At 46.9% G+C, this 57,671-nt stretch carries 55 protein-coding genes (2 of these 55 cut by a window edge); 47 read left to right on the top strand and 8 right to left on the bottom strand.

Annotated features, from left to right (window positions below):
• Positions 1–236, bottom strand: partial view of an acyl-CoA dehydrogenase family protein gene (locus tag Pmgp_RS02905; protein ID WP_134212475.1) — the beginning only. The gene continues 904 nt to the left of window position 1, outside the view; the window shows 236 of its 1,140 coding nt (coding positions 1–236); it begins with the start codon at positions 234–236; its stop codon lies off the left edge, out of view.
• Between the two features lie 203 nt (positions 237–439).
• On the bottom strand, positions 440–1,192 hold the full coding sequence (locus tag Pmgp_RS02910) for a tRNA threonylcarbamoyladenosine dehydratase (protein WP_134212476.1): 753 nt from the start codon (positions 1,190–1,192) through the stop codon (positions 440–442).
• A gap of 350 nt (positions 1,193–1,542) precedes the next feature.
• On the opposite strand from Pmgp_RS02910, the gene Pmgp_RS02915 reads away from it, so the two are divergent.
• The 6 genes from Pmgp_RS02915 (at position 1,543) to Pmgp_RS02940 (ending at position 8,634) form a co-directional block, all read left to right on the top strand.
• Positions 1,543–1,902: a MarR family winged helix-turn-helix transcriptional regulator gene (locus tag Pmgp_RS02915; protein WP_192902750.1), complete on the top strand. Its 360-nt coding sequence runs from the start codon at positions 1,543–1,545 to the stop codon at positions 1,900–1,902.
• Positions 1,903–1,950: 48 nt separating this feature from the next.
• On the top strand, positions 1,951–2,649 hold the full coding sequence (locus Pmgp_RS02920; protein ID WP_134212478.1) for an HlyD family secretion protein: 699 nt from the start codon (positions 1,951–1,953) through the stop codon (positions 2,647–2,649).
• A gap of 18 nt (positions 2,650–2,667) precedes the next feature.
• Positions 2,668–3,813, top strand: a complete 1,146-nt coding sequence (locus tag Pmgp_RS02925; protein ID WP_134212479.1) for an efflux RND transporter periplasmic adaptor subunit — start codon at positions 2,668–2,670, stop codon at positions 3,811–3,813.
• A gap of 30 nt (positions 3,814–3,843) precedes the next feature.
• A complete protein-coding gene (locus Pmgp_RS02930; RefSeq protein WP_134212480.1) occupies positions 3,844–5,571 on the top strand; it encodes an ABC transporter ATP-binding protein in 1,728 nt (575 codons plus the stop codon).
• A 5-nt stretch (positions 5,572–5,576) separates the two neighbouring features.
• On the top strand, positions 5,577–7,514 hold the full coding sequence (locus Pmgp_RS02935; RefSeq protein ID WP_134212481.1) for an ABC transporter ATP-binding protein: 1,938 nt from the start codon (positions 5,577–5,579) through the stop codon (positions 7,512–7,514).
• Positions 7,515–7,680: 166 nt separating this feature from the next.
• Complete coding sequence (locus tag Pmgp_RS02940) at positions 7,681–8,634, top strand: glycosyl hydrolase family 18 protein (protein WP_134212482.1); 954 nt, start codon at positions 7,681–7,683, stop codon at positions 8,632–8,634.
• 52 nt (positions 8,635–8,686) lie between these two features.
• Here Pmgp_RS02940 and Pmgp_RS02945 read toward each other — a convergent pair whose 3' ends face one another.
• Complete coding sequence (locus Pmgp_RS02945; RefSeq protein WP_134212483.1) at positions 8,687–8,842, bottom strand: sporulation protein YjcZ; 156 nt, start codon at positions 8,840–8,842, stop codon at positions 8,687–8,689.
• A 183-nt stretch (positions 8,843–9,025) separates the two neighbouring features.
• Between Pmgp_RS02945 and Pmgp_RS02950 the strand changes: the two genes are divergently transcribed.
• From Pmgp_RS02950 to Pmgp_RS03090, 29 genes are all read left to right on the top strand, one after another.
• The gene (locus Pmgp_RS02950; protein ID WP_134212484.1) at positions 9,026–9,472 is read left to right on the top strand and encodes a hypothetical protein; all 447 of its coding nucleotides are present in this window, start codon (positions 9,026–9,028) and stop codon (positions 9,470–9,472) included.
• A 121-nt stretch (positions 9,473–9,593) separates the two neighbouring features.
• Positions 9,594–10,271, top strand: coding sequence for a response regulator transcription factor (locus tag Pmgp_RS02955; RefSeq protein WP_134212485.1), 678 nt, complete (start codon positions 9,594–9,596; stop codon positions 10,269–10,271).
• Entirely contained in the window at positions 10,268–11,797 is a 1,530-nt protein-coding gene (locus Pmgp_RS02960) for a sensor histidine kinase (protein WP_134212486.1), read from the top strand. The genes Pmgp_RS02955 and Pmgp_RS02960 overlap by 4 nt, the downstream gene beginning before the upstream one ends.
• 212 nt (positions 11,798–12,009) lie before the next feature.
• Positions 12,010–14,004 carry a sigma-54 interaction domain-containing protein gene (locus Pmgp_RS02965; RefSeq protein ID WP_134212487.1) on the top strand — a complete coding sequence of 665 codons (1,995 nt, stop codon included), beginning with the start codon at positions 12,010–12,012 and terminating at the stop codon, positions 14,002–14,004.
• Between the two features lie 189 nt (positions 14,005–14,193).
• Positions 14,194–15,633: an FAD-binding oxidoreductase gene (locus Pmgp_RS02970; RefSeq protein ID WP_134212488.1), complete on the top strand. Its 1,440-nt coding sequence runs from the start codon at positions 14,194–14,196 to the stop codon at positions 15,631–15,633.
• Position 15,634: 1 nt separating this feature from the next.
• Positions 15,635–16,837 carry a (Fe-S)-binding protein gene (locus Pmgp_RS02975; RefSeq protein ID WP_134212489.1) on the top strand — a complete coding sequence of 401 codons (1,203 nt, stop codon included), beginning with the start codon at positions 15,635–15,637 and terminating at the stop codon, positions 16,835–16,837.
• A 77-nt stretch (positions 16,838–16,914) separates the two neighbouring features.
• On the top strand, positions 16,915–17,976 hold the full coding sequence (locus Pmgp_RS02980) for a uroporphyrinogen decarboxylase family protein (RefSeq protein ID WP_134212490.1): 1,062 nt from the start codon (positions 16,915–16,917) through the stop codon (positions 17,974–17,976).
• Between the two features lie 271 nt (positions 17,977–18,247).
• Entirely contained in the window at positions 18,248–19,561 is a 1,314-nt protein-coding gene (locus tag Pmgp_RS02985) for an MFS transporter (RefSeq protein ID WP_134212491.1), read from the top strand.
• A 75-nt stretch (positions 19,562–19,636) separates the two neighbouring features.
• Entirely contained in the window at positions 19,637–20,014 is a 378-nt protein-coding gene (locus tag Pmgp_RS02990; protein WP_134212492.1) for an OsmC family protein, read from the top strand.
• Positions 20,015–20,247: 233 nt separating this feature from the next.
• Positions 20,248–20,904 carry a corrinoid protein gene (locus tag Pmgp_RS02995; RefSeq protein ID WP_134212493.1) on the top strand — a complete coding sequence of 219 codons (657 nt, stop codon included), beginning with the start codon at positions 20,248–20,250 and terminating at the stop codon, positions 20,902–20,904.
• Between the two features lie 106 nt (positions 20,905–21,010).
• Positions 21,011–22,747: a sulfoacetaldehyde acetyltransferase gene (gene xsc / locus Pmgp_RS03000; protein ID WP_134212494.1), complete on the top strand. Its 1,737-nt coding sequence runs from the start codon at positions 21,011–21,013 to the stop codon at positions 22,745–22,747.
• Between the two features lie 47 nt (positions 22,748–22,794).
• Positions 22,795–23,568: an electron transfer flavoprotein subunit beta/FixA family protein gene (locus tag Pmgp_RS03005; RefSeq protein WP_134212495.1), complete on the top strand. Its 774-nt coding sequence runs from the start codon at positions 22,795–22,797 to the stop codon at positions 23,566–23,568.
• A gap of 32 nt (positions 23,569–23,600) precedes the next feature.
• Positions 23,601–24,578, top strand: coding sequence for an electron transfer flavoprotein subunit alpha/FixB family protein (locus tag Pmgp_RS03010; RefSeq protein WP_134212496.1), 978 nt, complete (start codon positions 23,601–23,603; stop codon positions 24,576–24,578).
• 71 nt (positions 24,579–24,649) lie between these two features.
• The gene (locus Pmgp_RS03015) at positions 24,650–25,879 is read left to right on the top strand and encodes an acetate/propionate family kinase (RefSeq protein ID WP_134212497.1); all 1,230 of its coding nucleotides are present in this window, start codon (positions 24,650–24,652) and stop codon (positions 25,877–25,879) included.
• Between the two features lie 215 nt (positions 25,880–26,094).
• Positions 26,095–27,030: a uroporphyrinogen decarboxylase family protein gene (locus tag Pmgp_RS03020; RefSeq protein WP_134212498.1), complete on the top strand. Its 936-nt coding sequence runs from the start codon at positions 26,095–26,097 to the stop codon at positions 27,028–27,030.
• A 115-nt stretch (positions 27,031–27,145) separates the two neighbouring features.
• Complete coding sequence (locus Pmgp_RS03025; protein WP_134212499.1) at positions 27,146–27,526, top strand: hypothetical protein; 381 nt, start codon at positions 27,146–27,148, stop codon at positions 27,524–27,526.
• 277 nt (positions 27,527–27,803) lie between these two features.
• Positions 27,804–28,622 (top strand): methyl-accepting chemotaxis protein, encoded by an 819-nt coding sequence (locus Pmgp_RS03030; protein ID WP_134212500.1) that lies wholly within the window; start codon positions 27,804–27,806, stop codon positions 28,620–28,622.
• Positions 28,623–28,669: 47 nt separating this feature from the next.
• Positions 28,670–29,485: an HAD-IA family hydrolase gene (locus Pmgp_RS03035; protein WP_134212501.1), complete on the top strand. Its 816-nt coding sequence runs from the start codon at positions 28,670–28,672 to the stop codon at positions 29,483–29,485.
• A gap of 47 nt (positions 29,486–29,532) precedes the next feature.
• Positions 29,533–29,868 (top strand): hypothetical protein Pmgp_00613, encoded by a 336-nt coding sequence (locus tag Pmgp_RS03040; RefSeq protein ID WP_393970598.1) that lies wholly within the window; start codon positions 29,533–29,535, stop codon positions 29,866–29,868.
• A gap of 446 nt (positions 29,869–30,314) precedes the next feature.
• The gene (locus Pmgp_RS03045) at positions 30,315–31,310 is read left to right on the top strand and encodes a CobW family GTP-binding protein (RefSeq protein ID WP_134212503.1); all 996 of its coding nucleotides are present in this window, start codon (positions 30,315–30,317) and stop codon (positions 31,308–31,310) included.
• 44 nt (positions 31,311–31,354) lie between these two features.
• Positions 31,355–31,699, top strand: coding sequence for a DUF6951 family protein (locus Pmgp_RS03050; protein WP_243119706.1), 345 nt, complete (start codon positions 31,355–31,357; stop codon positions 31,697–31,699).
• 30 nt (positions 31,700–31,729) lie between these two features.
• Complete coding sequence (locus tag Pmgp_RS03055) at positions 31,730–33,730, top strand: ASKHA domain-containing protein (RefSeq protein ID WP_134212504.1); 2,001 nt, start codon at positions 31,730–31,732, stop codon at positions 33,728–33,730.
• A 71-nt stretch (positions 33,731–33,801) separates the two neighbouring features.
• The gene (locus tag Pmgp_RS03060) at positions 33,802–34,500 is read left to right on the top strand and encodes a sulfite exporter TauE/SafE family protein (protein ID WP_282432868.1); all 699 of its coding nucleotides are present in this window, start codon (positions 33,802–33,804) and stop codon (positions 34,498–34,500) included.
• A 127-nt stretch (positions 34,501–34,627) separates the two neighbouring features.
• Positions 34,628–36,676: a heterodisulfide reductase-related iron-sulfur binding cluster gene (locus Pmgp_RS03065; protein WP_134212506.1), complete on the top strand. Its 2,049-nt coding sequence runs from the start codon at positions 34,628–34,630 to the stop codon at positions 36,674–36,676.
• A gap of 27 nt (positions 36,677–36,703) precedes the next feature.
• A complete protein-coding gene (locus tag Pmgp_RS03070) occupies positions 36,704–37,663 on the top strand; it encodes an ABC transporter substrate-binding protein (RefSeq protein WP_134212507.1) in 960 nt (319 codons plus the stop codon).
• Positions 37,660–38,463, top strand: coding sequence for an ABC transporter permease (locus Pmgp_RS03075; RefSeq protein WP_243119707.1), 804 nt, complete (start codon positions 37,660–37,662; stop codon positions 38,461–38,463). The genes Pmgp_RS03070 and Pmgp_RS03075 overlap by 4 nt, the downstream gene beginning before the upstream one ends.
• Positions 38,453–39,220: an ABC transporter ATP-binding protein gene (locus Pmgp_RS03080; protein ID WP_134212508.1), complete on the top strand. Its 768-nt coding sequence runs from the start codon at positions 38,453–38,455 to the stop codon at positions 39,218–39,220. Before Pmgp_RS03075 ends, Pmgp_RS03080 begins: the two co-directional genes overlap by 11 nt.
• A gap of 160 nt (positions 39,221–39,380) precedes the next feature.
• A complete protein-coding gene (locus tag Pmgp_RS03085; RefSeq protein ID WP_134212509.1) occupies positions 39,381–40,358 on the top strand; it encodes a biotin synthase BioB in 978 nt (325 codons plus the stop codon).
• A 37-nt stretch (positions 40,359–40,395) separates the two neighbouring features.
• Positions 40,396–41,343 (top strand): 3-hydroxyacyl-CoA dehydrogenase family protein, encoded by a 948-nt coding sequence (locus Pmgp_RS03090; RefSeq protein WP_134212556.1) that lies wholly within the window; start codon positions 40,396–40,398, stop codon positions 41,341–41,343.
• A gap of 208 nt (positions 41,344–41,551) precedes the next feature.
• On the opposite strand, the gene Pmgp_RS03095 is transcribed toward Pmgp_RS03090, so the two are convergent.
• Positions 41,552–42,592: a copper amine oxidase N-terminal domain-containing protein gene (locus Pmgp_RS03095; protein ID WP_134212510.1), complete on the bottom strand. Its 1,041-nt coding sequence runs from the start codon at positions 42,590–42,592 to the stop codon at positions 41,552–41,554.
• Between the two features lie 617 nt (positions 42,593–43,209).
• Here Pmgp_RS03095 and Pmgp_RS03100 point away from each other — a divergent pair.
• The 8 genes from Pmgp_RS03100 to Pmgp_RS03135 all read left to right on the top strand — a co-directional run bounded on the left by Pmgp_RS03100 (position 43,210) and on the right by Pmgp_RS03135 (position 49,398).
• Positions 43,210–44,439 carry an LL-diaminopimelate aminotransferase gene (locus Pmgp_RS03100; protein WP_134212511.1) on the top strand — a complete coding sequence of 410 codons (1,230 nt, stop codon included), beginning with the start codon at positions 43,210–43,212 and terminating at the stop codon, positions 44,437–44,439.
• 372 nt (positions 44,440–44,811) lie between these two features.
• Complete coding sequence (locus Pmgp_RS03105; RefSeq protein WP_243119715.1) at positions 44,812–45,123, top strand: DMT family transporter; 312 nt, start codon at positions 44,812–44,814, stop codon at positions 45,121–45,123.
• Positions 45,107–45,343 carry a hypothetical protein gene (locus Pmgp_RS03110; RefSeq protein ID WP_134212513.1) on the top strand — a complete coding sequence of 79 codons (237 nt, stop codon included), beginning with the start codon at positions 45,107–45,109 and terminating at the stop codon, positions 45,341–45,343. The genes Pmgp_RS03105 and Pmgp_RS03110 overlap by 17 nt, the downstream gene beginning before the upstream one ends.
• A 164-nt stretch (positions 45,344–45,507) precedes the next feature.
• Positions 45,508–45,849, top strand: a complete 342-nt coding sequence (locus Pmgp_RS03115; protein ID WP_134212514.1) for a hypothetical protein — start codon at positions 45,508–45,510, stop codon at positions 45,847–45,849.
• 21 nt (positions 45,850–45,870) lie between these two features.
• Positions 45,871–46,701, top strand: a complete 831-nt coding sequence (locus Pmgp_RS03120) for an SPL family radical SAM protein (RefSeq protein WP_243119708.1) — start codon at positions 45,871–45,873, stop codon at positions 46,699–46,701.
• Between the two features lie 35 nt (positions 46,702–46,736).
• Positions 46,737–48,419, top strand: a complete 1,683-nt coding sequence (locus tag Pmgp_RS03125; protein WP_134212515.1) for an FAD-binding protein — start codon at positions 46,737–46,739, stop codon at positions 48,417–48,419.
• 2 nt (positions 48,420–48,421) lie between these two features.
• A complete protein-coding gene (locus tag Pmgp_RS03130; RefSeq protein WP_134212516.1) occupies positions 48,422–49,069 on the top strand; it encodes a succinate dehydrogenase/fumarate reductase iron-sulfur subunit in 648 nt (215 codons plus the stop codon).
• Between the two features lie 83 nt (positions 49,070–49,152).
• Entirely contained in the window at positions 49,153–49,398 is a 246-nt protein-coding gene (locus Pmgp_RS03135) for a hypothetical protein (RefSeq protein WP_205077929.1), read from the top strand.
• 232 nt (positions 49,399–49,630) lie between these two features.
• Here Pmgp_RS03135 and Pmgp_RS03140 read toward each other — a convergent pair whose 3' ends face one another.
• Positions 49,631–50,014 (bottom strand): GntR family transcriptional regulator, encoded by a 384-nt coding sequence (locus tag Pmgp_RS03140; RefSeq protein ID WP_134212517.1) that lies wholly within the window; start codon positions 50,012–50,014, stop codon positions 49,631–49,633.
• Positions 50,015–50,018: 4 nt separating this feature from the next.
• Positions 50,019–50,825 (bottom strand): hypothetical protein, encoded by an 807-nt coding sequence (locus Pmgp_RS03145; RefSeq protein WP_134212518.1) that lies wholly within the window; start codon positions 50,823–50,825, stop codon positions 50,019–50,021.
• Between the two features lie 197 nt (positions 50,826–51,022).
• Between Pmgp_RS03145 and Pmgp_RS03150 the strand changes: the two genes are divergently transcribed.
• Complete coding sequence (locus Pmgp_RS03150) at positions 51,023–52,597, top strand: exo-beta-N-acetylmuramidase NamZ domain-containing protein (RefSeq protein ID WP_134212519.1); 1,575 nt, start codon at positions 51,023–51,025, stop codon at positions 52,595–52,597.
• On the opposite strand, the gene Pmgp_RS03155 is transcribed toward Pmgp_RS03150, so the two are convergent.
• Positions 52,587–53,774 (bottom strand): CaiB/BaiF CoA transferase family protein, encoded by a 1,188-nt coding sequence (locus Pmgp_RS03155; protein ID WP_192902752.1) that lies wholly within the window; start codon positions 53,772–53,774, stop codon positions 52,587–52,589. The genes Pmgp_RS03150 and Pmgp_RS03155 overlap by 11 nt on opposite strands.
• Before the next feature lie 187 nt (positions 53,775–53,961).
• On the opposite strand from Pmgp_RS03155, the gene Pmgp_RS03160 reads away from it, so the two are divergent.
• Both Pmgp_RS03160 and Pmgp_RS03165 read left to right on the top strand, forming a co-directional pair.
• A complete protein-coding gene (locus Pmgp_RS03160; RefSeq protein WP_134212521.1) occupies positions 53,962–54,165 on the top strand; it encodes a hypothetical protein in 204 nt (67 codons plus the stop codon).
• A gap of 32 nt (positions 54,166–54,197) precedes the next feature.
• Entirely contained in the window at positions 54,198–55,079 is an 882-nt protein-coding gene (locus tag Pmgp_RS03165; RefSeq protein ID WP_243119709.1) for a DMT family transporter, read from the top strand.
• Positions 55,080–55,105: 26 nt separating this feature from the next.
• On the opposite strand, the gene Pmgp_RS03170 is transcribed toward Pmgp_RS03165, so the two are convergent.
• On the bottom strand, positions 55,106–57,511 hold the full coding sequence (locus Pmgp_RS03170; protein WP_192902753.1) for a PAS domain S-box protein: 2,406 nt from the start codon (positions 57,509–57,511) through the stop codon (positions 55,106–55,108).
• A 147-nt stretch (positions 57,512–57,658) separates the two neighbouring features.
• Here Pmgp_RS03170 and Pmgp_RS19620 point away from each other — a divergent pair, with 147 nt between their 5' ends.
• Positions 57,659–57,671: the 5' portion of a hypothetical protein gene (locus tag Pmgp_RS19620; RefSeq protein ID WP_192902754.1), read on the top strand. The gene runs 287 nt beyond the window's last position; 13 of the gene's 300 nt are visible here — the first part of the coding sequence; it begins with the start codon at positions 57,659–57,661; its stop codon lies off the right edge, out of view.

Below are 57,671 nucleotides of genomic sequence, written 5' to 3' on the forward strand. Positions count from 1 at the left end.
GCATACCGGGCGATCTCTTCAGCGATAATAGCCAGCTCGGTGTAGCCCAGGCCAGTCCCGCCGTATATCTCCGGTACGAAGACACCGTTGAACCCCAGATCTCCCATTTTTTTGAAAAGCTCAACAGGGCAGGTGTCCTCCTCATCAATTTTCTGCGCGATAGGGGCTATTTCACTTTCAACAAAATCCCTTACCACTTTTCTCAGCAGTTCCTGTTGTTCAGTAAACTTTAACATTATGTAACATTCCTTTCCAGCTTATCATTTGGTTGATTCTACTTTTTGTCTTTTAGATTTTATCTGGGGCAAATAAAGTGTGTCAATCTTAACTTCATTATTTTTTAGTATAACTTTCCCTGTTATGTTTTTTCCAGGGGCAACATACGGGGTTCTTGATTTGCTTGGTAGGCAAAGCAAACGGAGAACCGTCCCTCAGTTTGCTAGGTGATGAGGTCTTTGATGACCTCGCTTGCGATGAGCAGGCCTGCCACTGAGGGTACAAATGAAATGCTGCCGGGGATCTGGCGGCGGACGGTACAGGACCTGGTGGTGCCTTTGGGGCAGATACAGTTGACCTGACAGCTGGATTCTTCTGTATCCAATGGCTTCAGCGGCTCTTCCTGGGAATAAACAACTTTCAGGGCGGTAACACCCCTTTTTCTTAATTCCCTGCGCATTACCCTGGCCAGCGGGCAAATCGTAGTGTCATAGATGTCAGCGATTTTAAGTTTGGCAGGGTCAAGTTTGTTGCCGGCGCCCATTGAGCTGATGACCGGTATGTCCTGCTTCTTCGCGTTTACGATTAGATCGATCTTGGCGGTTACTGTGTCTATCGCGTCGACGATATAGTCGTAATCAGGCCTGATCAGTTCCTGGGCTTGTTCGGGCATGTAAAATGTCTGAAAGGCGGCAACCTCAACCGCGGGGTTGATCTCAAGGATTCTATCTTTCATAGCTTCTACCTTTGGCCGGCCTATTGTTTTCCTGGTGGCGTGAATTTGCCTGTTGATATTGGTCAGGCAGACGCAGTCGTCATCCACCAGCACAAACCCGCCGACACCTGCCCGCACGAGCCCTTCCACCGCGAAGGTACCCACCCCGCCGATGCCAAAAACGGCTACTTTGCTCCGCGCCAGCTTTAGCAGCGCCTTTTTTCCTATTAAAAGTTCGGTTCTTGAAAACTCGTTAAGCATTTTACCTCACATACTGCTGCGTTTTTAACACATCCCATTATACCACAATGATTATTAAAGACGGCAAACCACTCTTTTTTTGGGGGGGGTTTTTGTCACCAATCAGTTGTCAACAACCCCGTCCTCCTGACAACCCCTTGACAACAGCGGCCAGTTAAAGTGTTGAAAGATTTAACTGCTCAATAGTAAATAATTATTTACTATTGAGTTCCTATAGTTTATACTTTTTATATTATAGCCAAATAGCCAGCATGGGAGGTGTTAAAATTAACAGTTTAGAAAATTTGGCCGACAATTTCCTGGCGGCCTTAGCTTTTATGCGGGATAAATTCTTCAGGTCGCTTGAACAAATGACGCGAAACTGTATGAGCCACGCTCAATTTCGTGCGGTGTCAATGCTCTGCCGGAAAGGCTCCATGTCTATGTCGGAAATGGCGAAGGAAATGAAAATATCAAAGCAGCAACTTACGCCCATCGTTTATAAACTGATTAGCCACGGACTGCTGGTCAGAAAAACCGATGAAAACGACCGGCGTGTCGTCCGCATAGAAGTCACCGAAAAGGGCAGAAGCATGTACGAGAAACTTCTGCCGGCTATTAAAATGTCTCTGGTGGAAAAGTTTAAAAAACTTCCAGCTGAGGAACTGGCTGAACTCGATCAGATGCTGAAAAGAACACAAGAAATCCTTAATAAAGTAGAGCAAGAGTAAAAACAGAACGGGATCTAAAGAAATTCAACATCCGAAGGTGGTCAACGCATGAAAAACCTGAAAAAAATATTGCTGATAGTGGCAGTGGTCGTCCTTATCGGGGGCGCTGCGGGAGGTTCGTACTTTATTTACGAGAGCATCAACTACTTCTCCACGGAAAACGCCCAAATAACGTCCGATATAATTACGCTGACACCGGAGGTAACCGGCAAGCTGAAGAACTGGGACGTCAAAGAAGGGGACTTGGTTAAGGCCGGGCAGGTGCTCGGGAAACAGGACCTCAGCATGATGGTCACCAGCACCGCGATGAATCCCCAGACGCTGGCCAATTCAGCTGATACCATTATCTCAAAAGCCGATATCAAATCGCCGATTGACGGCAAGGTAGTACTTTCAAATGTGGTCAAAGGCCAGGTGATTTCGCCGGGTATGGAGATTGCGACCATTGCGGATACCTCGCACATATACATCAAGGCGAATATTGAAGAAACCGATATCACCAGGATCAAGCCGGGGCAAAAGGTGGACATTAAAATAGACGCTTACTCCAATAAATCTTTTACAGGATATGTCGAGAGTATCGGGCAGGCCACCCAGTCGGCCTTCAGCCAGTACCCGTCGCTTAACACCAGCGGCACTTTTTCAAAGGTCACCCAGCTCATCCCGGTGAAGATTACCATTACCAATGCTGACAACCTCACCCTCATGCTCGGTATGAATGCCACAGTGAAAATCCATGTCAAATAATGAAAGGGGGTTTCTAGTGTGTGGAAACCGGTTAAAAAATCCCTGGCAGTCTTCCTGACAGTACTTTTAATGTTTACAGCAGCCGGCTGCGGCGGCCGGAATGAGAACAAGCCGGAGGCGGTCACAGTGGCAGTGGCTGAGAACCAGGAACTTGAAACAACGCTGGAACTGAGCGGTGTTTTAGTGCCCGTCCGGACAGTCGACATATCAAGCAAAGCTTCAGGCAAAGTGGTCAGCCTGGGTTTCAATGTCGGCAGCGAGGTAAAGGCCGGGGATGTTCTGATACAGCTGGATACGGACGCGTTAAACGCTCAGCTGGCACAGGCGGAAGCAGGCCTGCAGTCGGCCGAGGCCGCGGCGGAGTCGGTACGGAGCCAGGCTTCTCTAGCCAGAATAAACCTGGACGCTGCCCAAAAACTGTTTGACCGGACCAAAGTCCTTTACCAGTCGGGCGCAGTGTCGCAAAGCCAGATGGACGATGTTACAGATAAGCTGAATATAGCGCAAAACCAGTTTGAGAATGCCTCCGGACCGGCGCAGGACCAGGCTCAGGCCGCGATCAGCACAGCCCGCGCCAATATACGGAATCTTCAGGTGCAGATTGATAATACCACGATCAGGAGCCCGTTAAACGGGATCGTGACAGTACAGAGTGTAAACGTTGGCCAGTCGATCTCCCCAAATGTTTCGGTTATTTCCATTGTCGACACCTCGACCCTAAAATTAAAAACTACTATATCACAGGATTTACTGCCGCTGTTGTCGGTCGGCCGGGAAATGGAGATAACCATCGACAGCTACCCGGACAGTAAGTTCAAAGGCAATATATCAAGCATCGGCCCAATTGCGGTCAGCACGGGTGAAGTATTCCCCCTGGAAATATCGATTAATAACAGTGGCAGCCTCACGGCCGGCCTGTCGGCCCGTGCGTCGCTGAACACGACAGTCAGGGGAATTATGGTCCCGGCAGCGGCGGTCGCGCAGGGCGGCGGGGAAAGTTATGTGTTTGTAATTAACGAAAATACCGCTGTGAAGCGGGTTGTCAAAGTCGGGCTGAAAAACGATAAGACAGCCCAAATCTTAAAGGGTGTCAGCGCCGGTGAAAGGGTTGCCGTCACCAATGTAGGCTCGCTGTCGGATAATAAGACGGTTACCGTCAACTAATTGAACAACTAGCGGAGATAGATAGATCAAATGGTAAAAATATTCCGTTTTTTAAAGCCATATATCTGGAACTTGTTCTGGGTCATAGTGTTTCTTTTTGCCCAGGCTATAGCGGAGCTCTACCTTCCCACGCTCATGTCGGAAGTAGTCAACAACGGCATGATGAAGGGTGATACCGGATACATCTGGAAATACGGAAGCTACATGCTGCTGGTGGCGCTGGGCAGCAGTTTTTGCTCCATAGTGGGCAGCTACCTGTCTTCCATAACCGGTATGGGCTGCGGCAGGGACATCCGCGACAGCGTTTTTTCGCGTGTGGAAAGCTATTCCCTGAATGAATTCGATAAAATTGGCACTGCATCGCTTATTACCAGGACCACCAACGATATTATCCAGGTACAGACCCTGCTGGTAATGGGTTTGCGCTTTATGGTCTTTGCCCCGATCATGTGTGTCGGCGGCATCATTATGGCCTATTCAAAGGATAAGCAGCTGACTTTGATCCTGGCTGTAGTCCTGCCTGTAATGCTGATCCTGATCGGCACCCTGGCCACGGTAATCGTTCCCCTCTTTAAAGCAATGCAGATCAAGCTTGATAAAGTAAACCTGGTCCTGCGCGAGAACCTGACCGGGATCAGAGTGATCAGGGCTTTTAATAGGCTGGCAAGCGAAAACCAGCGGTTTGAGGCGGCTAACCGCGACCTGACCGACAACGCGATCAGGGTTAACAAAATAATGGCCTTAATCCAGCCAGCCATGATCATCATCATGAACCTGACCTCTATAGCCATCATCTGGTTCGGAGGCCACCGCATCAGTCAAAACATCATGCAGGTGGGCGACATGATGGCGTTCATCCAGTATGCTATGCAGGTTATGTTTTCCATCATCATGGTGACGATTATGTTTGTCATGGTGCCGAGAGCACAGGCTTCGGCGGCCCGGATTAATGAAGTGCTGGAAGTGGAACCCGGTATCAAAGACCCGCCGGAAAGCATTATGTCAGACAGCCAGAGAGGTCATGTGGAGTTTAGGGATGTTACTTTCAGTTATCCCGGCGCCGAGCTGCCTGCCATCAGCAATATATCTTTTAATGCCAGTCCCGGTGAGGTTACCGCCATTATTGGCGGCACAGGATCGGGCAAATCTACCCTGATCAACCTGATTCCACGTTTTTACGATGTTGACAGCGGCTCAGTATTAGTAGACGGCGTGGATGTCCGGCAGATGAACCAGAAAGACCTCAGGGCCAAGATCGGGTTTGTGCCGCAAACACCGGTCCTTTTCAGCGGCACCGTTGCCGAAAACATCCGTTACGGTAAGGCTGATGCGACTGACGAAGAAATCACCCATGCGGCTGAGGTGGCCCAGGCCAGCGAATTTATTACCGCGCTAAAGGATGGGTATGAGTCTATGATCGCCCAGGGTGGGACCAACCTCTCCGGCGGCCAGAAACAGAGGCTTTCCATTGCCCGCGCGCTGGTCCGCAAACCCGGCATATATATTTTAGACGACAGCTTCTCAGCCCTAGATTTTAAGACTGACGCGCGGCTACGGGCAGGGCTGAAAAAAGAGACCACCACTTCCACAGTGATCATTGTAGCCCAGAGGGTGGGAACAGTGATGGACGCCGACAGGATAATTGTACTGGACGAAGGGCGGATTGTGGGGATGGGCAGGCATAAGGAACTAATAGTTTCGTGCAATGTTTACCGTGAAATAGTTTCTTCCCAATTGTCGGAAGAGGAGATTGCGTAACGAAGATGAGTTTAAAAAATTCACAACAGCCGGCCCGCCAGCGCCCCGGCGGCCCAATGGGCCGCGGCGGCCACATGATGGGGATGCCGGTAGAAAAAGCTAAGGATTTCCGGGGTACTTTAACCAGACTGACAAAATACCTTAAACCGGAGAAATACCGTTTTATAGCAGTTTTTTTTCTGGCTATCGCGAGTACCCTTTTCTCCATTGTCGGCCCCAAAATCATGGGGAAGGCCACGACCAAGCTGGCTGACGGGGTCCTTGCCAAATACGCTTATTTTACCAAGCTTTATATGGCAATACAGGAAAACATGCCGGCCGCGGTGGTCAACAACCTGAAAAAGCAGCCTATCCCGGGTTTTGATTTTGGATATATAGGGAAGATACTGCTGCTGCTGGTGGTGCTTTATATATTCAGCGCCCTGTGCAGCTACGTGATGGCCTACATTATGTCGGGCGTGTCCCAGAATACTGTCTACAGGATGCGTAACGACGTCAAGGATAAGCTTGACCGCCTGCCGCTGAAATATTTCGACCAGCGGACCTATGGCGAGATCCTGAGCAGGGTCACCAACGACATGGACAACATAGCGACGACACTGCAGCAGAGCCTAACCCAGCTGATAACTTCTTTGATCACTGTTATCGGCATCTTGATCATGATGCTCAGCATCAGCCCCTTGATGACCCTGATCGCGGTTGTGACGCTCCCGGTCAGCATGCTTATAACCATGCAGATAGCGAAAAATTCTCAAAAGTTTTTCGCGGCCCAGCAGAAATGCGTCGGGGAACTGAACGGCCATGTCGAGGAGATGTACGCGGGGCATAAAATAGTTAAAGTCTTCGGGCATGAGGAAGATTCCATTGAAAAGTTCAAGGAGATTAACGCGCGGCTATACGGGGTGGGGTGGAAAGCCCAGTTTATTTCCGGTATTATCTTCCCTGCCTTAAATTTTGTCAACAATATTGGTTACGTCCTCATCTGCGTTGTCGGCGGCCTGCTGGTGGCGCATAAAAAAATCGAGGTGGGTGATATCCAGGCCTTTATCCAGTACATCAGGCAGTTCACCCAGCCGATCATCCAGGTGGCCAATATAGCCAACGTGCTGCAGTCCACGGTAGCCTCAGCGGAGCGGGTATTCGAGGTCCTGGACGAGGAGGAGCAGGTCCCCGACAGTGAGGACGCCAAAGTGATCGAGTTCCCGCAAGGCAGGGTCAAATTTGAACATGTAAAATTCGGCTATAAAGAGGACACCCCGCTTATGGACGACCTCAGCATTGATGTTAAGGAAGGGAGCACCATCGCCATCGTCGGTCCGACCGGGGCAGGCAAGACGACCCTGGTAAACCTGATCATGCGCTTCTATGAGGTGCAGGGAGGCCGCATCACAGTCGACGGTGTGGATATCAGGGACATGAAGCGCGGTGATCTACGCGCCATGTTCGGCATGGTGCTGCAGGATACCTGGCTGTTTAACGGAAGCATCAGGGACAATATTGCTTACGGCCGGGACGGAGCAACTGAGGAAGAGATTATCAGCGCGGCTAAAGCCGCCAATGCCGATCACTTCATCAAGACTCTGCCGGACGGCTATGACACCATCTTGAACGAGGAGGCCTCCAACATCTCGCAGGGGCAGAAGCAGCTTTTGACCATTGCCCGCGCCATCCTGGCCGACCCCGCCATCCTCATCCTCGATGAGGCCACCAGCAACATCGACACCAGGACCGAGGTACTGATCCAGAGGGCGATGGCAAACCTGATGAAAGGCAAGACTAGTTTTGTAATTGCTCACAGGCTTTCAACGATCCGCGACGCCGACCTGATCCTGGTGATGAACCAGGGGGCCATCATCGAGCAGGGCAGCCACACCGAGCTCCTGGCCAAAGGAGGCTTCTACGCCGAGCTGTATAACAGCCAGTTTACGGGAGCAAGTGCCTAAAATTACTGATGCAGATACAATAACTTAATAACTTAGGTACCCGGTACCGTATAGGAGTTGTAAAAACCAGGGTATCGGCAACATTCCAGGCATCGGGCCATATTATGGTAAACAGGTAGAAGAGAAAATTTGGTTGATTCAAAAAAGGCTCAAGAAGGTGTATATAATGTTTTGGCCGTACTGTTTTGAGAACAACTGGTACTATGTAACGGGGCCGGGAAATTTAACGGACCTGCAGGTACACGCTGGAGATATTTCTTTTTTGGTCCCCTTCTGGTTTGGTGTGACCGAACAGGGAACGCTGGTCGATCGGTCCGATGCGGACACTTTACTTTTTGCCCGGCAGGTTGGCCTGCCGCTGCTGGCGATAGTGCATAATTTCGCCAGCCGTGAGTACGGGCCGCTGATACACCGGCTGCTGACGACAGAAAGCCTGCGCCGGGCACTGGTGTCAAATATTTTGATGATGCTGGTAAGCAAGGGTTTTGCCGGGGTGAATATAGATTTTGAATTCATTCCTCCTGAAGACAGGCCATACTTAACAATGTTTATGGCTGAGCTTTACCATACGCTTAAGCAATATGGGCTGATTGTAACTATTTCGCTTCCCCCGGAATTGAGAGATGAACCAGACCACCCTTTTTCCGGCGCCTTTAGTTACCCGGACTTGGCTTGCTATAGTGATCAGGCTTATATACTGGCTTATGATGAGCACGTGGCGAAACCAGGCCCCATTGCTTCCATAGGTTTTGTCCGCCAGGTACTTTCATACGCCCTTTCTGTTATCCCCCGCCAAAAAATTCGTTTAGGTGTGTCAGTCTATGGCCGTGACTGGACAATAGGCGCAAAACAGCTTCCCAGGGAATTATCCTTCCAGGAAGCGATAAATACAGCTTATTGTAATAAGGCAGTAATCCGGTATGATCTTGAGGCGCAGGCGCCGACTTATACTTATGAAGTGAATGGCGCCAGGCATGTGGTGTGGTTTGAGGACGTGCGCAGTTTTGAGGCCAAACTGAGCGTCGCTGTTCAAGAAGGAATAACGGGCATAGCGGTATGGCGGCTTGGTCTGGAGGACCCGCGCATCTGGGAACTGCTCCGGAGGATGCTGCTGTGTTGAAAAAGAATCGCAAAAAAGAAGCCGCGCAGGCTTCTTTTTTAATATCAGATTTTTAAATCATGAACATACCGAACCCGATTACAAGCAGAATCAGGATCAGAAAGAGGAGAAACGCCCAACTTCCCATACCAGCGCCTCCACCGGTGCCCATACCACCACAACCGCCGCCGTCAAAACCGCCGCATCCTCCGCCAGTGCCAAATGCCATATTTAGCCCTCCTTTCAAGTTCTCTTTTATAATATGAAAATGGCAAATTATGGTTACAACATTAGTCTGCGACATATTACAACTATTCAAAAAGGTTTCACTTGTTGTTCACTCCTTGTTCACAATGGCGCTTTATAATCGAACCTGTGGGACAAAATCACCATTATGAAAGGAGATAGAAAAGTGAAAGGAAAAGCAGCTAAGTTGATAGGCAGTGCCATTTTGTTCGGAGGGGTTATGTTGTCTGCTGTTTGCCCCGCTTTAGCGGCCGGCCCCCAACCCGGGCAGTTCCGGACTCCTCCAGGTATGCAGAGCCAGGCGGCCTGCCAGGGGACAACCCAGAGTCAGTTTTCTGAAACTAACGCGCCCCCCCAGGGACCGGGACCGGGACAAGGACAACAAGGACAAGGGTTTGAAGAACTATTTAGCCAGTTAGTAACTGACGGTACCCTGACCCAGGAAGAGGCTGACGCGGTAATTGAGGCGCTGGGCCAGGGACAGGGCGCCAGGCCCGATGAGATTATCAGCCAGCTGGTAACCGACGGCGTTATTACCCAGGAGCAGGCTGATGCGATAACGCAAGCATTTCCTCAACCCCCGGCTCCCCCGGCGGATGACAACCAGGAGTAATAGCAGGGAGGCGCCTCACGGCGCCTCCTGTTTTGCTTTTACTTGCCGTCAGTCTATAAAAGGGAAAAGTAGCGCAGCCGGAGAAATGTATCTTCAAATTAATTTTGGAGAGGACCGATCCATGGGTATCACCAAGAGTATTCTCATCGCTGACGATGAACCGCGTATGATCAAGCTTGTCTCTGATTTTCTGAAGAAAGACGGATACAACGTTTTCATAGCGGAGAACGGCCGGCAGGCACTGGATATTTTCAATGAACGTCACATCGACCTGGTTATTCTGGATGTGATGATGCCGGAATATGACGGCTGGGCGGTGTGCAGGGAAATACGCAAATTATCGCGGGTACCCGTCATCATGCTGACGGCCCGTACCGGCGAATCGGACGAATTGTTCGGCTTTGAACTGGGGGCGGATGAATATGTGACCAAGCCCTTTAGCCCTAAGGTGCTGATGGCCAGGGTACAGGCGCTGCTGAGAAGGGCTGCCGAAAACAAGAGCCCCAATGTTAACCTGGAAAGGTTGGAGATAGATATTAACGGCCGCTCTGTGATGGTTGACGGGCATTCACTGGACTTGAGCATGAAGGAGTTCGAGCTGCTGCTTTACCTGGTGAACAACGAGGGCAAAGCCCTTAACCGGGACCAGATCTTAAACGCTGTTTGGGATTACAATTATTTCGGCGATGCCAGGACCGTGGACACCCATATAAAAAAGCTCAGGCATAAACTTGGCGATAAGGGAATCTTTATTAAAACAATGCGCGGGTTGGGTTATAAATTCGAGGTGAAACCATGAGGCTGACCATCGGTAAAAAACTCTTTTGGGGTATGAGCGCGCTGATCATGCTGTTCGTAGCCCTGTCACAGCTGCTGAACAGCCAGTTTCTCGAGGACTACTATGTTTTGGAGAAAAAGAAGCAGCTAATGGATATTTACAGTTCCATTAACAAGATCTATCAAGGGGATGCCGACTCAATTTCTTTGGAACTGGAGAGATTGGAGCGGACTACGGGGATTCACATCGTAGTCTGCAATTCAAAACAGGAGCCAACATACCCTGTAAAAAAGACGATTCAAGAACCTAACGCGGGTAATCCTCCCATACCTCAGCCGCAAAACCTCAATCAACAAAACTCTAATCTTCCCCACCCAGGCCCTGAAAAAGAACTGAGCTTTGAAAGAAGCCTGATCCAATTGAACCTGGATAAAATCAGTGAAGGCAGGGAGGCCATCGTTTTCTCAAAGGATCCCAGAATTCAGACTAACTTCATCAACCTGGTAACCACACTGAACAACGGGGATTACCTGATTCTCAACACCCCTTTTGCTTCCATCAGTGAGAGCGTTAAGATAGCCAACCGCTTCTTTTTGTTCACCGGCCTGTTAACCCTGATCGCGGGCAGTGTTATCACCTATTTTATGTCCAGGAAACTTACCATGCCCATCCTGAAACTAAATGATATTGCCCAGAGAATGGCCAGGCTGGATTTCAGCCGGAAATACCAGGTAGAATCCACGGATGAAGTTGGCCAGCTGGGCGAGAGCATTAACTCGCTTTCTACTCAGCTGCATGGCGCCATATCCGAGTTGACTGAGGCAAATAAGAAGTTGTTGGAAGACATTGAGCGGGAACGAAGAATTGACCAGATGAGGAAGGAATTCATTTCCAATGTCTCACATGAGCTGAAAACGCCGATATCATTAATCCAGGGCTACGCGGAAGGGTTGAAGGAGAATGTTAATGAGGATGAAGAAAACAAGAACTTCTACTGCGCGGTAATTGCGGACGAGGCCAAAAAAATGGATAAATTGGCCGGAGAACTCCTGGACCTGTCCCAGATCGAAGCGGGAACTTTCAAGCTGGAGAAAAGCAATTTTGAAATATCCAGGCTTGCCGCCAAAGTCATGGATAAATACCAGCCAATATTTTCAGAGAAAAAGATCAATTGCAACCTGATGGCGGAACAGGGTTTAATTGTTTACGCCGACCGGTTCCGCACGGAACAGATACTTGTCAATTACCTCAACAACGCTATTAATCATGTTGACAGCCAGCGGTTGATTACCATATCAGTTCAATCCACACAGGACAAAGCCCGCGTGGCTGTGTATAATTCCGGGCAGCCCATTCCGGAGGAATCCCTGGGCAAGGTCTGGGACAGTTTTTACAAAGTAGACAAAGCCCGCACCAGGTCCTACGGAGGGACCGGGTTGGGGCTTTCCATCGTCCGGGCTATTCAAGAGATTGACAACAACAGATATGGCGTTTTAAACAAGTGGGGCGGGGTTGAGTTCTGGTTTGAACTTGATGTCGCTGAGTAATAATTGATTCACTTTGCAGCATATGGGGCTGTATTGAATTAAGTCGATAAGTGTGATATAAAAAAAGTGTCGAATTACCCGGAATTATAGTTTTATATCTTGAAATTACCGGGTGGAACAGCTTGGCATAGTGATCCAACTCGTTGATATGGTCCGATTAAACCGCTGAACTGATGGTTTTAATGTCTATATAAAGAGGGGGCTAAACAACGATGTTAAGTGGACGCGAGGAGGAACTGAAAACAATATGGGAAAACTTTCAATTAACGGGTTATGCTAGGCCTAACAGTATTTTAAGGGAAGAAGTTCTTGATTCGTGGAAAAGGTGCCGGTTAGCCAACATGGATCCTTGCTCTAAACCTAATAGGCGTATGCTTTCCGGGAAGGAACTTAAAGAAAGGATAACTAAAAACAGTTTACTTATAGATGCTGCTTCTTCTATTTTGCATATTTTTACACAAAGCATTGACAGCTCAGGTTTTAGATTTGATTTGCTCGATACTGATTTATTTCTCTTAACGCAATATGGGGACAAAAAGTCTATTGAAATAGCACAAAAACATGGTATATTTCCAGGTTTATGCCGGCAAGAGGCGGTTTCCGGAACCACTGCGATATGCTTGGCGGATGAATATAAAAAACCGGTTCAGCTGGTGGGCCCTGAGCATTATAATGTCAACCTTCATTCATTAACATGTTCTTCCACACCCGTGTTTTCATCAGATGGCAAGTATTTAGGGATCTTAAGCATGTCAGGGGATTTTTCTTTGTTTCATAAACATACGCTTGGCTTAGTGGTAGCAATGAGCAAGATAATTACACTTAATCTCATTGAAAAAGAAATATTGAAAGAGCAGCAAATGTCAAAAGAATACTTGAATAATATAGTAAATGCTATTTCAGATGGGATCATTGTTATAGATGATAATAATGAAATTAAAACGGTAAATACAGTTGCCGAAAAACTGTTTAATAAGAAACAAACAGAAATTATTAATACACCTGTTAAAAACATTTTTGGCGAAAATAACGTTTTCTCCAGGGTTTTGAAAACCAAGGAGTCTATAAACGATACCGAGGTTATGCTTCAAACGGGCGATAGAACTTACAGGTTTATCAGCAACATCAAAAATATGGAGAAACAGGCAGGCGTAATTGGTATTTTAAAGCCCATGTCCAGCGCCAAATCCATAATAAAGAATGTTTGCGGGTTAAAGGCGCATTACAGATTTAAAGATATAATCGGTGAAAGCAAGAAAATCAGAGATGCTAAAATTCTCGGCAAAAACGCCGCTTTAGTTCCGACGACAACCGTGTTGTTGCAGGGAGAAAGCGGTACGGGTAAAGAGATTTTTGCTCAGGCCATCCACAATGAAAGTTGTTTCAGAAATGGGCCCTTTGTGGCTTTAAACTGTGCCGCAGTACCCGGTGAGTTAGTTGAGAGTGAATTATTTGGTTATGAAGATGGCGCATTCACAGGGGCAAAGAAGTCGGGTAGACATGGCAAATTTGAATTGGCGGAGAACGGCACCATTTTTTTAGATGAGATAAACTCAATGTCCATGGCCATGCAGGCTAAGCTGTTACGAGTACTTCAAAACAAAAAAATAGTTCGCCTGGGTGGTAATAATGAGATTGAAATAAATGCACGTATAATCTGCGCTTCTAATAAAGATTTGTGGGAACAAGTCAAAAAAGGCCTTTTCAGGGAAGATCTATTCTACAGGATAAATGTTCTTACAATTGATATTCCACCACTACGTGAGATTAAAGAGGACATAGTTTTACTTGCGGACTATTTCAATCGCTTGAAAAGTAGGCAGTTTAATGTAGAGCTGGAGATTAGCCAAGAAGTATTTGAATTGTTTTGTCAATATGACTGGCCGGGCAATATCCGGGAGCTGGAGAATGTGATAGAGCGTTCAATGGTCATAGCCCTGGGCCGTCAGAGCCATACCATAGAACTGCAAGATGTTTTGAACTACCGGGGTATAAGTGATTTTTTGAACAACCTTTCTACGAACGCTGACAACAACAGCACAAATACACAAGTTTTTAATCTTTCCAAAATGGAAATGGACGCAATAAATGGAGCATTAAGTCATAGCAATAATAATCTAAGCCAGGCTGCCAAGATGCTCGGTATCTCACGAACCACCCTATACCGGAAACTTAAGAATCACAATTTGGATTGTAACATAATGTGACACATGTAACAATTTGCAACATTAATAACTAAAACCTGATGGTGCGCCTGCTTGCACCATTTTTCATTTATATGACTGTAACATATTGCACATAATAGTCGGCGCAAACCCTTATTATCCATGTGGCATAAATCTTGCTGATATTATTAATAACAACTGGTGAATCTATTTTTAAAAAGGAGTGATTGTGTGAAAAGCGACGTAGTGTTAAAGGCATTGCAGGACATCGTTGGTGAAGAGTGGGCTACTAGCGATGAGGCCACGCTGGTACCGTACTCGTATGATATCGGCGGGTTGTCGACCCCTTCCAGGCCTGCCGGCAGGGGTGAGTTTGTGGTAATGCCGCAAACTGTGGAGCAAATTCAAGAAATTATTAAACTTGCCAACATTGAAAAAGTTCCTGTCACACCCATTGTTTTTGGATCCAATATGGGGGGAGTCGCAATTCCGCTTGAGGGGGGAATTGTGCTCGACCTGCACCGGATGAACAAGATTATCGAAGTTAATGAAGTTGACAACTACGCCATTGTAGAGCCCGGCGTGTCCATGGGCATGTTTGAGCGTGAACTGCGTGGCAGGGGTTACTGGTTCCCGCTGCCGATGTCACCGCCAAACGCCTCGTCGGTAGTAGCCAACCTGTTGCTTACCGGTATCGGCCACTTTGCTTCCAAAATCGGCTGTCAGTCAGATTTGATTAACGGCGTGGAAGTAGTTTTACCAACGGGTGAACTTGCCCGCGGAGGTTCCTGCGCTTTCTCCGAGCACTGGCACTCACGCTACCCAATTCCGGATGTAATTGGCCTTTTCGTCGGCTGGCAGGGTATGACCGGTGTGGTGACCAAAATGTCCGTTCCGATTTTCAAGCGGCCGCCATACCAGATGTCCACCGGTTTCGGGTTTGACGATTACACCGAAGCGATTATGAATTGCATGATCCCGTTCCAGGCGAGAGACATTGCGCATGATGTCAGCGCCGCGACATGGAGCTTCCACAATATCCAAAAGTTTAAACACCCAATGCCGGAGAGGCCAAAAGAAGATCCCAAAATGTATGTCTATATGAGCCTGTGCGGATTTACTGAAGAAGAACTGAATTTCAAGAAAAAAATCCTTGATGATTTCTTGAATACCCAGAAAAAAGCGGGTCTTTTTACCTCATATAAAGAAGTTCCCCCATCTCCTGATTTAACAGAGATAATTCGCAACATTCCCAACCCCCGTTCGTTCAAGTTCTCAGATTTTAAACGTGGCGGCGGCGCTTGGGTAGGATCAATAACCGCGGCGTCTCAATGGCCGATTGCATTGCCCAAGCTCGATGAAATCATGATTAAATACGATGTTCCGCCTTCCACAAGATGTACTCTCCTGAAGGGCAGTAACTGTGGTATGTTCCGTTGCCGTTGGGGCTATGACAGCGGTAACTGGGATGAAATTCAGCGAATCCTTGAAATGAGTAAGGAGTTGCTGAGGGTCATCCTGGAACACGGCGGACTGATGTACAAGGCGCCTGTTTGGGGTTCGGATATAATGCTGGAAAAAGCGCATCCGGGATATAAGCTGCTGATGCAAAAAATTAAGAAAATGCTGGATCCCAACAATATTATGAACCCTGGAAGGTGGGGATTATAATATGGCAAATTCAGTTTTGGACAAGACTATTCAAGACTTCAAAGAAGATGTGTACCGCTGTTCGTTTGAGTGTTTCAACTGCACGACTTTTTCGCCGGAGTTTTTACCTTCTTGCCCGGCCTATGAGAAATATGGGTATTTTACTTATGCCAGCAGGGGTAGATCCGGACTTATGGAAGCTTACCTTGCCGGGAGGCTTCCCATATCAGAGAAAATGTCCGAGATAATGTTCTCGTGCTCGCTGTGTGGAGCGTGCCGGGTTTGTTGTCAGCAGGACTGGAAAGACTACAACATCGAAGCCTTTATGGCAATGCGCGGGGAAATTATAGAAAAAGGTTTTGCCCCGGCAAAGCTCAGGGACGCGCTGAAAAGCATTCAAAAATACGGTAACCCCTACGGAGTGCCGGGAGAAAAGAGGGGCGAGTGGGCAACCGGTGTTGATGTCAAAGAATATAGCGGCCAGGAGTACCTGTTGTATGTCGGCGATGAAGGATCGTTTGACGTTAAGGGGCAAAATATAGCAAAGAGCTTAATAAATGTCCTTAATAAAGCAGGTGTTTCCTTTGGTATTCTGGGTAAGGACGAAATTACCGACGGGCATGAAGTTAAGGCCGCGGGCGAATTCGGTTTGTATGAATACCTGATTGAGCAAAATGTTGAACTGTTTAAAAAACGCGGTGTAAAGAAAGTAGTTACGCTATCACCTCACGCCTATAACGCCATGAAAAATGACTATCCTCAGTATGGCGCTGATTTTGAGGTAATACACTATACCACCTTGCTGAATGATCTCATTAAAAGCGGTAAAATAAAACTTACCTCAAAGGTTGAGTCCAAAGTAGCTTACCATGATCCATGTTACCTGGGACGCTTTAATGAAGACTATGACACACCAAGGGAAGTTCTCAGAGCAATTCCAGGGTTAGAGCTGGTAAATTTACTGAGGGAACGGGATAAATCGTTCTGTTGTGGGGGAGGCGGCGCTAACAGTTACACTGATTTACTTAGCGGCGGCGATAATGCGCCCAGCAGGATCAGAATCAGGGAAATCCGTGACTCCGGCGCTGATATCGTAGCTGTCACATGTCCGATCTGCATGATTATGTTGGAAGATGCCATTAAAGCAGAGTCATTGGAAGATAAATTAGCGGTCAAAGATGTCTCGGAGTTGTTATTGCAAAGTGCTGCTTGTTGTTGCGGTTAAAATTCAAGGCTAACTGGTGGGAAAAGAATTGATTGCTTTTCCCACCAAATGCATACGGATCTTTTAAAAGTAAGGAGGTGAAAAAAATTAATAGCAAGCAACTTTTATTAGACACGTTGGTTAAGCCGGTAAAGGCGGACCGGCGCCCGGTTAGCCTGATTGGCGGTGGGGCGTGGACATTAAAACAGGGTGGCAGTAGTTTCAGGGAAATGGCCGGCAAACTGATCGAAGATCCTGCCGCGTTAAGCACCATTATGGTCAGTTTGGCAAATAAGTTAGGTGAGGGAATCGTTTATGTGGGGGCTGGTTATAACAATGTAATTGCCGCTTTAATCAGAGGAGTAGATTTAGTATATACCGCTGATTATTCACCCTACTTGCCGGGTTTTTCCGCTGAAGAAACAGAGAAGTTCATTAAGGAATGCCATAACTTTGATTTCAAGAAAATTTGGGAAGATTCTTTACTGGCTTCTTTCCTTGCCGTAGCTGAACAGGTTAAGGCTCATTTAAAGGAAAGCTGTGTAATCGCGCCTCTTACATGGGGTCCTTTTACACTGGCGGGACAGTTGATAGGCGTTGAAAGTTTGATGCGGATAATGGTTAAAGATCCTGAAGCGGCAAAGGCGGTAATTGACTTATCTGTTAATGCAGTTTGTGAATATTACAGGCCGTTTGTGGATAAAGGGCTGGTGGATATGATTTATCTGCCTGAACCTACGGCGTCCGGAGATATGATATCCGCCAGGATATTTGAAAAATTTACGGCGCCCGCGCTAAATAAGTGTTTGGAACCATATCACCGTAAAGGGTTGCCAACAATGGTTCACATATGTGGCAAACTGCTCGCGAACCAATTGACCATGCTCGATAATATAGAGAACATGGATGCTGTCAGTATAGACTGCAAGGTGCCATTAAAGGATGCCAGAGACCATCTGAAAAACAAATGTATAATGGGAAATCTTGATACGCTTCGGCTTGAGCGTGCAAGTGAAACGGAAATTATCGGCGACCTTAAGAAGATAATGGCTGAAATGGAGGGGCACGACAGGTTTATATTGGCTCCGGCATGTGATCTGGCTCCCGCCACACCCTTTTCTCATGTGAAAACACTATTTGACTTTGTTCATCTACATTAAAGGAGCAAGCACAATGGGCAGTTAGTTTTGGCGACCTTCTCCCCATATAGTGCCTGCTCCCGGAGTAACCAGCCAGCCTCTAGTATAGTACGAGCATTTCTTAAGGTGGTTGCTGACAAAGCCAACCGGCACTTGTCGGCAGCCACCGACCCAGAAGCTCTACTAGAGAACATAGCCAACATTATAATAGCATATTCCGGGCTCATTGTCATAGTAGGCTGGCCTTTAGAAAACATGATTTAAATAACTAGAATAAAGGTGGGCTGTTACAATGCCAAGCAATGTTTCTTCGCCGCAGGTTAATACGCCTGCGCCAAGCGGGCCTAAGTTTGAATCAGAGACGGAACGCATAACGCCTTACCAGTGGAAGGTACTGTCAGCGGTAATATTTGCCTACATTTTTGACGGTCTGGATTCAATGCTGTTTTCACTTACGCTGGCAATGATGATGAAAGAGTTTGCTATCGGTAAAGATATTGCTGGATTGATCGTAACCATATTCCTTGGCGGACAAATTGTCGGAGGAATGCTGGTCGGTTTTATCGGGGACTGGTTGGGTCGAAAAGGATCACTCATCTTTGCCATTTTCATGTACAGCATAGGTACGCTATGTTGCTCTTTTGCTCCCAGCTGGGGCTGGATGGCATTTTTTAGAGCGATTACCGGTTTTGGCGCTGTAGGAGCGCAGGCGCCCATGTCAAGTCTGATTGCAGAGACATGGCCTGCCAAACACAGATCAAAATGCGCCAGTTTAATGATGGGCATGTGGGGAATATCGGCGTGTATTGGAGCGCTGTTTGTATGGTTCCTGGTTCCTCACTGGGGATGGCGTTCGGTGTACTTAATCGGCGGTATCGGGGGGTTGTTCCTGGCTATACCGTATGTGTGGCTGACAGTTAAAGAAACCGACCGGTTTAAGGAAGTTGCTGAACAACGTCGCAAGGAGAAGGCGGAAGGCAGAGGCTTACTGTCAGATATAGGAGACCTTTTCAAGGTTCCCCAGTGGCGTAAGAACTGGTTGATTGGGTTAGCCGCTCCCTTCGCGCAGCTGACAACATTGTGGGCATTCCTTACACTGGTGCCGGCCTATGTAATGTTGGAAAAAGGATACTCTGTTGGGCAGGGAATGACCTGGTTCCTAATTACAAACGCGGTAGGATCATTCGGATTCCTGCTGTGGGGTCCCTACGCCGACTGGAGGGGCAGAAAACCGGCCTTTCTCTTATGGGCATTAATAGCGGGCATTAGCATGCCGCTTGCATTGCTGTGGGCGCCAACTCAGACTTGGTTCATGATCCTCTCGTCCACAACTATATTTGGCATCTACGGAACATACAGCGGAATCATGACCTATCTGCCGGAGTTGTTCCCGACAAAAATGCGCAGCACCGCTACCGGATTGACTAACCAAACGGGACGTCTTTTAAGCGCGCTGGCTCCCTGGCTCATAGGTGTGTTGTCTCAGAATATAGGCACCGGCCGGGCGGTGTCATGGACCGCGCTATGCTGGGTAGCTGTTTTGCTGGCGGTAGTGTTTGGACCTGAGACCAAGGGTAAGTCATTGGAAGAGATAACCGGTAAATAATAAATCATTATTAATGATTGTTTTGGCCAAGTTAAATTAGTAATGTGAGTATACCTTAAGAAAAGGAGTATTAACATGGTTAAGGTTATAACAACTGGAAAACCGTATAGTTGTCTGGTTACTGACGGGGTTCATCAATTGCAAGCTGATACTATATTGGAATATGGTGGTGGAAATGCTGGTTTTCGACCTCACGACCTTTTAGCTGCAGCCTTGGGAACCTGCCAAGCCATATCAGTACGAATGTATGCCTCTAACCATGGTATTCCGGTACGATCTGTTACAGTAGAAGTTGAAATAGATCGTACTACACAGGATAAAACTGTATTTCGAAAAATAATATCTATAGAAGGGGATATATCCGAAGACGAAAGAAAAAATTTATATAATGTAGCCACTACCTGTCCGGTTCAACAAACCTTGTCTCAACAGCTTGAATTTGTTATAGCTTAACTTACCATGACAGCAAACGGTTAAACATTTCTTTCTTGAAATATCATCGGTAGAAACGGTAAGTGCTGCTTTACGCTAATACTATTAGCATTACTGAGCTAAGGTGGAATATGATGCCCCATTATCACGTTACCCCAAAGTACAGTGAATAAAGTTAATTAGCGATATGTACATAAAGTTTAAGTGTAATGGATAATGGGGCAAATCCTTTAACAAACAAGGAGGGAGAAAAGATGGATCTCTCAAGGGAAAGTGAATTTTTAACTAGACTTGCGCAAGGAGTAGTTAATTTTGATGATGAAGGCGTTAAAGCTGTGGCAGAACAGTATTTAGCAGAGGGTTTGGACCCTCATAAAGCCGTATTTGAAGGTCTGGTTAAGGGGATGCAGGAGGTCGGAGTTCTATATGAAAGGCAGGAATATTTTGTACCTGAACTTCTAATGTGTTCCGACGCTTTAAATGCTGGATTGAACATATTCAAACCGTTTATGGCTAATGACAAATCAAATAGTCGTGGTCAGATAGTATTGGGTGTAGTACAGGGTGACGTACACGACATCGGCAAAGATATCGTCAAGATATTGTTGGAGTCTTCCGGTTTTGTCGTTCATGACCTTGGAAGTGATGTACCTTTAGAAAAATTTGTGGAAGAACAGGAACGTACTAATTCGGAAATTGTGGCAATCTCGGCTATGATGACTACAACCATGGTTCAGATGAAAGATATTATAAAAGCAATAAAAGCTAAAAATCCAAATGTGAAATTCATGATTGGCGGCGCGCCGGTTACAGCTGACATAGTTAAGTTGTTTGGGGCCGACGGGTATGGCAAAGACGCGAGCGAAGCCTTGAAAGAAGCTATTAGAATCGTTGAGTCGTTAAATAACTAATATTAATGCAATAAACACAGGTTTTAACTGCGAAAAACTAAGGATTATTGCGCTAGTATACAAAGTTTAATTAATCTAACTATTAGTATAGGAGGAATTTTTAATTATGAAACGGATTAAAATGACACCAAGTGAAGCTATCGTTGAGACTCTTGTAGCGGAAGGGGTCGATCATTTAACGGGTATAGTCGGTTCTGCGTTTATGGATATGCTTGACCTTTTTCCCGCCGCGGGAATTAAATTCATACCTGTACGTCACGAACAAACCGCGGCGCACATGGAAGACGCATATTCACGTGTGACTGGAAAATGTGGTGTATGTACCGGGCAAAACGGACCTGGTATCACCAACATGGTGACTTCAGTGGCGGCAGCTAATATGGCGCATAGCCCCCTGGTTGTTATTTCGCCTTCCGCCGGCACACCTACAATTGGTTGGGACGGGTTCCAGGAATGTGATCAGGTTTCTGTATTTAAAGCCATTACCAAGGCCACCGTAAGGGTTCCTCATCCAAAGAGGGCTGCGGATTGTCTAAGGACAGCTTTTCGTATCGCTTATGCTGAACGCGGCGCGGTATTGTATGATATTCCGAGAGACTATTTCTATGGCGAATGTGAGGAATCGATATTGGAACCTCACCAGTATCGAGTTGATAAAAGAGGATGTGGTTCTCTTGAATCCCTCGACAAAGCCGCCGAACTTTTAGCTGGCGCGAAACGTCCGGTTATTGTTTCCGGCAGAGGCGTCGTTGATTCCGGCGCGATTCCTATTGTGGCGAAAATAGCCGAAAAATTAACCGCTCCTGTGGCAGTTTCATACTTGCATAATGATGCCTTTCCGGCTGACCACAAGCTGTGGGTAGGCCCAATAGGCTATATGGGATCAAAAGCGGCCATGCATAGCTTGTCAGAAGCAGACGTGATTCTGGCCATTGGTACCAGGCTGTCTGTATTCGGTACGCTGCCTCAATATGACATTAATTACTTCCCGGAAGCAGCCAAAATTATCCAAATTGATATCAACCCCAAACATATTGCCCGTACGCACCCAATAGAAGTGGGTATTATCGGCGACGCCAAAGAAGCCAGCGCTGAAATTTTGAAGCGGCTGGAGACTAAGTTTCCCGATTTAAAAATTAATGAAGAACGCTTAAAAAAGATTAAATCCCGCCAGATTGATTGGGAAGATGAGATAGTACGTGAAGCGATGGTTGAAGGCCAGCCAATGAATCCGCGCAGGGCATTGCTGGAAATCTCCAAGGCCTTACCCAAAAATGTTATCGTTACCACTGATATAGGAAACGTTTCCTCCACTGCCAACAGTTATTTAAAATTCACCGCGGAAGGTAAGCATATTGCCGCATTGACCTTTGGGAACACCGGGTTTGCATATCCCGCCGCACTTGGGGCGCAGCTCGGCAAACCTGATGCCCCGGTGGTTGCTATTATAGGTGATGGCGCGTGGGGCATGAGCCTGCACGAAGTAAGCACCGCCGTTGAGCACAATCTGCCTGTGGTTGCTTGTGTTTTCAGAAATATGGCCTGGTGCGCCGAGAAGAAGAACCAGATTGATTTTTACAATAACCGTTTCCTTGGTTGCGACATACCCAATCCCGAAAGCTTCATCCCTGTCGCCAAGGCAATGGGCGCCGCTGGTTTGAGAGTTGACAGTCCCGACGTTGTAAGGGCGGCTATAGAAGATGCTTTGATATCCCGTAAACCAACTGTTCTTGAATTTGTGGTAGACGGTAGTATACTTGCTCCACCATTCCGAAAAGATGCTTTGGCTCTACCCACCCGTTACCTGCCCAAATACCAACATCTGGATTACAGAAACTGGTGATTTAAAGATCTGTATAATTAATGAGATAAATATGTGGGAGGTACAATATGAAAATTATTGTATTAGCTAAACAAACCTTTGATACCGAGGCCAAACTTAGTCTGGACAACAATGGGAAGATAGATGGCCAGGGGGTTAAACTGATTATGAACCCCTATGATGAATTTGCGGTAGAAGAGGGACTGCGGATAAAAGAAAAGACAAATGGTGAAGTGACAGTGATCAGCGTAGATAAGGAGCAAGACCAGGATGCCTTGAGGCAGGCCATAGCAATGGGCGCTGATGAGGCTGTGATGGTGGTACCCGGTGATGTAGAGTTGGATGAGTATGCTACCGCGACTATATTAGCCAAGGTTATTAGTAAAATGGAGTACGATATCATACTTGGAGGTTTTAGGGCTATAGACGACGGGTCTTGTCAGGTAGCGGGCAGAGTGGCTGAGAGCTTAAATATTCCGGTTGTTAATATGATTACTGAAATCAAAATTGAGAATGGCAAGGCTCAAGCTACCCGTGACATCGAAGGCGGCAGTGAAGTTATAGAGGTTAAATTACCGGCGGTATTCACAGCCCAGAAAGGACTTAACGAACCTAGATATCCCTCAATGAAGGGGATTATGAAGGCCAGGAAAAAACCTGTAAAAATTATCAGACTTGGTGAATTGGGCTTGGTTGAAGATCAGATTGCCGCCAAGGTGAAACCGGTGTCCTATACGCTGGCGGAACCTCGCAAGGCAGGTCAAGTTATACAGGACGAACCTGCCAAGGCTGTTTCCCAAGCTGTAAAACTTATACTCGAAAAAGTAAAAGTGGTTGTATAAGTTTTGATTACAATTTGAGGAGTGAATTTCGCATGACAAAAGGGATTTGGGTTTTTGTTGAACACCGTGAAAACCTGATCAAGAAGGTTGTTTTCGAAACTCTTAGTGAAGCAAGAAAGATAGCAGACCAAATTGAGGATGAATTATGTGCGGTTTTAATCGGTAAAAGTAATGACAGCTTGGTAGAATCCCTTAGTGAGTACGGAGTTGACAAAATATATCTTGCGGAAAACGATGTGCTGAAAACCTATACTACTGATGGCTTTACCAATGTAATGTCAGATTTAATTAGAAAATATGAGCCAAGAGCTCTACTGATTGGATGCACTATCAACGGACGTGACCTGGCCGCACAGGTAGCCCAGCGTCTTGCGACAGGTTTATTGACTGATTGCACCGGCATCGAGGTTATTGACAGCCAACTGGTATTCACCCGTCCTATATACGCGGGTAAGGCAACTGTAAAAGCTTCCTGTAAAACAAACCCCGTTATAGCGACCATTCGCCCCAATACCTTTGCCGCTGTACAGAATAAGAAAGATCCCAAAATAGTCAAAACTGTTACTGACTGCGGAAATATCCGGCAAGTAGTTATAGATGCAGTCAGACAGGTTTCCCAAAGACCGGAACTTACCGAGGCAAATGTAGTTGTGACAGGTGGTAGGGGAATTAAGGGTCCGGAAAACTTTAAGCTGTTGGAAGAGCTTGCCGACGTCCTCGGAGGAGCTGTGGGCGCTTCAAGAGCAAGCGTAGATGCCGGGTGGGCGCCGCATAGTATGCAGGTAGGACAGACCGGTAAAACTGTATCACCTACATTATATATTGCCTGCGGGGTATCAGGAGCTATTCAACACTTCGCTGGAATGAGTTCTTCCAAGTGTATTTTTGCAATCAATAACGATCCGGAAGCTAATATCTTCAAGATAGCTGACTACGGCATTGTAGGCGACCTTTTTGAGGTAGTGCCGTTGCTTACAGAAGAATTTAAGAAACTAAAAGCTTCTTCCTAAGAGTAAATACCAGTATCACATTGCGTAACTTACCCGTAATAAATCGCAGTAAAAACAGGAAGTGAACCGTTGTGAAGGTTTTAGTCTTAAATTGTGGTAGTTCCTCCGTTAAATATAAACTATATGACACTGATGCGAATATTGTTTTAGCTGAAGGTTTGGCTGAGCGAATTGGCATGCAGGGATCAAGAATTAAGCATCTAGGGCTTGGTGAAAATATAAAAATCAGTATAGAATATGCGCTGTCCGGGCATGAAGAGGCGATAAAGACGGTCCTGCATCTTTTTACCCATGATAATTATGGTGTGATAAAAAATATTGATGAAATACAGGCTGTAGGCCATCGTATTCTGCATGGCGGCGAGAGATTCAGCAGTCCTGTAGCAATAGATAACGAGGTGCTGGATTTACTGATACAATGCGTCGAACTGGCGCCACTCCATATGCAGCATAACATTGCTGGAATAAAGATATGCCAAAAGCTTATAAATCATGCCACTCAGGTCGCTGTTTTTGATACTGAATTCCATCAAACCATGCCGGATTACGCGTATATATATCCCATACCATATGATTATTATAAAAAATACAAGGTACGGAAATATGGCTTTCATGGTATCTCTCACAAATACGTGGCTCAAAGGGTGGCTGAAATTTTATGCGACAAGTCCAAGGTTGAAGATCTGAAGATTATTTCCTGCCATTTAGGCAACGGAGCCAGCCTGTGCGCGATAAAAAGCGGTAAATCTATTGATACTACTATGGGCTTGACTCCTTTGGCCGGTTTAATGATGGGCACGCGCAGCGGCGATATAGATCCCGCGGTTATTCCCTTTCTGGCAGAAAAAGAAAGGATATCTCTGGAGGAGGTGGTCAAAGTCCTTAATGAAAAAAGTGGGGTGTTGGGGATATTTGGCGCTTCCAGCGATTTCAGAGATGTTATAAAGGATGCCGGGGCGGGAAATGACAGGGCCCGCCTTGCCTTGGATATGTTTATTTACAGAGTCGCCAAATCTATCGGTTCTTTAATCCCAGTCATGGGAGGTCTTGATATCCTTGTTTTCACAGCTGGTATTGGAGAGAATTCTTCAGAAATACGCAGAAGGATATGTGAGAAATTTGTGAACATTGGAATTGAAATTGATGAGCAATTGAATTTAGAAAATGGGGCGGAAATTGAAATATCGACGGTAAATTCAACGGTAAAAGTGCTTGTGATTCCAACCGATGAGGAAAAAATGATTGCTCAAGAAACCATCTCAGTTGCCAAATGCTGCTCTAGCCATAAGATGATCAGTTAGTCAGTAGGGAAAAGTCATCATCTTTTCAAGTATAGAGTAATTTCGGAAAGTCGGTTTGCAAAGACCGTTCTGTCATCGCGAGGAGTGAAAGCGACGTGGCGATCTAACAGTATAAAGCGGGGGTAAGAGCCGGAGATTGCTTCGCTTAACGCTCGCAATGACAAACGGTAGGACTTTACGAAAGTATTCAAGTATATCGTAAGGAGGTTAAAAAAGTGGCCAAACAGATGCTGATTGACGCCCTCCGGGGCAAGAAGACCGACACGGCGCCATGGCTTCCCTATTCGGGTGTGCATTGCGCGTATGTGATTAATGAGCCGGCCGACAAATACCTGAAAGATCCGCAACTGCTGGCAAAAGGCCTGGTGGAAACAGCCAGAAAGTACAAAGCGGACGGCATCCCCCTGGTTTTTGACCTGTCTGTTGAAGCAGAAGCCATGGGCTTGGAAATCAAATATTGGAATGACAATGTTCCTTCGGTACAGTCCCACCCCCTGTCTAATAAAACAGTCGACGAGGCCGGTTTGAAGGTGCCGGGGCCCGATGACGGACGCTGGCCGGTACTCTTTGAAGCTGCCAAGATCGCCAAGCCCCAGTTGGATGAATTAGACTGCGCGTTGCTGGGCCTTGCTTGCGGGCCGCTTACGTTGGCCAGTCACCTGGCGGGAGTGAGGTTTTTTACCGACGTTGTCAAGCAGAAGGAAAGAGCACACAGTGTAATGAAATTCTGCGCGCAAGTCGTGGAGAAATCAGTGGAAATGTATGCTGAGATGGGCTGTGAAATTATTGCCATCGTAGATCCGGTGGCTTCCCAGATTAAAAATGAAACATTTAAAGAATTTGTCCACGCTTACTGTCAAAGCGCAATCGCCGCCATTCACCGGTTGGGTAAAACGTCTGTTTTCTTTATTTGCGGTGACGCCACGAAAGTGCTTGAATCTGTCTGCCAACTCGGCACCCACGGGTTCGGGATTGACGAGCAAATGAACATGAATTTCGTCCGCGACCTGGCCCTCAAATACAAGGTTGGATTTGCCGGCAACCTCAAGTTGACCCTGGCTCTTTCCCTTGGTATCTTGTCACCCCGCGAGGACGCCATCGTAAGCCTGGCGGCGGGTGGTACGGAGGGTTTCACTCTTGCCCCCGGCTGAGACATGCCCTTTAATGTTCCTGCGGAACATATGCAGCAGGTTTTAGACGCAAAAGACTGGTTCTACAATTACTATCCCAAGTACCCGGCATCCTGGTAAGACGGGAGGACATAACATGCCTGAGAAAAAAATTAAAATCGATGTTTTAACCTTGGACAGCGTGCAATGCGCCGCTTGCGGGTACATGATGGAATCAATCGCGGCCATGCCTCCCGATGTCCAGGAGGTGATTGAATATAAGGAATGGTCAATCAAGGGCAATGACGGTATCGGTAAATTCATGGAGCTAAAAGGTAAGGTGCTCCCAACGATTTGTATAGAAGGAGATCTCGTTTTTGAAAGCATCATACCCCAGTATGAAGAGCTTATTGATGAACTGGCGAAGCGGGCCTCCTCTCCTGAAATGAAAGAACGGTTATTGTCATTGCGTGAAGTGGGATTTAATTTTGACAATATTAAAGAAAATCTGCAAAAAGCAGGCGCTGGCCAGTTTTGAGCTTGAGGTTATTATTTAACCTCTTTCAGTTAGTGCGATAGTTTGCATCCATATATATCTCTCTCCTTTCCTTTACATTCCTTTGACATGGATAACCTTTAAAACAGGTCAAACCTTTTCCTGGTACAGGCCTGAAAGGAGATTATCCATGTCAGGGGGTCTCTCTTTAGTTGCTGCAACATCTCATGAAGGGGTGTACTATAAGCCATTTTACTTTTAGCCGTATAAACCACCCGCAGTTTTAACTGTTGAAAGGAGGTTCAAGAGTTTTCAGTTTATGGAAGTTTTAGATAAAATAATCAACGTTGCTCATTTTTTTAAAAGTCTTTTAGGACCAGGCTATACATTAGGCATTACCGATCTTAAGAGATTTGTCTGGTACTCGGAAGGTAATTTAAAGCTGGGAATAAAGGTCAATGACCCGGTTAAGCCGGGTTCTATAGCGCATGAAGCCTTACGCTCCGCCCAAAGACAGGTGCGCTTTATATCAAAGGAGTTACACGGGGTTCCTTTTATGGGTGTCGGTGTTCCTGTTACTGATCAAATGGGAAGAATAGTGGGGAGTATTGTGTACTCTACTGAAACAACCATAGTTGATAAAATTCAGGAGATTTCAAGCGATCTGGAAGAGAGGATTATTAGCGGTACTTCTGAAGCTTCCGAACTTTCCGCGGCAGCCCAGCAACAAGCCGCCTCAACCAGTGAAATGGTTAAAAACGCGGATGAAATAAAAAAAGAGTTAGATATAATGAGGGAAATGCTTGAATTAATCAATGAAGTATCTGTAGCGACTCACCTGCTTGGTTTAAACGCGGCTATTGAGGCCGCCCGGGCGGGCCAACATGGCCGCAGCTTTTCCGTAGTGGCCGGAGAAATTCGCAAGCTGGCGGAAAGCACCAGGAACAATGTTGATAAAACCTCAAAGAATTTAGACGCTGTCAACAAAAATATAGCCGGTTTCTTGGATAATATAAAGCAGATTTCTGATGTTACTGACTCTCAGGCCTCTGCAATACAAAATGTAGCCGGTATACTTCAAGATCTGGAAGAAAGCGCGCGTCAATTAAGAGGCCTTTCCTCGAGAATTATTAATTAGTTGCAACCTGTAACTTAAGTAAATATTGGGGAACGAGAGGTAAAAAAGTGAGCAGGTATGCTGGGAAAATCAAATTAGTCATATTGGATATGGCTGGTGTTGTTTGTGATGGGCCGCAAGACCTAAGGCATATTTATCCCGGTGATGACTTAAAAGGATGCAAAGCCCCGATTATTCCTTTTACAGAGGTCTTGCTCAAGCATAATATTGTTGTTGACTGGGCTACCATCAGAAAACATATGGGGCTGTATAAAAAAACTCACTTGCAATTGCTTCTTGAAGATGAAAATGTTAAAAACCAATTTATAAAAGAGTATGGACATGATTGTTCTGAAAAAGATTTTAATCAGATCTTTCAAGAGTATGAACTATTACTTAATGAGGTTATTGTTAGGGAAGAATTGGCCAAGCCAATTGAAGGCGCATTGGAATGTATAGCAGCATTAAGAGAAGCCGGGATAGTTGTTGGCAGTGATACAGGTTATACCAGGGAAGCGTCAACTGCCTTGAGAAGATTACTGGAAAAAAAATACAATCTTGTATTCGACGTAACTACTGATGCTGAAACAGTAAAAGGAAGGCCAAGTCCCTTTATGGTTTTTGATTGTATGGATAAAGCGAATGTTTACCCGGTTGAAACGGTGGTTAAGGTTGATGATACTGTGGCGGGGATTTATGAAGGCCGTAATGCCGGAGCATGGACCATTGGTATTTATAGTAGCGGCAGCAATGATTACGATCAACTGGCTAAAGTAAAGCCTGACTTTTTAGTGCCTTCAATAAAGTATGTTGCAGAAGTGATCTTCCGTCAGATTGAGTCAAGGCTGAAAAGAGGTAAATTGCCGGGGCAAGGTGTCTTATAAATAAAAAGCCGGCCAAGAGAAATTACTGGTGAAAAGGTAGTAAAAATATGACACCGTTACATTTAGAAGTCATTTATGCGGGGGATCAAAATCTTTGTTGCTTTTACATGGTGGAGGCAGTGAAGTCCGCGGCCTCCGTTTTCGAAAATGAGCTTACATGGTCCATTGTAGAGATTTTTAAAAAAGAAGGCTCCAGACGTTTCTATGATTTATCCGTGGCGCTTTACGGGGAAGAGAACGTCAGAAAATACCACCGCCACGCGCCGATCCCGTCTATTTTTATTGACGGCAAACTTGCATTCAGTCAAATTCCGCCGGTGGAGGAGTTGGAAGAGTACTTGAGGTTGCTGATCGAAAAAAAGAGACAAGATCAGGAAATCTAGTGATTTAGGGGAAGGCATCCTCGATTGATTACTGTTTGCTAAGGAGAGGCTCCGGGACAAGCGGGAGTAAATAAAGGGAAGTGGGGGTATATATGAGTAAGGTCGTTGTTGAAATTTTAACCACCGATCAATGAGCGTCCGGAACCTACATGGTTGAATCGGTAAAGGCTTTACCGAAGGAAATTCAGGCTATGATCGAATTACAGGTATGGAACATAGAAAGAATTGACGTGATTAATCGAAAAATGTCTTTACGCGCAAAATCCATACCCAGTATTGCTATAAATCAGGAGATGATCTTTGAATCCACTATTCCGCCCCAGGAAGACTTGATTTCCGCAATTCAAAAAAAGTATTCTCCTTAAACTGTCTCTAACAACATTGCTTTTTTTTAAAAAGTTCCGCATTTGAACTGCTAAGCTTTTTAAGGTTAGGGGGTAGACCATGTGTCAAGCACAACTGACGTATATCTGATAACCGGTTTTTTGGGCAGCGGCAAAACCACGTTTTTAAACAGGCTGGTGAACCAGTTCCCCAGGGACCGTAAGCTTATGATTCTAATGAATGAGTTTGGGGAAATCGGGGTGGACGGAGCGCTCGTGGAGGGGCAAGACCTGGAGATTTTCGAAATCAGTAAAGGTTCTATTTTCTGTGCCTGCGTCAAAACTGATTTTATCAAAGGTCTGTTTGAGATTGCCCAGAAGATCAAACCTGATCTGCTGGTTATAGAATCAACCGGCGTAGCTAACCCTACTGACCTGAAAAAGGATTTAAATCTGCCTATTTTTAATGGCTGCTTTAAGTTCAAGGAACAGTTTTGCATTATTGACGCGGCCAATATTTTAGATGAATTTAATACTTTTGCTTCGGTGGAAAGACAGATTTCATCATCTACAAGGTTTATTATCAATAAGATCGATCTGGCTACACAGGAGGAAATACTTGAAACAAAAAACCTGGTCAGCAAGTACCATCCCTCCCCAATATTTTATGAAACCACCTTCGCCAATATAGATACAGCCGGAATATTAGGTCTTGTTAAGACGCCGGAAAAAAAAGAAACCAGCGCCGCCTGCCGGCAAATGACCGAAGCGGAACTGGACCAGTATGTTGAGGATCTGCTGAATGACCCGCGGGCGTCTATAACTCCACCGGATATTTTGATGTCCGCCGCTTTCTCCTGGGAAGGGGGAGATCTTTCATCCATATGGTCGTTGTCCAGTCAGTTGCCTAAAGAAGTGGTCCGCGCCAAGGGTTTTCTAACGGCTGATGCCAAGGTGTTTCTTTATAATTACGTAATGGGTCATTATACCATCATAGAACAGTCTGCCGCGGCAAAAGAAATCTTGAATAACATACTTGTTTTTATCTTTGCGCCCGAAGCCCAAGATGCGCTGGAACAATTGTTGGGCAGCTATAATTTTGTAAAAAAAGAATTTTAAATATACTTTTAAATAAGACGGGCCGGTTGCTGAGGTGAAAACAAGTGGGAAAGTATGCTGGAACTATAGTTACTGGAATTATTGGAAGCGGTATCTGCGGTTACAAAATTAATGTTGAAGCTGTTTCCCAAGACGGCAGGCATGTCAAAATAAAGATCGACAGCGAATGTCCTAATTACCTTAAAGTCATGGATGAATTGCATGAGGTGGACGCCTACCGTGAAATGTTCCAGAAACTACACCTCGGGGCGGTTTACCAGGTTCTTTCCAAATATATTCCGCATCCAAGCTGTCCAGGCCTGCCGGGTATTCTGAAAACGGTGGAAGTTGCCGCAGGCATAGCTTTGCCTCAGACCGCGACCATGGTAATCAGCAAAAAACAAACTTAATCGATATCTCGGGAAGTATGGGTGAGTTTAATGGCCGTTAAGATTATATTTCAACCGTCCGGCCTGCGCGGCCGGGTGGAGGAAGGGATTTCTTTATTAGAGGCTGCTCGCCAATTAGGTGTAGACATCGAAAGCGTTTGCGGTAGTACCGAAATTTGTGGAAAATGCAAAGTAAAAATCGAGGCGGGCTATTTTGCCAAGTTTAACCTGGACTCTCAAATGAGTCACCTTTCCGGGTTGTCGGGAGAAGAACGGGGAGTCTTAACAGAAAAAGAAATAGCAGAAAATTACCGTTTGGCCTGTTCTACCCGGATTTACGGAGATGTGCTGGTATTTGTGCCTGAAGAAAGCCGGGGAAAAAAACAAGTAGTGTTGGAGCAGGGAAAGGAGCGTCTTTTCAAGCTTAATCCGGCTGTGCGCAAAATCCCCCTCGAAGTTGAAGCGGCTACGCTTGGTGACCTGCGGGGTGACTTTGAGCGGATCCGTGACGCTTTAGCGGCAAGTTGCGGGCTTACAAAAGATTTAACTATAGACTTCCCTGTTTTGTGCAATCTTCCGAATATTTTACGATACGAGAGAAGCAAAAACAGGCGTATCACTGATAAAGGCATGCCCTTAACTAAAGATACCTGGAATGTAACTGTTACCATATGGAACAACAGAGAGATCATATTGGTTGAACCCGGCCTTATTGAACATTGCGTGGGGCTGGCCGTAGATGTTGGAACAACGACCGTTGTGGCGTACCTGTGTGACTTGAAAAACGGGAAAGTTCTGGATATGGATTCCATGATGAATCCCCAGGTACGCTACGGGGAGGATGTTCTGTCGCGGATATCCTACGTGATGATGAATGAGAGCGGCATGCGGCACATGCGTGACGCCATAATTGAAGGTATTAATACACTAACCTGCCGCTTGGCTGAAAAAAACGGATTTCTGCCGGAAGATATCGTGGATGTGGTTATGGTTTTTAACACTGTCATGCAACATGCTGCCCTTGGCATAGAACCAAAATTTCTCGGCCGTTCGCCTTTTATTGCCGGGGTGAAAAGCTCTATGAATATTAAAGCGCGCGATCTGGGAATTAAAGTATGTCAGACGTCTTATGTCCATACCCTGCCTATAGCAGCCGGCTTTGTCGGGGCGGACAACGTGGGTGTGCTGATTGCCGAGGAGCCTTATAGAGAGCAAGAAAAAATACGGATGTGTATAGATATTGGAACTAACGGTGAAATAGACATTGGTAACGCTGACAAGATGTTATGCACCTCATGCGCTACCGGGCCTGCCCTGGAAGGCGCTCAAATTAAGTTTGGCATGCGTGCCGCGCCGGGAGCGATTGAAAAGGCGCGAATCGATCCGGAAACAATAGAAATTTCATATAAAGTAATCGGTCAGGAGCAATTTTATCCTGAGCTAAAAACAACAGGGGCCAAGGGAATTTGCGGTTCGGGGATTATTGACATCGTCGCGGAGCTTTTTAAAGCGGGAATAATTCAATCGAACGGCCGGTTTAATATGGGCTTAAATTCCAACCGTATCAGAAAGGGTGAAGACGGTAAGCCGGAATACGTTGTGGCTTGGGCAGAGGAAACATCTATTGGCAAGGACATCACCTTTAATCAAGCTGATGTGCGTGCTGTTCAACTGGCAAAGGCGGCGTTGTATGTGGGAGCCAACTACTTAATGGAAAAATTGGGTGTTGACTGTATTGATAGCATAGTCCTGGCCGGCGCTTTCGGAAATTTCATAGACAGGGAAAGCGCCATGGTAATAGGTATGATTCCGGATTGCGACCTGGCAAACGTCGTGGCTGCCGGCAACGCCGCTGGTGACGGCGCCAAGCTGGCATTGTTTGATGTGGATAAGCGCGAAGAGGCGGCCTGGATCGCCAGGGAGATAGAATTCATTGAAACGGCTATTGAGCCTGATTTCCAGAAGCGGTTTGTTGCAGCCATGGCTTTCCCGCATGCTGGAGATAAATTTCCTCATATCCAACATCTTTTAGATAAGATTCCAAAGCCTTAAAAACTAATTTTGAAAGAGTTGAGGAAATTATGGCGACCTTTTTTACAATTTCCTGGTTTATAGCCGCCCTGATGGTGATCCTGGCCATGGCGCTGCAGGCTCTGACAGGTTTTGGGTCGGCGCTTATTCTGGTGCCGCTGTTAGTTCTTATATACGATACGCATACGGCGATCGAATTGACCATGATAATTGCTTTTTATTCACTAGCGCTTCTCTCTTTACGTGTGCGGAAAGAAATTTTAATACCGATGGTCAGTCGCCTCTTTCTCGGAAGTATAGCAGGAATCTTTTGTGGGGCTTACGCGTTTATATTTTTTGAGGCCACGTGGCTTAAAATAATTATCGCCTTTACCACTCTGGTTTTTTCATTGCTGCTTTACCTGAATTTGGTGCCTAACCGGTCCACCGGTTTTCTGGCGGAGACCATGGTAGGGATGGCAAGTGGCTTTTTAGGAACAAGTGTCGGCATGCCAGGCCCACCCGTGGTGCTTTTTTTAAACTACAAGGGCTTGCCGAAAGAACATTTTAGGGCCACCGTATCTGCTTACTTCAGTCTGGTTTATCTGGTGAGTATTATCGTTCTTGTAAGTAAGCAGGTATTAAATCTGCAAATAATTATTATTGCTGTTTCCCTTTTACCTTTTGCTTTATTGGGGAATCTAATGGGTTTTCTTATCTTCCCGCGGATATCACAGGATTTTTTTCAACGGGGAATACCCATACTGGTCGCATTTTTAGCTGTCTATTCTCTGGTTACCACTTTTTTTTAAGAAAATTGCTTTCTGAGTGTTATGAGAAGTTGGCGCAAACCCAACCACCCACCCATCCATATAGTTCCTTAATTGGAATTTGGGTTGTCCGGTGGTTCTAAAACCATTATACGAGGAGGTTCTTGATGTGCGTACAGGATGGATAATTGTTTTTGCACTGGTAGTTCTAGTTTCTTTGGCGGCTTTCGGTTACGCTGTTTACCGGCGGATAAGCGTGTTAACCCTTGGCCAAAAGGAAATGCGCTGGGATAACATCGGCCAGCGGATTTATAATTTTTTTCTCTATGTAATAGCCCAGCGAAAATGCGCCTTTGGCGAACCTTACGGTATAGTTCACTTCTTTATTTTTACGGGTTTCATTTTTATTGCCCTGGGCGAATTGCCGTTGTTTTTTGAAGGACTGTTTCCTTCTTTTAAATTCCCCTTTTTAGGAACTAATTTTTATTTCTTGTACCTTAAAGACATAATGTCTGCTCTGGTCATTCTTGCTTTGATCATAGCGGCGTTCCGGAGGTGGGTGCTTAAGCCGTCGCGATTATACCGCACTTTGGACGCGGCTGTTATTCTGTTGCTTATTTTTGGTGTTATAGTTACAGATTGGTTAACCAGCGGAGCCAGGATAGCCCTGACCAATTCCACCGTTCCATACCCTGTCTACAATGCTTTTGCCTCCCTGCTGCGGGGCTTGAGCGCAGGCTCTTTGACTGCCGTTCAAGAAATATTCTGGTGGGCGCATGTACTTATTGTATTTGGATTTTTGGTGTACATCCCGTCTTCCAAGCACATGCACCTGTTGGCCGCGCCTTTTAACGCCTTTTTTAAATCCTTGCAGCCTTATGGAGGTCAAATGAGGCCTATGGATTTGGAAGACGAAGACATTGAGGAGTTTGGCGTGGGCAGGATCGAAGATTTTACCTGGAAGCAACGGCTGGACAGCCTTGCCTGCGCCGAATGCGGCCGCTGCATGGACAATTGCCCGGCTAATTTGTCCGGCAAGCCTTTAAACCCCAAGCAGTTAATCAGCCGCCAACTTAAAGAGCACATGCTGGAAAAGGGCGCGATGATGCTTAAAAAAGGGTTAAAATCCACCGGTGAAGACGCTGCAGGGGAGTTGGAGAAAATTGCCGGTGAAGATCCGCAGGCGGCGGAGATCTTGCAAAAGTCTTTAATTGGAGATGTTGTCACAGCAGACGAAATCTGGGCCTGTACGACGTGTATGAATTGCCAGGAACAGTGTCCCGTACTCAATGAGCATGTAAATAAAATAATTGATATGCGCCGTTACCTGGTTATGACGGAAAGTGATTTTGCCCCGGAATTACAGACAGCGTTCCGCAATGTTGAAAAGAATTTTAACCCCTGGGGCGTGGGCTGGGCCGACCGCGCCAGTTGGGCGAAGGATCTGGATGTAAAATTGATGAGCCAGGAAAGCAATGTCGAATATCTTTTCTGGGTGGGCTGCGCCGGCTCCTTTGATGACCGGGCTAAAAAGGTGTCCGTAGCGCTAACCAAAATATTAAAAGCCGCCAAGGTTAACTTTGCTATTCTGGGCGATGAAGAGAAGTGTACCGGAGACTTTGCCCGCCGGGCCGGCAACGAATATCTTTTCCAGTCCATGGCCTGCGAGAATGTGGAAGTGCTCAACGGCTACGGAGTAAAAAAGATTGTCACCACTTGCCCGCACTGTCTGAACACCCTGAAAAACGAATATCCTGCCTTTGGCGGAAATTATGAGGTAGTGCATCATACTCAACTGATTTGCGAGCTGATTAAGAGCGGCCGCTTGCAGTTAAAAAGGGACGTTTCCCTGGAAGAACAGGTGGTTGTCTACCACGATTCTTGCTACCTGGGCCGTTACCAGAATGAATATACCGCGCCGAGGGAGCTTTTTAAAGTAGTTCCCGGCGTAAAACTGGTAGAGATGCAGCGCAGCCGCAACCGCAGTTTTTGCTGCGGGGCGGGCGGGGGCCGCATGTGGATGGAAGAACATACCGGCCAGCGCATAAATAATATGCGCACTGAACAGGCCCTGGCTAAAAACCCGCATGTTATCGGGGCCAATTGTCCTTTCTGTATAACTATGCTGGAGGACGGGGTCAAGGAAAAAGCAGAAGTGGAAGGCAAGGTAAAAGTGCTTGATCCCAGTGAATTATTAGTCAAGCTTCTCCGGGATTAAATTTCTGTATAGGAGATGAATAGCATTATGAGAAAAGGAGTAACATTATTTTTAATTCTAATATTGTTGATTTATTCCGGCTATCAATACTTTAACAAGGAAAATCAGACAACTGTTAAGGTGGGTACATGGAAAACAGCACAAACTATACAACCATTTTTTTATAATCAGTATATTGATGGAACCTATAAAATTGAGGTTTTACCGTTTACGAATCCCGGAGACCAAAAAACTGCTCTTTTAGCTGGCGATTTAGATCTATGTGGAACAACACTGGTGCAAGCCATAATTTCTGCTTCTAAAGGAGAACCCGTTGTTATTGTGAGTGGACTTTGTAATAAGTGCTCAGCATTTGTCGTTGGGAATGACTCCGGGATACAATCTGTCAAGGACTTGAAAGGCAAAACCATCGCCTATGTTCCAGGCACAATGCATCATATACTGTTATTGGAGTCTTTAAAACGCGCCGGCCTTGACCCCGATAAGGATGTATTATTAAAAAGAATTGATTTTTTTGATATGGGACAAGCACTTGCACAGGGTGAGGTGGATGCATTTTGTAGCGGAGAACCGTATCCTTCATTAGCAGTTTCCAATAGCTATGGCCGTATACTTGAGTACCCATATTATGAGGAAGATATCGGTTATATTAACGCAGGTATGCTAACCACACATGAAAAAATTAAAAATGAACGGGAAAAGATACAAAAGCTTGTTACAGCTCATGTAAAGGCGACAGAGTATTTAACTAACAACAAGGATGCTTGGCTCAATAAGGCAGCTGAATTTGGGACGGTCAAAGAAGTTCTGCTTATTGCTGAGGATAATATGGAGCTTGCCTGGGATATCGATCAAAAATATATTAATCAGGCAAGAAAATTAGCTGAAAGAATGAAAGAAATTGGTGTGATATCAGAAGTGCCGGACATTGATAGCTTATTTGATTTAAGCTTTGTGAATCAAGCTAGAAAAGAGTTAAATAAGTGAGAAATAAAGCACCAAAAATATCGTTTGTTTCAATTATATTTCCGGCTGTTTTGGTTTTGATATGGCATTTAGTCTCTGTTACTGGTAAAGCGCCTGAATATATGATGCCATCACCCATAAAACTAATATTTGTAATGTTTGATTTTGTTACCGGAAGTCTTAAGCTTACTTCATATTCGGGGACTTTTTTTGCTCATTCGATTGTTAGTCTAGGACGTGTTTTATCAGGCTTTATAATTGCACTCACTGTCGGACTTCCACTTGGGCTTATTACAGGTAGGCTTTCTTGCATATATAAGATAATTGATCCAACAATTAATGCTGTAAGAAGCATACCGGGCATTGGGTGGCTTCCAATTGCGATGGTATGGTTTGGAGTAGGGACCAAGACTGCTATTTTTTTAATCTCTCTTGCAGGGTTTTTCCCAATATATCTTAATTCAGTTGCGGGTGCCAAATCGGTGCCCGTTAATCTGATAAAAGCGGGTAAAATGCTGGGTGCCCGGCATATACTTCTTTTCTGTAAGATAATTTTACCTTGGTCTATGCCTTCAATCTTCACTGGAATGAGGTTAGCGCTGGGAATATCGTGGGCATATTTAGTTCTTGGTGAATTGACAGGTGTCAATAGTGGTTTAGGTGCTGTAATGATGGATGCAAGGATGCTTGGACACGTTGATATAATAATTATAAGTATGATATGTATTGCATTTTGGGGGAAGCTTACGGACGAGGTATTGAAGCTTTTAATGAGGGTGCTTTTTCCGGCGTTAGGGGATGATAGATTTAATGAAGGTTAATGATACGATATTAAAGATTAATAATATCGAAAAAAATTATGCGGCAGGCGAAGATTCGGAAAAAGTACATGTGTTGAATTCGCTCTCTTTTAGTGTAAAGAAAGGCGAAATTGTCAGTATTGTAGGACCGAGTGGCTGCGGGAAGTCCACTTTGCTTAACATTGTAGCGGGATTTGAAAAAACGGATGGAGGTGGAGTGTTCTATAATAATACCAGAGTTTTCGGACCTAATTCTGAAATAGCGGTAGTCTTTCAAGCTCCTGAATTGTTTCTATGGCTTACGGTATCGGAAAATATTGCTTTTGGCCTTAATATAAAAAAAGAGGATAAACAAGTTATAAAAGATAAGGTTAGTGATTTTATTAAACTTGTTAATCTTGAAGGCTTTGAAAAGTTTTATCCAAATCAGTTATCTATCGGTATGCAACAGAGAGTTGCACTTGCCAGAGCATTAATATTAAGCCCCAATATGCTTATCATGGATGAACCATTTTCTGCATTGGATTACCAAACAAGAATTATGATGCAGAAGCTGCTACTAAAGCTTTGGGATAAATTTAAAATGACTATTTTGTTTGTCACTCATGATGTGGAAGAGGCTATTTTTTTAGCGGATAAGACTATAGTTTTAAGTAAAAGACCAGCGAAAATTATTGATGAGATAATTGTACCTTTTGAGAGACCACGCCAGATATCCATTATTGCAGATAATGAATTTTCAAAGCTAAAAAGTAGAGTTTTAGGGTACTTGATGTAGAGCAAGTTGTATTGTCATGGTAGCTGACAGGGATATGGTTATATTAAAGGGTTTTTAAAATTAAAGTGTCAAACTTGAATATTAATATTAGCAAATATAATGAAGTTGTTATTGATTTTATTAATTAAACCTATTATGATGGAGATGAAAATTTAAGCTTATGAACTATGATATTCTTATTAAAAAGGCGAAAGAGAATTCTCTTGAGGGTAAGCTTTTAGACAGAGAAACATTGATTGCGCTTTTAGAGATTGATCCTGATTCTAAAGCCGTAGAGAAATTGGGTGAATCTGCCAGAGAAGTGGCATCAAAATTTGCAAACAACAAGGGAAGTGTCTGGGCTTCTATTGGAATTGATTATCAGCCATGTAAAATGAATTGTAGCTTTTGTTCATTTGGTGTAAAATGGGGAGCTATTACTAATCGGTATCAATGGGGTGTTGATGATATTATTCAATATACAGGAAAATTTGTATCGGAAGGGGCAAAGTGGGTAACACTTCGTACAACAGAGTGTTTTAGAACAGACAATCTTTGTTCGTTGGCAAAAAAAGTTCGCTCCAATGTTCTTGGCAATTATGAACTCGTAGCAAATACAGGTGAACTAAATGATGAAAAAGCAAAACTTTTATATGAATCGGGATTTAAAGTGGTATATCATTCAATCCGTCTTAGGGAAGGCATAGATACGCCATTTAATGTTAATGAAAGATGTAAAACCTTGGAAGCTGTCCGAAGTTCAAATTTAACTTTAGCATATCTGGTTGAGCCAATTGGAGTTGAGCATTCAAATGAGGAAATTGCAGATGTGTTTTTAACTGCTATGCGGTATGGTGCGAAGCTAACGGGGGCTATGGCAAGAGTTCCTGTTTCCGGTACGCCTCTTTTCAAGTATGGGGCGCTTCCTGAAAGACGATTGGCACAGATTACCGCTGTGACCCGTTTAGGTGCAGGCAAATACGCACCTGATATTTGTGTTCATCCACCTTCAAAGCTTGCAATGGAGTGGGGCGCTAATGTAGTTGTGATAGAAACAGGCGCCATTCCGAGAGATATTAAGAATATAAAAAATGAATGGGGTGGTTTTGATATGTCTACAGCTAAAAAATGGTATGAAGAAACAGGGTATGAAGCATGATAAGATTTATTATTGGGGAGGCATAATTGCGTTAACAATGAGAGTAGAAAAAATTAATAACATCTGTAACTTGGGGACGGGCACAATGGGTTTTGGTATTACCCTCGTGTTTGCAATTGCAGGTTATGAAGTTAGAATGTTTGGCAGATCGGATGCTAGTATTAAGCGCGGATTCAGTAACATAAAGATTGCGCTAGATACTTATCAAAAGAACGGCTTAATTCAAAAGGTAGATGTACCTCAAATATTGGGGCGTGTTAAAGGTGTCACGACCCTGGAAGAAGCTGCTGAAGGCGCAGATTTTGTTATTGAATCGGTTGCAGAAGAACTTGCTGTCAAGAAAGAGGTCTTTGCCAAAATTGAGAAGCTTTGCTCACCGGATACGATATTTGCTACTAATACTTCCGGTCTCAGCCCCACAGCAATAGCAAACGTATTAGAACATAAAGAGCGTTTTATTGTTGCCCATTTCTGGAATCCGCCGCATCTACTGCCGCTTGTTGAGGTAGTCCCGGGCAAGTCAACTTCCCAACAAGTAGTGGAAATTACCAAAAAACTGATGGTGAAAATAGGTAAAAAGCCGGTAATTTTAAATCGGGAGGCTTTGGGCTTCATTGGTAATCGTATGCAGTTAGCACTGCTTCGTGAGGCATTGTATATTGTGGAATCAGGTATTGCAACCAAAGAAGCGGTTGATGCAGCTGTAAAATACAGCTTGGGGCGCCGCCTGTCAACGACCGGTCCACTTGAAAGTGCTGATCTGGGAGGTTTGGATATCTTTTATAATATTTCCGCTTATCTTTTAAAAGATCTAAGCAATAGTACAGATGTTTCACCGATATTAAAGGAAGCTGTTGAAAAAGGGAATCTAGGTTCAAAAACAGGTGCGGGTTTGTACGAATGGACGCCGGAAACATTGAAAAATATTAAAGTGTCCCGTGAAAATAATTTAATTGAGTGGCTGCGAAAAGATAAAACAATATAAATATCATATTATTGGGGAGTGTAAATAATTCCGTGTAAATGGAATTTTCATCTATTATTTACAGTTTATTCAACTACTAAAGTTGAGTTAATAACAAAAATGTATTCTTAAAACCATTGCCTCCTTAAGCACAAAGCCGTGATCAGAAAAAAAGAGGCCGGCTTCACCCAGTACAGCCGGCCTCTAAATAATTCAACAACTGGCAGTTTTAATTCAGCTCTTCATAATCCGCGTCATAGGTGAAGCTCTTCAGTGCGTGACTATCCTCATCATAGAATTTAACTATAACGGTATCAAGGCTGATGTCCGCGTCATCATCAAAAGCGGATACAATCTGTTCGCAAATATCTGTCACGTCACTTTCAATTCTGCTATCGCTTAAGTCATCCCAATCTGAGGCGGCGTCATCGTCAACAGCGGTGAATTTGGCGGTAACAGTATCATCTCCATCATAAGTGAGAGTTACTTCAAATTCTATGCCGCCAACGTCATAAGCGTCGTCTTCAAGGCTGTCTATAACATCATCCGCATCTTCGTCATCATCAGAGTTACGATAGTCGTCATCCTTAAAAGTTACGTCAAGATCATCGTCTCCGTCTTTACTAAATTTCACCAGCACATCGTCGCTGTCGATATCGTTAATTTCCCCGGTAACCTCAGTGTCATCAGAAAATTCATCCTGAATATCCCCCACCAAATCTTCAAGCCAGTCTTCAATATCACTGTCGCTCAGATCTTCCCACTCACTGTCATATTCTCCTAGATCAACATCTATCTGCACATCAACTTCGTCTTCGTCGCCGCTGAGGCTGATATCGTCAATTTCCACATCTTCCAAATAATCGTAATCGGACTTCAACTGATCTTCCAGCTCGCTTAAATCACTGTCTTCATCATCTTCATTTTCTTTACAATCTGCCAGTTGACTTTTCAGACTGGCGATTTCACTTTTTAAAGCCTGGATCTCTTTATCCTTTTCAGCTAATGAAGCAGAGTTGCCGCCGGTTATTTTCACGGCTTTAATCCAATCGAGCCATTCAACACTCTGGCCTAACGCTTCTGATACAAACCTGATCGGGACAAAAGTCCTGCCGTTATAAATGAACGGTTCCTCATCGGGCTGCAGGGTGATCGCATTGCCATTTACAAAAAGCTTGATATCCACATAGTCAACATTGATCGGTTTAGAAGCTACTGTAGCTTCGGCAGAAGCGGCCATCACCAGTACTAAAGTGAGCAGCAGCAACACGAAGATAATTTTTTTCTTCACTTTGATTCCTCCAATAAATATTTTTAATAATTAACCTGTCTGCTAACTGACCTGGAACCGTGTCTGCTAATTTACCCGGATATAAACACCTCCAGTTCGGGTAATCTTTATTGTGAAAATTTTGGTTGCATTTGTCTGAATCAATCAAAGCAGGGAGTTAAATCTATATGTATATAAATTTAACTAAACAAAGGCAAATCCTGCCTGAATTAAAGCTTAATTTTTGCTGAAATTATGCTCAATTAAAGAAGAAATCTTCACCAAGCTTTTGCTGCAGCTTGTGGACCCAGGCCGGTATTTTCCTGTCATTATTTGTTGGAATATATTGTTGATATGAGGCGGGAAAAATAAGCAATTAATGAAAATTTTACAGGATATCTTGTACTGATCTCCAGCCGGGGTAATTGTAATTTGTTATTTTAAGTTATATAATACTTCAACAAACACGGCTCACCAGCTTTGGTTGTGCCGGCGTAGTTCTCTTTTTTAATTTTTTGTGGGAATGCTGATAGGATTCCTCACAACTTTCCAAGAATACCATTAATATCTTTGTAAAACCTGATACCATTTTTATAAAGAGAGGATTGAGGCGGTACATGGCGCGAGTCAACGAGAACTACCTTAAGCTGCCCGGGAGCTACCTTTTTTCGGAAATAGCCCGGAGGGTAAACCAGTATAAAAAGGAAAACCCTGACGCGGATATAATCAGGCTGGGTATAGGTGATGTCACTCAACCACTGGCCCCTGCCGTGGTGGAAGCAATGAAAAAGGCCGTGGCGGAGATGGGCAGCCCGGATACCTTCAGGGGATACGGTCCGGAACAGGGGTATGAGTTCCTGATCGAGCAAATAATCGAAAACGATTTCAGGTCCAGAGGAGTCGAGTTAGCCGTTGACGAGGTGTTTATAAGCGACGGCGCGAAAACCGATACAGCCAACTTCCAAGAGATTTTCGGAATTAACAACATACTGGCGGTAAGTGACCCGGTTTATCCCGTCTATGTGGACAGCAATGTCATGGCCGGGCGTACCGGCATGGTGAACGATAAAGGACAGTTTGAGAAAATAGTGTACCTGCCCTGCACTGAGGAGAACGGCATGAAGCCGCCTCTCCCCCGTACCAGGGTGGACATGATTTACCTCTGCTTTCCCAACAACCCGACCGGGATGACCATTTCCAAAGAGGAACTGAAGGTGTGGGTGGATTACGCCAGGGAAAACAGGTCGGTGATATTGTTTGACGCCGCCTATGAGGCTTATATCCGGGAGGAAGGGGTGCCTCACAGTATTTTCGAGATTGAGGGCGCCCGCGAGGTGGCGGTGGAGTTCAGGAGTTTTTCCAAGACCGCCGGCTTTACCGGCACCAGGTGCGCTTACACCATAGTGCCCAAGGAGGTCAAGGCGTATGACAGCAATGACCAGGCTCACAGCCTCAACCCCATGTGGCTGAGAAGACAGACCACCAAGTTCAACGGGGTTTCCTACCCGGTGCAGGCGGCCGCCGCCGCGACCTTTACGGAAGAGGGCAAAAAGCAGGTCAGGGAAATAATCGATTACTACATGGAAAACGCCAGGATTATCAGGAAGGGCTTGGAAGAGGCCGGCTACAAAGTTTTCGGAGGAGTGAACGCCCCCTACATCTGGCTCAAGACTCCCGGCAATATGCGCTCCTGGGATTTCTTCGACAAACTGATGCGGCAGGTGCATGTTGTGGGCACCCCCGGCGCCGGCTTCGGAGCGCACGGCGAGGGGTATTTCAGGTTAACCGCCTTCGCCACCAGAGCTAACACAGAAAGGGCCATTGAAAGGATCAGGACCAGGATGTAGTTCCTAATAAGGCAGCTCCAGCGGCTGCCGTTTTTATTACAAAAAAAACATTTTTGACAGCCAGGCCGGCAAAGAATTTACGGACCTTAAGGTCAGGATGGAAAAGTCAATGAACCACTTTTTCAAAACCGGCCGAATGCTGAATACGTAAACTGCTTGTTTAAGCCCTTTCCTCCTGTTAGACTGATGGCGGGAGGAATTTTTTCAGGAAGTTTTGAGACCTGGCTCTGTAAGCTGAGGTGAGTGCTATTAAGATCTTGAACTGGTATTTTTGACGGGCGCCGAGAATTTTGAATCTGAAAAGGGAGGAATAAGGATGAGATTTAAATTTGACTGAATAAGGTAATACCGGGAGGGGTAATCGTGAGTAAAATGCGCGGTTTTAACCTTGACCTGAGCTGGCTGACTGTGGCCAATGTGCTCTACCTGGGTATTGTCGCCATGGCGCTGCCGATCTTCCTCTGGAACTACGCGCTGCTGCACTACGACGCTTCGGAGGCGGGCCTCTTCATTAATCTGGTGCCGGTGTTCTCAGTTATCAGCGCGATGCTTTTTCTTGGCGAGCGTGTTAACGCCGGCCAATTGATTGCTGGCGGGGTGGTAATCCTCGGGGTGCTGTTGTCCAGCGGTTTTAGCGTTAAAAATAGGACAATTCGCAGCAATTGGTATGATGCGGGGCATTAAAGAATTTAAAGGAAGTGGTTTTTTGCGGGAGTACAATGTTGTGGCGCAGATCATGGAGTATTTGCTTGTTGTCAAGTATGTTGCAGAGGATAATTTATATGCATTGCTTTTTGCCCCTAATGTGGCCGGCACTGCACAAACCTTTGAATATGAAGCAAAAAATGATGATGACGCTATTTTCAAAGGTGCTATGATGGCTAAAGAAAAGGGATTTTTCTAAAACACCAACCCGTTAAATTAAACGGGGTTTTTTCTGCTATGTAACAGAAATTTCTTTTATTTTTCATCTTTTAACAGGGAAATTATTTAATAAAAGCAGGAATAAAAACGTGAAAGCTATAAAACTGTTACAACTATCCTAAAAGGTTATGGAGGGATAATGTTATGAAAAAAGTAACAGTCACAATATTCGGCGCCTACGCGCCTCCCTGCGGCGACTGTGAAACCGAACCTAACGCCGCCGCCTGCAGCTGCAGCACTATCGATATTATGAGGAAAGAAGCGGAACATTTGGAGAAGCTGCTGAAGCAAAAACATGGCGATATTATTGAATTTGCCTACGTTGATGTGGCAGGTGAGGAGTTTAAGAATTATCCCGGGATTGAAAAAGTCAAAGAGAATTACCAACTGCCCCTGACTGTTCTGGACGGCAAGCCGCTGCTGCAGGGCGGGGTGTCCTTCAAAAAGGTCTCAGAGGCCATAAATCAAAAATTGAACCCTCAATAGCCGCCAGGGAGGAGCCCTCTATTGCCAGACCTGATTTTACCTGTGGAAAAAACCTGTAAAACCGCTCTTACCAAAACAGGCATTCCAGGTTTTAGTTACTGCCTGAACCCCTACACCGGGTGCGCCCATGCCTGTGTCTACTGTTACGCTTCCTTCATGTGCCGCTTTGGCGGCCACAAGGAGCCCTGGGGCGAGTTTGTAGACGTCAAGGTTAACTTTCCGCATATATTGGAGAAACAGCTGAGAGGCCGCCGCGTGCCGGAGGGCAGAGTCATCCTGGGCAGTGTAACCGATGCCTACCAGCCGGCTGAAGCCTGGTACAAGCTGACCCGCTCCTGCCTGGAAGCCCTGGCCGGTTGCCCGGCGCTGGAAGTGGAGATCCTCACCAAGTCCGCCCTGGTAGTAAGGGATCTGCAGGTTTTGCAGAAGCTGCCCCGCTGCTCAGTGGGATTTACCGTGACTACCATCAATGAAAGGGCGGCGCGTGTTTTAGAGCCCGGCGCTTCGCCGCCGGGGCTGCGTTTGGCCGCCGCCAGGCAGTTGGCTGAGGCGGGTATACCTGTTTGGGTTTTTATCGCGCCGGTCCTGCCGGGGCTGGGGGATGGTGAAAAAGATTTAGTTAGCCTGTTTAAGGAGTTGAAGAAGGCTGGTGTAACAGAAGTGCTGGCAGATACCCTGAACCCGTATCCTGCGGTGGTCCACCGTTTGAAGAAAGTGTACCGCGGGCAATTCCCCGAAGCTCTGGCGGACCTGGAAATGTGCTGTGCCGAACCGGAATTCTACCGATGCGGCATTGAAAAGAGGCTTGCCGATATTTCCGGCCGGTTCGGCTGTCAGTTGAAACTTATTTAGGGTTAGCTTTTCCTGCTCAGGAGGTGTTTTTTAATATGATCATGCACGAGGTTTTAATTGTAGGCGGCGGGCTGGCGGGCTTGATGGCGGCGCTGTCCGCTGCGGAAAAGGCCGATGTGGCTGTGCTGAGCAAGCTTTACCCCACCCGCTCCCACAGCGGGGCGGCGCAGGGAGGGTTTAACGCTGTCATGGGAGAGGAAGACAGTGTGGAGGCCCATATTTTTGACACAGTGAAGGGCAGTGATTATCTGGGGGACCAGGATGCCATTGAGGTGCTCTGTTCGGACGGGCCGGAGGTAATCCTGGAACTGGAGCGGCTGGGCGTGCCCTGGACCCGCAGTCCTGGCGGCGGTATCGCGCAGCGTCCGCTGGGCGGGGCGGGCTTTCCCCGCGCCTGTTTTGCAGCTGACTTTTCAGGCCACGTCGTGCTGCATATCCTCTACGAACAGGCGTTGAGGAGGCGGATTAAGATTTACCCCGAGTGGCGCCTGATCGAGCTGCTGGTGGAAGACGGCCGGGTGGCGGGGGTGCTGGCTTACGATTTGGCCAGGGCTAAAACAGAGGTAATTCGCAGCAAGGTGGTGGTCCTGGCCACGGGCGGGTACGGCCGGGCCTTTGCCAAGACCACCAACGCCATCGCCAACACGGGAGACGGTATGGCTATAGCTTACCGGGCGGGGGCCGTCCTGGCCGATATGGAGTTCGTCCAGTTCCACCCGACCACCCTTTACGGCACCAATATCCTTATTTCCGAAGCGGCAAGGGGTGAGGGAGGATACCTGCGCAATGCAGGCGGTACACGGTTTATGGCTGATTACGCGCCGCAAAAAATGGAGCTGGCGCCCCGTGACCTGGTTTCACGGGCGATTTTCAGGGAGATCAAAGAAGGGCGCGGCTATGAGGGCAAGTATGTGCACCTGGACCTGACCCACCTGGGCGAGGCCCTGGTGGCGGAGCGCCTGCCCCAGGTGCGCGACCTGTCCATGCGCTACGCCGGGGTTGATCCGGCGGTCGCGCCCATGCCTATAGAGCCGGCCCAGCACTACAGTATGGGCGGCGTGCGCACCGGCGTCTGGGGCGAGAGCAGCCTGCCCGGCCTGCTGGCGGCCGGCGAGGTGGCCAATGTCAGCGTGCACGGCGCCAACCGCCTGGGCGGCAATTCTTTGCTGGAAACTGTTGTTTTTGGCCGGCGGGCGGGGCGCCGGGCGGCCGAACTGGCGGGGAAAGAGCCCTGGCCGGTGCTTTCGAAGACTACAGCGGCGCGCAGCCTGGAGTCCTGGAGTTCAATGTTTTCAGATGGAAAGCAAATCGTCCAGGAGGACAGCACCTTCCTGATTCGGGAGGCGGCCACCTCGATCATGACCAGCCAGGTCGGTGTGTTCCGGGTTGGGGATGAACTGGCGGACGCGGTGGAAAAACTGAAAGAACTGAAAAAACGCTATAAGGAACTGGATCCTCCCAGAGAGGCCCAGCCATTTAATTACGCGCTGATGGAATATCTGGAGACAGGTTACATCCTGGATTTATGTGAAATTATTGCCGGGGGTGCGCTGCGGCGCACTGAAAGCAGGGGCGCCCACTACCGGCTTGACTATCCCAGGCGGGACGATCTGAACTGGCTGGGCCATACGCTGGCGCGCAGAGGGGAGAACGGTCCGGAATTCAGTTCCGGACCTGTGAAAATCACCCGTTATCAGCCGCAGGAAAGGGGGTACTAGCAGTGAAAGTTGTCTTAAACATCAGCCGGTTTAACCCTGAGGTGGACCAGCAGCGTTACTTTCAGGAATTCAGTGTGTCGGTGGAAGGTCACCATACAGTGCTTGACGCCATGCTGCAGGCCTGGCGGCAGGAACCCGGCCTTTCCTTCAGGCGTTCCTGCCGCAGCACTATTTGCGGTTCCTGTGCCGTTTCGATCAACGGCACTCCGGGTTTAGCCTGTCAGACCCTGATACGTGACGCCGCCGGCGCTGACGGGCGGGTTATCCTGGAACCCCTGCCTCACTTCAGGCAGTTGAAAGACCTGGTTGTGGACCTGGAGCCTTTCTTTGAGTCATTAAAGGCGGTGCTGCCCTGGGTGGTGACACGGGAAGATTACAGCGGACGCATGGCTCCCGAGGTGTCCAGGCAGCTGGAGGTTCCGGCCACCTGCATTTTATGCGGTGTCTGTGACGCGGCCATGGACGCGCCTGGCGAAGCGGCCCCGGCAGCCCTGGTCAAAGGACTGCGCCTCACCCTGGACCCCAGGGACGCCCTGGGCGAGCACCGGCTTGCATTAATGAAGGTACCGCCGGACATCCTGAAACTGTTTATTAAAAATTTACCGGACAGGTGTCCCAAGGGGATCGCTGTCCAGGGGATTAAATTGTAAAAAGGCTAAACTTCTAAATTTATTTCTGATATAATCGGGTATGCTTCGTGTCACACTAAGAAGCAGCATTACTATCAGCAGGTATGAATACATTAATCCTGCAGGCCACAAAAGAAGAGTTCGTCGGGCGGGTGAACGGGGTGCTGAACCCGCTGTTCATGGGGGCTATGGTAATTACAATGAGCCTGGCGGGCTGGCTCAAGGTCCAGTTTTCACTGGTGTCCATGTACGGGCTGTCGGCGCTGCTGTTTTTTATAGGCATGCTGATGATCATACCAATTTTTAGCTTTAAATCTGCCCTGAAACAACAAAGCCAGCCGTCAGGTTAATAGCGGCAGGTTTGTAAAGAGAGTCGTCCATGGTGTTGAAACACGCTTGGCTCCGCAATGGAACAGCTTGTTTCAACACCATGGACTTAGTGTTACCTATATTTGTCACTGACTTAAGATTTTAAAGCTTAACCTGAAAAACAGGGCCTTGCCTTTAGGCCAGCGTTTTTTTCATCCAGTCCACCAGGCTTTTTTAGTCACATTTTCGAATCGTACTATATGCCCGGTCATATTAAACACCTCTTCCGCCTTTATTGTTGAATAAATCCTTGCGTACACCTTCCAGGATCTCCTCCGGGCTGAAACCCGTTTCTTCCATGTCCGCGATAAAGCTGCTGATCTGCTCGCTTTTCAAATCCTCCCGCAGCTGCTTTAGCCTGGCTTCGTTTTCTGTTATAAAAGAGCCCAGGCCGCGTCTGGTTTCGGCGATCTCCAGGCGCTCCAGTTCTGTGTACACCCTTTGCACTGTATTCGGGTTGACCCCTGCCTGTAGGGCCATATCCCGTACTGACGGCAGTTTGTCGCCTGCCTTCAGTTCGCCCCGAACCACCTGGCGGCAGATGCGCTGCAAAATCTGCAGATAGATCGGCTGGGTTGGGTTAAATGATTGAACCATACCGCTACACCTCTACTTTATGGTCTATCAGCCAGGCCGACAGGGCAAACAAAGCAGCCGTCAGGAGGAAGTAGAAGAAAACTTCACCTGTGTAGAATTGGACCAGGTTCACATGTCCCGCCATATTTATGTGCATGCCTAGATCACCGGCTATCTCAGGAAGAGTCCGCGGCTGGATACTTAAGGGTCCCCAGTGAGTAATCAGATCATAAAATCCCGTTTCATGGAGCTTACCCAGGCCAACAGTCGCCACAAAGAAAGTAGCGATGCCGGCCAGCCAGCGGAACCTGCCTAAGATATTTCCGGCCAGTGCGGTTGTCACCGAGATCAAGGTGGCCCAGGACCCGATGTAAATACTGGCGGCGAAAACGAAAACAGCGGCGTAAAAACCAATCTCCACCACTATGGGAATCAGCGACGAGAGAACTATGCCTTCCATCTCAACCGGGGTAGGGTTGATGGAAAGCGTCAGCAGCAGCAGCGCCGCGGTAATAATCGTAATGACCAGCATCTGCAGCAGGGCGATGGCCAGCTTGGCCGCCAGCAGCAGCCAGCCGGGCTGAGGGCAGTGCAGCCACAGGTGAGGGGTTACTTTCCACTCCCAGGCCAGGCTTTTCAGAATGTACATGGCGGGGTAGAACAGCAGGATCACCAGGATAAAGGCTGCCGGCGCGAAAATAATCCCCGCGTGGTAGCGGTAAGAAAGGTAGACCAGCCAGAGGCCTCCGATAATCAGAATGGCCAGAGATAGTAAAGCGGCGTTCCGGGTCATGCGGTATTCCTTTTGCAAGAGAGTCCACCAGGTGCTCATAGAATTTTCCTCCTTAACATACTTTACACGTGTATTAGTAACATAGTACACTATATCACTATCACTGTCAATATGTTTTCTGGGAAATTTCTGGAGCTTGATTCACTAACAGGCAGCGTGCTATTCTAATCCAAACTCGCCTCTCACCCGTCTAAAAATATAGTAACATTAATTGTTTTATTAAGGAGATTTGTATAATGGCTAAAAAAATGAATCTGGCACTCCTCGTAGTATTGTCGCTGTTGCTGTTTTGTTTTGCCGTGCCGCTGGAAGCTGCGCAGGTAAAGCCCGGCAGTGAGGTCCTGATGGAATCGCGGCATGAATTGATAAAGGGGAAAAGAGTCGGCCTGGTCACCAACCAAAGCGGTGTAAACAGCCGTGGGGAAAGCACGATTGACATCCTGGCCGGAGACGGCGACGTGCAGCTGGCCGCCCTTTACGCGCCTGAGCACGGCCTTGACGGAAAGGCTCCGGCCGGGGAGTACGTTGCTTCGTACACGCACCCAACGCTTAGTATTCCGGTTTACAGCCTTTACGGTGAGACCAGGATGCCCACACAGGAGATGCTGGCGGGTATCGACCTGCTGCTGTTCGATGTGCAGGACATAGGCGCCAGGTCCTACACCTATATGTCCACCCTGAACTACTGCCTGGTTGCCGCTCAGAAGAACAATATTCCAGTCATTGTCCTGGACCGCCCCAACCCCGTCGGCGGCCTGATTGTGGAAGGGCCGGTACTGGCAGAGCCCTACCGGAGTTTTGTCGGTGTGGACAATTTGCCGGTGGCGCACGGGATGACCGCCGGCGAACTGGCCCGCTTCTTTAACCGGAAGATAGGCGCCGATCTCACCGTGGTCCCCATGGAAGGTTACAACCGCTCCATGATTTTCCAGGACACGGGGCTGAAGTGGGTGGCAACCTCGCCCAAGATCTCCGACCTGGATGCTGTCTTCGGCTACATGGCCACCGGTTTGGGAGAGGGCACCGGGGTTTACCAGGCGGACAATTTCAAGTGGATTGGCGGGAAAGGTATCGACGCCGCTAAATTTGCCGCCCTGCTGAACCAGTCCGGGCTGCCAGGCGTGGTTTTTAAGCCTGAAGTCAAAGGAGCGGCCGGCGGCGTGCGGCTGCAAATAACTGATTACCACAGGTTTAACCCCGCCCTGACCGGTCTTTACGCGCTTACCTGCGCCCATTCCCTCAACAATTTCGCAGTCCCTAAAAGCGGGCCAACATTAGTTATGTTCGACAAAATCATGGGGACGGACAAAATCGGCGGTTATCTCGAGGCGGGCTTGACGGCCGGGCAAATCCAAGCTTTATACCAGCCGGAGCTGGACCGCTTCAAAGAGGAGCGCCAACAGTACCTGATCTATGGTGACGGGCAGGACGCCCCGCCGGCAGCGGACCGGGGCGTTATAAACGTGCTGGTTGACGGCCGGGCAGTTTCCTTTGACGTGCCGCCTTATATCGACCAGAACGGACGGGTGATGGTCCCCCTGCGGGCAATCGCCGAAGCGCTCGGCGCTAAAGCGGAGTGGAACGGGCAGACCAGGGAGGTTACCATCAGCGGGGCAGGCCAGATGAGTACATTCACCATCGACAGTAGCACTGCTTTCTACAACGGGACAAAAGTGCAGATGGACACCAGCCCGGTAATCCGCTCCGGCCGGGCCATGCTGCCGGCCAGGTACGCGGCTGAGTCGCTGGGGTCCAGTGTGAGTTGGAACGCGGATACACGTACGGTCAGTATAGAGTCGCCTAAAAAATAACTTTTGCTTTATATAGAGTATCAATTTCATTCTGGCTGAAACCAAAAGAGAGCAGGATTTCTCTGGTGTGTTCCCCGAACGAGGGGGGAGGGGACTTGACCCCGGCCGGCGTGTCGCTGAATTTTAGACCGCAGCCGGGCATTTTTATCTCTCCGTATAAGGGGTGGTTTACCGATATGAAAGCCTGGTCATGGAGCGCCTGGGGAGAAGCCGTAACGTTGTCGTATGTTTCCACCGGGCCGCAGATAATATCGTTTTGCTCCAGGATCTCCAGCCACTCGGCGGTGGTCTTTTCCCGGAAAGCTTCCCCGAGAATTTCCATCAGCTCGCGCCTGTTCTCAAGCCGCGCTTCATTGGTGGAGAATTTTTCGTCCTTAATCATATCTTCCCGTTTGAGAATGCCGCATAGTTTCTGCCACCTCTGCGGGTGGTAGGCCGCCAGCATGATATGCCCGTCCCTGGTCGGCACGGCTTCGTTGGGCGTGGCATAAGGAGCGGCGCTCCCCATTTTTTGAGGCAGTTCGCCCGAGTTCAAGTAGAAGGAAAAGGACATTTGCTGGAGCATAATCGCCGCGCTGTACATGCTTACATCGACCGCCTGGCCTTTGCCGGTATGCTCGCGGGACAGCAGGGCGCCCATAATACTCAGGGCGGCCAGCATGCCCGTGACCATGTCCACAGCGGGTGTTTGGATTTTACACGGCTCGGCGCCCGGCAGGCCGACGACGCTCATCAGTCCGGACGTTCCCTGCACTATGCCGTCAAGTCCTGGCTTGCTTTTCCATGGCCCGGTTTGCCCGTAGGCTGAAACGGAGCAATAGATCAAGCGGTCATTTATTACTGACAGTTCATCATAGCCCAGTCCCAAACGTGCCATCACACCCGGGCGGAAGTTTTCCACCAGCACATCGCAAGAACTCGCCATTTTTTTGACTATGTTTACCCCCATAGGGTTTTTTAAGTCAATGGCCATGCCCTTTTTATTGCGGTTGAGACAGAGGTAGGAAACCGATTCGCCTTTGACAAAAGGCGGACCGAGTGAACGTCCCAGGTCGCCCCGCGGGGTTTCAATTTTCAGCACCTCAGCCCCCAGGTCCCCCAGGATCATCGTGCACATCGGCCCGGAGGCTACGTGAGTAAGATCCAGAACCCGTACCCCCTGCAGTATCTCCTTCAAAAGATCATCTCCCTGTTTGATCTAAAAATTGTAAACATGCATGCTTTGGCGGAAAAGTGTAGCATAGTTTATTGGATAGATTCGCTTTTCACCAGTCCGCTCCCTGCTTAAAATTTCACAGACCGGGAACTGGATTAGAAAGGGAACTTACTTTTAGTTGTCGAAAAAGTATCAGGGAGGTGATAAATTGGAAAAACAAAAAATAGGTTTAAAGATACCCTGCCCTAACTGTGGCGGAAAAAATTTCGGTACCATGGATAATCAGTATTGTCTTTTGCCTTCCCTGGTCAAAGCCGAGCAAGGTTATGAACTGGCTCCGGACAAGGGTTTGGCGGTGATGCCGGTTATCTGCAATACCTGCGGTTACGTTTTCCTGTTCCACCCCGAATAATAAAACACTCCGACGAGAGAGTGATTAAAATATTGTACAACGATTTGGACCATCAAACCAGAAAAAGACAGATCCTGGCGGACCTGGCTTTGCTGGGGGTTGCTTTTATCTGGGGTATAACTTTTACAGTTGTCAAGGTTGCACTAAACGGTATTGGCCCCTACTATTTTTTGGGGCTTCGTTTTTTTGCTGCTTTTATCTTCCTGGCCCTGGTCTATGCCAGGCACTGGCGCCTGGTTAATAAGCAGAGCATACTGGCTGGGGTGACGATCGGCATATTCTTGTTTGGGGGATATGCTTTCCAGACAGTAGGGCTTAAATACACCAGCGCGGCCAGTGCCGGTTTCATCACCGGCATGTCTGTGGTGCTGGTTCCATTGATAGTCATATTGACATCGCGCCGCCTGCCGGGTCCGACCAACTTGATCGGCGCGGGCAGCGCCGCGGTTGGGTTGGCCGCGCTGACGCTGCAGGACAACCTGACCTTCAGCAACGGAGACACACTGGTTTTTTTCTGCGCTGTCTCGTTTGCTCTGCATATTATTCTGGTAGGAAGGTATGTATTGCGTTTTGACCCTATTGCCCTGACCATCATTCAGATCGGAACGGTTGCGGTTGCCAGCCTGATCGGAGCACTGACGCTGGAGGAGATACCTCAGGTTCTAAACAGGGAAGTGTGGGTGGCATTAATAATCACCGCCATACCTGCGACGGCGCTGGCTTTCATGATTCAAAACCGGGTGCAGTGCCATACGTCACCCAATCATACCGCTATTATCTTCACAACCGAGCCAGTTTTTGCGGCGCTCTACGCCTGCATTCCGGGCGGGGAAGTACTGTCCGCCCGTCAGTGGGCGGGTTGTCTTTTGATTATTGTGGGAATGCTGGTGGCAGAGTTAAAAAGTGATGCCTGAAAAGACTTGTTTTTGGGGTCAGCTTCTTATACTTTGAATCTCACATAGAAAGTAGTGCCCTGTGGCCCTGTTTCTATTTCGATCCTGGCGTTGTTGCGGGCTGCGATACTGTAACATACCGCCAAGCCAAGCCCTGTGCCGGTGTCTTTGGTTGTAAAGAATGGCGTGCCTATCTTTTCAAGTACTTCAGGCTCAATCCCTTTGCCGCTGTCAGTTACCGCCAAAACCACATCACTACCTTCCCGGAAGGTTTTTATAGTCAGCTTGCCGCCTTTTGGCATGGCTTCAAACCCGTTGCGGACCAGGTTGAGGATTAACTGTCGTATTTCTTTTTCATCAAGATTTAAATTCGGTATATCCCACAGTTCTAAGTCAATCAATTGGTCGGTGACCATGCCGTCAGCTGAGATAAGAGGAAATAATGCCTCCACGATATTGTTGAGGTTTTGCGGCTTTAACTCTATTACTTTATCTTTGGCCAGCGACAGGAACTCGGTAATTATAGAATTGGCCCTGTCCAGTTCCGATACCATGATCTCAAAGTAATCCCTGTCCTTATCGTATTCTGCTCTGGTCATCAGAATCTGCAAAAAACCCTTGACAGTGGTCATTGGGTTTCTGATTTCGTGTCCTATACCGATGGCCATTTCTCCTACCAGGTTTAACCGTTCCAGGCGGGCCATTTCTTTTTCCAGCTGTTTGCGTTCTGTAATATCAGTGACATTGACAATCAGACATGTTTCACCGCCGAATTCTATGGTTTCGGCGGATACCAGGCCGACCAGGTGTTCACCCGATTTGATGCGGAAAGTTATCTCAAGGTTGCGGAACCCCTGTTGTTCCATAATAATTCCTCTAGCTATTTTCAGGTCAACCGGGTTGGCCCAGATTCCCAATTCGGATGTTGTCCGCCCGATAACCTCATCCCGGCGATAACCGCTCGCATACTCAAAACTGTTGTTCACATCAATGAAACGGACATCGCCGCCGGCATCAATGAGAGACATGATGGCCATAATACCGGGGCTGGCGTTGAATGCTTTGGAAAACCGTTTTTCCGACAGCTGTAAATCTTCCATGGCCTTTTTAAAGTCGGTTATATCGATACCGATCTCCAGTACTAACCGTGACCCGTCAAAATCAAAAAAAGGATAATCATAATAATGATAGGTTCTGCCCCGGAAATTCATTTCCCATTCCAGCGGCTTATTCGTCTCAAAAACCTTATAAGTTTGGCAGTTGTCACAGGGCTTGTCAAATCCCCATATGGATTCGTAACAGTACTTGCCTTCAGGCAGGCAGACCTGCTCTTTAAAACAATGGTTGGCGAAACGAATTTCATAATTGGGCGCAAATAGGGCGACATGTGCCGGAAGCTTATCCAGCAAGTTAAATAATCTTTTGCGCTCGTTTTCCAGGGCCTCTTCGGCAAGTCTGCGCTCCGTGACATCTCGCCCCACTCCCTGAAATTCCACGGTATTGCCCCGCTCGTCGCAGATTGCCCGGTATGACCACTGCAGCCAGCATAACCCGCCATCCGGCGTTAAAACACGGTGTTCGTCAGTGACAACCGGATTCTGCGAAGTAAGCGAGGAAATAACTTGCACCGTTTTTTCCCTGTCGTCCTTAAAAAGCAGCGGAATAAAGCATTTGCCAAGCAAATCCTCACTCTTTATGTTAAAAAAGCGGCTGAATCTATCGTTTACATAGCTAAGCTTGCCACTGGCCGAGCAGCGGCAGATTAATTCCATCTGGTCTTCTACTATAGCCCGGTAGCGCGCTTCACTTAAAGCCATCTCCTCAAGCACACGTTTACGCTCTGTTATGTCTACTAAAAGTTCCAGTACAAATAAAGAGCCGTCGACATCATAAAAGGGGAAATCATAAATCTGGTATATTTCCCCGCTGGGGCTGGTCCACTCAAACTCAACGGGATTGCCTGTCTCAAATACTGGTTTGGTTGGGCACACCTCGCAAGGCGCGTCCATGTCGTTGAAAACCTGGTAACACAGTTTGCCCCCTGTGTCACCAAACCGTTGGCGGAAGTTGCTGTTGGTAAAAGGGATGGTATAATCCGGTTTGATCAGGCAGATGAAGCCGGGCAGTTTGTCCAGCATTGAGTATAACCGCTGCCGTTCGGCCTCGTGCCTGTCTTCCAGTGCTTTCCTGGCGGTAATGTCACGGACCGTTTCCATCGCCCCAACCAGGGCGCCGTTATCTTTTCTATCTTTATTGATGACAACCGCAGCGTCAGGAAGGTTTTCAATTATGTCGGAAAAACATTGACTGGTGGGTAAGGCTTGTTTTTCAGATGGCCCTTCTGACAGTTCCTTTTGCAGGGTTGCCATCTGCTTTTTCAGGTTCTCATTTTCCCTGGACTTGTTGGTTAATTCAGCTATTAGTTGTTCTTTGGTCATTTCTTCGTAATTCATGAAATGCCCCCGTTGTGTATTTTTAGGAATGAATGCATGTTTTGACAGCATCCGGTATTTTACCTTCAGGAAAATTGTCAAGAATTGTCGAAGGAGAAAAAATATTAAGTCAACCGGGACCTTTCCGGTGAGCCGTCCGCCCTCGTTATGCTGCTTGAAC

The sequence above is a fragment of the Pelotomaculum propionicicum genome, assembly GCF_004369225.1.
In the GTDB taxonomy this organism is placed as follows: Bacteria; Bacillota; Desulfotomaculia; order Desulfotomaculales; family Pelotomaculaceae; genus Pelotomaculum_B; species Pelotomaculum_B propionicicum.

What these genes read in the sequence shown, in the direction of transcription:
- Pmgp_RS02910 (WP_134212476.1), bottom strand. Translation starts at nt 1,192, where the DNA reads ATGCTTAACGAGTTTTCAAGAACCGAACTTTTAATAGGAAAAAAGGCG.
- Pmgp_RS02915 (WP_192902750.1), top strand. Translation starts at nt 1,543, where the DNA reads ATGACGCGAAACTGTATGAGCCACGCTCAATTTCGTGCGGTGTCAATG.
- Pmgp_RS02920 (WP_134212478.1), top strand. Translation starts at nt 1,951, where the DNA reads ATGAAAAACCTGAAAAAAATATTGCTGATAGTGGCAGTGGTCGTCCTT.
- Pmgp_RS02930 (WP_134212480.1), top strand. Translation starts at nt 3,844, where the DNA reads ATGGTAAAAATATTCCGTTTTTTAAAGCCATATATCTGGAACTTGTTC.
- Pmgp_RS02935 (WP_134212481.1), top strand. Translation starts at nt 5,577, where the DNA reads ATGAGTTTAAAAAATTCACAACAGCCGGCCCGCCAGCGCCCCGGCGGC.
- Pmgp_RS02940 (WP_134212482.1), top strand. Translation starts at nt 7,681, where the DNA reads ATGTTTTGGCCGTACTGTTTTGAGAACAACTGGTACTATGTAACGGGG.
- Pmgp_RS02945 (WP_134212483.1), bottom strand. Translation starts at nt 8,842, where the DNA reads ATGGCATTTGGCACTGGCGGAGGATGCGGCGGTTTTGACGGCGGCGGT.
- Pmgp_RS02955 (WP_134212485.1), top strand. Translation starts at nt 9,594, where the DNA reads ATGGGTATCACCAAGAGTATTCTCATCGCTGACGATGAACCGCGTATG.
- Pmgp_RS02960 (WP_134212486.1), top strand. Translation starts at nt 10,268, where the DNA reads ATGAGGCTGACCATCGGTAAAAAACTCTTTTGGGGTATGAGCGCGCTG.
- Pmgp_RS02965 (WP_134212487.1), top strand. Translation starts at nt 12,010, where the DNA reads ATGTTAAGTGGACGCGAGGAGGAACTGAAAACAATATGGGAAAACTTT.
- Pmgp_RS02975 (WP_134212489.1), top strand. Translation starts at nt 15,635, where the DNA reads ATGGCAAATTCAGTTTTGGACAAGACTATTCAAGACTTCAAAGAAGAT.
- Pmgp_RS02985 (WP_134212491.1), top strand. Translation starts at nt 18,248, where the DNA reads ATGCCAAGCAATGTTTCTTCGCCGCAGGTTAATACGCCTGCGCCAAGC.
- Pmgp_RS02990 (WP_134212492.1), top strand. Translation starts at nt 19,637, where the DNA reads ATGGTTAAGGTTATAACAACTGGAAAACCGTATAGTTGTCTGGTTACT.
- Pmgp_RS02995 (WP_134212493.1), top strand. Translation starts at nt 20,248, where the DNA reads ATGGATCTCTCAAGGGAAAGTGAATTTTTAACTAGACTTGCGCAAGGA.
- xsc (WP_134212494.1), top strand. Translation starts at nt 21,011, where the DNA reads ATGAAACGGATTAAAATGACACCAAGTGAAGCTATCGTTGAGACTCTT.
- Pmgp_RS03005 (WP_134212495.1), top strand. Translation starts at nt 22,795, where the DNA reads ATGAAAATTATTGTATTAGCTAAACAAACCTTTGATACCGAGGCCAAA.
- Pmgp_RS03010 (WP_134212496.1), top strand. Translation starts at nt 23,601, where the DNA reads ATGACAAAAGGGATTTGGGTTTTTGTTGAACACCGTGAAAACCTGATC.
- Pmgp_RS03025 (WP_134212499.1), top strand. Translation starts at nt 27,146, where the DNA reads ATGCCTGAGAAAAAAATTAAAATCGATGTTTTAACCTTGGACAGCGTG.
- Pmgp_RS03030 (WP_134212500.1), top strand. Translation starts at nt 27,804, where the DNA reads ATGGAAGTTTTAGATAAAATAATCAACGTTGCTCATTTTTTTAAAAGT.
- Pmgp_RS03040 (WP_393970598.1), top strand. Translation starts at nt 29,533, where the DNA reads ATGACACCGTTACATTTAGAAGTCATTTATGCGGGGGATCAAAATCTT.
- Pmgp_RS03055 (WP_134212504.1), top strand. Translation starts at nt 31,730, where the DNA reads ATGGCCGTTAAGATTATATTTCAACCGTCCGGCCTGCGCGGCCGGGTG.
- Pmgp_RS03060 (WP_282432868.1), top strand. Translation starts at nt 33,802, where the DNA reads ATGGTGATCCTGGCCATGGCGCTGCAGGCTCTGACAGGTTTTGGGTCG.
- Pmgp_RS03070 (WP_134212507.1), top strand. Translation starts at nt 36,704, where the DNA reads ATGAGAAAAGGAGTAACATTATTTTTAATTCTAATATTGTTGATTTAT.
- Pmgp_RS03080 (WP_134212508.1), top strand. Translation starts at nt 38,453, where the DNA reads ATGAAGGTTAATGATACGATATTAAAGATTAATAATATCGAAAAAAAT.
- Pmgp_RS03085 (WP_134212509.1), top strand. Translation starts at nt 39,381, where the DNA reads ATGAACTATGATATTCTTATTAAAAAGGCGAAAGAGAATTCTCTTGAG.
- Pmgp_RS03090 (WP_134212556.1), top strand. Translation starts at nt 40,396, where the DNA reads ATGAGAGTAGAAAAAATTAATAACATCTGTAACTTGGGGACGGGCACA.
- Pmgp_RS03100 (WP_134212511.1), top strand. Translation starts at nt 43,210, where the DNA reads ATGGCGCGAGTCAACGAGAACTACCTTAAGCTGCCCGGGAGCTACCTT.
- Pmgp_RS03105 (WP_243119715.1), top strand. Translation starts at nt 44,812, where the DNA reads ATGCGCGGTTTTAACCTTGACCTGAGCTGGCTGACTGTGGCCAATGTG.
- Pmgp_RS03110 (WP_134212513.1), top strand. Translation starts at nt 45,107, where the DNA reads ATGATGCGGGGCATTAAAGAATTTAAAGGAAGTGGTTTTTTGCGGGAG.
- Pmgp_RS03115 (WP_134212514.1), top strand. Translation starts at nt 45,508, where the DNA reads ATGAAAAAAGTAACAGTCACAATATTCGGCGCCTACGCGCCTCCCTGC.
- Pmgp_RS03125 (WP_134212515.1), top strand. Translation starts at nt 46,737, where the DNA reads ATGATCATGCACGAGGTTTTAATTGTAGGCGGCGGGCTGGCGGGCTTG.
- Pmgp_RS03135 (WP_205077929.1), top strand. Translation starts at nt 49,153, where the DNA reads ATGAATACATTAATCCTGCAGGCCACAAAAGAAGAGTTCGTCGGGCGG.
- Pmgp_RS03140 (WP_134212517.1), bottom strand. Translation starts at nt 50,014, where the DNA reads ATGGTTCAATCATTTAACCCAACCCAGCCGATCTATCTGCAGATTTTG.
- Pmgp_RS03145 (WP_134212518.1), bottom strand. Translation starts at nt 50,825, where the DNA reads ATGAGCACCTGGTGGACTCTCTTGCAAAAGGAATACCGCATGACCCGG.
- Pmgp_RS03150 (WP_134212519.1), top strand. Translation starts at nt 51,023, where the DNA reads ATGGCTAAAAAAATGAATCTGGCACTCCTCGTAGTATTGTCGCTGTTG.
- Pmgp_RS03170 (WP_192902753.1), bottom strand. Translation starts at nt 57,511, where the DNA reads ATGAATTACGAAGAAATGACCAAAGAACAACTAATAGCTGAATTAACC.